56 protein-coding genes and 1 riboswitch (1 of these 57 running past the window's edge) are annotated in these 57,671 nt (G+C 32.8%); of the genes, 18 read left to right on the top strand and 38 right to left on the bottom strand.

The genetic code is table 11. The features are described 5' to 3' along the window. Nucleotides 1-1,711, bottom strand: partial view of a leucine--tRNA ligase gene (locus FUA26_RS08975; RefSeq protein WP_147134681.1) — the 5' portion only. It extends 1,385 nt beyond the left edge of the window; only the first 1,711 of its 3,096 coding nucleotides appear in the window; its start codon is at nt 1,709-1,711; its stop codon lies off the left edge, out of view. A 227-nt stretch (nt 1,712-1,938) separates the two neighbouring features. Here FUA26_RS08975 and FUA26_RS08970 point away from each other — a divergent pair, with 227 nt between their 5' ends. Next, complete coding sequence (locus FUA26_RS08970; protein ID WP_147134679.1) at nt 1,939-2,817, top strand: cell division protein FtsX; 879 nt, start codon at nt 1,939-1,941, stop codon at nt 2,815-2,817. Nucleotides 2,818-2,890: 73 nt separating this feature from the next. Then, entirely contained in the window at nt 2,891-3,145 is a 255-nt protein-coding gene (locus tag FUA26_RS08965; protein WP_147134676.1) for a DUF3098 domain-containing protein, read from the top strand. A 47-nt stretch (nt 3,146-3,192) separates the two neighbouring features. Here FUA26_RS08965 and FUA26_RS08960 read toward each other — a convergent pair whose 3' ends face one another. The 4 genes from FUA26_RS08960 to FUA26_RS08945 form a co-directional block, all read right to left on the bottom strand. Further along, complete coding sequence (locus FUA26_RS08960; protein WP_317131286.1) at nt 3,193-4,356, bottom strand: glycerate kinase; 1,164 nt, start codon at nt 4,354-4,356, stop codon at nt 3,193-3,195. Nucleotides 4,357-4,416: 60 nt separating this feature from the next. Next, nucleotides 4,417-6,024: a sodium:solute symporter gene (locus tag FUA26_RS08955; protein ID WP_147134673.1), complete on the bottom strand. Its 1,608-nt coding sequence runs from the start codon at nt 6,022-6,024 to the stop codon at nt 4,417-4,419. Between the two features lie 32 nt (nt 6,025-6,056). Then, nucleotides 6,057-7,364, bottom strand: coding sequence for an MGH1-like glycoside hydrolase domain-containing protein (locus FUA26_RS08950; protein WP_147134670.1), 1,308 nt, complete (start codon nt 7,362-7,364; stop codon nt 6,057-6,059). A 125-nt stretch (nt 7,365-7,489) separates the two neighbouring features. Next, nucleotides 7,490-10,165, bottom strand: coding sequence for a TonB-dependent receptor domain-containing protein (locus tag FUA26_RS08945; protein WP_147134667.1), 2,676 nt, complete (start codon nt 10,163-10,165; stop codon nt 7,490-7,492). A 123-nt stretch (nt 10,166-10,288) separates the two neighbouring features. Here FUA26_RS08945 and FUA26_RS08940 point away from each other — a divergent pair, with 123 nt between their 5' ends. Genes FUA26_RS08940 through FUA26_RS08925 form a run of 4 tightly spaced genes read left to right on the top strand, consistent with a single transcriptional unit; the run spans nt 10,289 to nt 13,649 of the window. Then, on the top strand, nt 10,289-11,311 hold the full coding sequence (locus FUA26_RS08940) for a LacI family DNA-binding transcriptional regulator (protein ID WP_147134664.1): 1,023 nt from the start codon (nt 10,289-10,291) through the stop codon (nt 11,309-11,311). A 57-nt stretch (nt 11,312-11,368) separates the two neighbouring features. Beyond that, on the top strand, nt 11,369-12,163 hold the full coding sequence (locus tag FUA26_RS08935) for an undecaprenyl-diphosphate phosphatase (RefSeq protein WP_147134661.1): 795 nt from the start codon (nt 11,369-11,371) through the stop codon (nt 12,161-12,163). A gap of 3 nt (nt 12,164-12,166) precedes the next feature. Beyond that, nucleotides 12,167-12,880 carry a tRNA pseudouridine(55) synthase TruB gene (gene truB, locus FUA26_RS08930; RefSeq protein ID WP_147134658.1) on the top strand — a complete coding sequence of 238 codons (714 nt, stop codon included), beginning with the start codon at nt 12,167-12,169 and terminating at the stop codon, nt 12,878-12,880. 43 nt (nt 12,881-12,923) lie between these two features. Beyond that, entirely contained in the window at nt 12,924-13,649 is a 726-nt protein-coding gene (locus tag FUA26_RS08925; protein ID WP_246109112.1) for a hypothetical protein, read from the top strand. On the opposite strand, the gene FUA26_RS08920 is transcribed toward FUA26_RS08925, so the two are convergent. Next, nucleotides 13,633-14,250 (bottom strand): thioredoxin family protein, encoded by a 618-nt coding sequence (locus tag FUA26_RS08920; RefSeq protein ID WP_147134655.1) that lies wholly within the window; start codon nt 14,248-14,250, stop codon nt 13,633-13,635. The two genes, FUA26_RS08925 and FUA26_RS08920, sit on opposite strands and share 17 nt — an antisense overlap. A 94-nt stretch (nt 14,251-14,344) precedes the next feature. Here FUA26_RS08920 and FUA26_RS08915 point away from each other — a divergent pair, with 94 nt between their 5' ends. From FUA26_RS08915 to FUA26_RS08905, 3 genes are read left to right on the top strand one after another with little or no spacing between them, the layout of a single operon-like run. Next, nucleotides 14,345-14,911 (top strand): DNA-3-methyladenine glycosylase I, encoded by a 567-nt coding sequence (locus FUA26_RS08915; RefSeq protein WP_147134652.1) that lies wholly within the window; start codon nt 14,345-14,347, stop codon nt 14,909-14,911. Continuing rightward, complete coding sequence (locus FUA26_RS08910; protein WP_147134649.1) at nt 14,901-15,482, top strand: hypothetical protein; 582 nt, start codon at nt 14,901-14,903, stop codon at nt 15,480-15,482. Before FUA26_RS08915 ends, FUA26_RS08910 begins: the two co-directional genes overlap by 11 nt. Continuing rightward, nucleotides 15,469-16,149: a DUF2490 domain-containing protein gene (locus FUA26_RS08905; protein ID WP_186826891.1), complete on the top strand. Its 681-nt coding sequence runs from the start codon at nt 15,469-15,471 to the stop codon at nt 16,147-16,149. The genes FUA26_RS08910 and FUA26_RS08905 overlap by 14 nt, the downstream gene beginning before the upstream one ends. On the opposite strand, the gene aat is transcribed toward FUA26_RS08905, so the two are convergent. The 3 genes from aat to FUA26_RS08890 form a co-directional block, all read right to left on the bottom strand. Further along, nucleotides 16,146-16,775 carry a leucyl/phenylalanyl-tRNA--protein transferase gene (gene aat, locus FUA26_RS08900; protein WP_147134644.1) on the bottom strand — a complete coding sequence of 210 codons (630 nt, stop codon included), beginning with the start codon at nt 16,773-16,775 and terminating at the stop codon, nt 16,146-16,148. The genes FUA26_RS08905 and aat overlap by 4 nt on opposite strands. Nucleotides 16,776-16,854: 79 nt before the next feature. Then, complete coding sequence (locus FUA26_RS08895) at nt 16,855-17,235, bottom strand: DUF3127 domain-containing protein (protein ID WP_147134641.1); 381 nt, start codon at nt 17,233-17,235, stop codon at nt 16,855-16,857. 19 nt (nt 17,236-17,254) lie between these two features. After that, nucleotides 17,255-18,133, bottom strand: coding sequence for a flavin reductase family protein (locus tag FUA26_RS08890; RefSeq protein WP_147134638.1), 879 nt, complete (start codon nt 18,131-18,133; stop codon nt 17,255-17,257). Nucleotides 18,134-18,253: 120 nt separating this feature from the next. Between FUA26_RS08890 and FUA26_RS08885 the strand changes: the two genes are divergently transcribed. Next, complete coding sequence (locus FUA26_RS08885; RefSeq protein ID WP_147134635.1) at nt 18,254-19,405, top strand: sensor histidine kinase; 1,152 nt, start codon at nt 18,254-18,256, stop codon at nt 19,403-19,405. A 3-nt stretch (nt 19,406-19,408) separates the two neighbouring features. Then, the gene (locus FUA26_RS08880; RefSeq protein WP_147134633.1) at nt 19,409-19,771 is read left to right on the top strand and encodes a hypothetical protein; all 363 of its coding nucleotides are present in this window, start codon (nt 19,409-19,411) and stop codon (nt 19,769-19,771) included. Here the strand turns inward: FUA26_RS08880 and FUA26_RS08875 are convergent. Both FUA26_RS08875 and greA read right to left on the bottom strand, forming a co-directional pair. After that, nucleotides 19,755-20,144: an HIT family protein gene (locus FUA26_RS08875; protein WP_147134630.1), complete on the bottom strand. Its 390-nt coding sequence runs from the start codon at nt 20,142-20,144 to the stop codon at nt 19,755-19,757. The two genes, FUA26_RS08880 and FUA26_RS08875, sit on opposite strands and share 17 nt — an antisense overlap. Before the next feature lie 47 nt (nt 20,145-20,191). Next, complete coding sequence (gene greA, locus FUA26_RS08870; protein ID WP_147134627.1) at nt 20,192-20,665, bottom strand: transcription elongation factor GreA; 474 nt, start codon at nt 20,663-20,665, stop codon at nt 20,192-20,194. Nucleotides 20,666-20,832: 167 nt separating this feature from the next. Here greA and FUA26_RS08865 point away from each other — a divergent pair, with 167 nt between their 5' ends. Beyond that, the gene (locus FUA26_RS08865) at nt 20,833-21,261 is read left to right on the top strand and encodes a hypothetical protein (RefSeq protein WP_147134625.1); all 429 of its coding nucleotides are present in this window, start codon (nt 20,833-20,835) and stop codon (nt 21,259-21,261) included. Here FUA26_RS08865 and FUA26_RS08860 read toward each other — a convergent pair. From FUA26_RS08860 to FUA26_RS08785, 16 genes are all read right to left on the bottom strand, one after another. Next, a complete protein-coding gene (locus FUA26_RS08860) occupies nt 21,258-22,310 on the bottom strand; it encodes a HesA/MoeB/ThiF family protein (RefSeq protein ID WP_147134622.1) in 1,053 nt (350 codons plus the stop codon). The two genes, FUA26_RS08865 and FUA26_RS08860, sit on opposite strands and share 4 nt — an antisense overlap. A 6-nt stretch (nt 22,311-22,316) precedes the next feature. Beyond that, nucleotides 22,317-23,426, bottom strand: a complete 1,110-nt coding sequence (gene thiH, locus FUA26_RS08855) for a 2-iminoacetate synthase ThiH (protein ID WP_147134619.1) — start codon at nt 23,424-23,426, stop codon at nt 22,317-22,319. 9 nt (nt 23,427-23,435) lie between these two features. Beyond that, the gene (locus tag FUA26_RS08850) at nt 23,436-24,206 is read right to left on the bottom strand and encodes a thiazole synthase (protein ID WP_147134617.1); all 771 of its coding nucleotides are present in this window, start codon (nt 24,204-24,206) and stop codon (nt 23,436-23,438) included. Between the two features lie 4 nt (nt 24,207-24,210). Further along, a complete protein-coding gene (gene thiE / locus FUA26_RS08845) occupies nt 24,211-24,855 on the bottom strand; it encodes a thiamine phosphate synthase (RefSeq protein ID WP_147134614.1) in 645 nt (214 codons plus the stop codon). Between the two features lie 22 nt (nt 24,856-24,877). Further along, nucleotides 24,878-25,633, bottom strand: coding sequence for a hydroxymethylpyrimidine/phosphomethylpyrimidine kinase (locus FUA26_RS08840; protein ID WP_147134611.1), 756 nt, complete (start codon nt 25,631-25,633; stop codon nt 24,878-24,880). Between the two features lie 15 nt (nt 25,634-25,648). Further along, nucleotides 25,649-26,281, bottom strand: a complete 633-nt coding sequence (locus FUA26_RS08835) for a beta/alpha barrel domain-containing protein (protein ID WP_147134608.1) — start codon at nt 26,279-26,281, stop codon at nt 25,649-25,651. 109 nt (nt 26,282-26,390) lie between these two features. Beyond that, on the bottom strand, nt 26,391-28,253 hold the full coding sequence (thiC, locus tag FUA26_RS08830) for a phosphomethylpyrimidine synthase ThiC (RefSeq protein ID WP_147134605.1): 1,863 nt from the start codon (nt 28,251-28,253) through the stop codon (nt 26,391-26,393). A gap of 101 nt (nt 28,254-28,354) precedes the next feature. Beyond that, nucleotides 28,355-28,558 carry a sulfur carrier protein ThiS gene (gene thiS, locus FUA26_RS08825; protein WP_147134602.1) on the bottom strand — a complete coding sequence of 68 codons (204 nt, stop codon included), beginning with the start codon at nt 28,556-28,558 and terminating at the stop codon, nt 28,355-28,357. 86 nt (nt 28,559-28,644) lie between these two features. Next, nucleotides 28,645-28,762, bottom strand: a riboswitch (TPP riboswitch). A 121-nt stretch (nt 28,763-28,883) separates the two neighbouring features. After that, nucleotides 28,884-31,127 carry a TonB-dependent receptor gene (locus FUA26_RS08820; RefSeq protein ID WP_147134599.1) on the bottom strand — a complete coding sequence of 748 codons (2,244 nt, stop codon included), beginning with the start codon at nt 31,125-31,127 and terminating at the stop codon, nt 28,884-28,886. 330 nt (nt 31,128-31,457) lie between these two features. After that, on the bottom strand, nt 31,458-31,865 hold the full coding sequence (gene arfB, locus FUA26_RS08815) for an alternative ribosome rescue aminoacyl-tRNA hydrolase ArfB (RefSeq protein WP_147134596.1): 408 nt from the start codon (nt 31,863-31,865) through the stop codon (nt 31,458-31,460). Further along, on the bottom strand, nt 31,865-33,415 hold the full coding sequence (locus FUA26_RS08810; RefSeq protein WP_147134593.1) for a DUF4301 family protein: 1,551 nt from the start codon (nt 33,413-33,415) through the stop codon (nt 31,865-31,867). The genes arfB and FUA26_RS08810 overlap by 1 nt, the downstream gene beginning before the upstream one ends. Further along, the gene (locus FUA26_RS08805; RefSeq protein ID WP_147134590.1) at nt 33,415-33,984 is read right to left on the bottom strand and encodes an AAA family ATPase; all 570 of its coding nucleotides are present in this window, start codon (nt 33,982-33,984) and stop codon (nt 33,415-33,417) included. Before FUA26_RS08805 ends, FUA26_RS08810 begins: the two co-directional genes overlap by 1 nt. Continuing rightward, complete coding sequence (pnuC, locus tag FUA26_RS08800) at nt 33,945-34,577, bottom strand: nicotinamide riboside transporter PnuC (protein WP_147134587.1); 633 nt, start codon at nt 34,575-34,577, stop codon at nt 33,945-33,947. The genes FUA26_RS08805 and pnuC overlap by 40 nt, the downstream gene beginning before the upstream one ends. After that, complete coding sequence (locus tag FUA26_RS08795) at nt 34,561-34,821, bottom strand: hypothetical protein (protein ID WP_147134584.1); 261 nt, start codon at nt 34,819-34,821, stop codon at nt 34,561-34,563. The genes pnuC and FUA26_RS08795 overlap by 17 nt, the downstream gene beginning before the upstream one ends. 104 nt (nt 34,822-34,925) lie before the next feature. After that, nucleotides 34,926-35,651, bottom strand: coding sequence for a geranylgeranylglyceryl/heptaprenylglyceryl phosphate synthase (locus FUA26_RS08790; protein WP_147134581.1), 726 nt, complete (start codon nt 35,649-35,651; stop codon nt 34,926-34,928). Nucleotide 35,652: 1 nt separating this feature from the next. After that, on the bottom strand, nt 35,653-36,279 hold the full coding sequence (locus FUA26_RS08785) for a 4'-phosphopantetheinyl transferase family protein (protein WP_147134578.1): 627 nt from the start codon (nt 36,277-36,279) through the stop codon (nt 35,653-35,655). Between the two features lie 64 nt (nt 36,280-36,343). Here FUA26_RS08785 and ahcY point away from each other — a divergent pair, with 64 nt between their 5' ends. Next, a complete protein-coding gene (gene ahcY / locus FUA26_RS08780) occupies nt 36,344-37,660 on the top strand; it encodes an adenosylhomocysteinase (protein ID WP_147134575.1) in 1,317 nt (438 codons plus the stop codon). 244 nt (nt 37,661-37,904) lie between these two features. Here ahcY and FUA26_RS08775 read toward each other — a convergent pair whose 3' ends face one another. From FUA26_RS08775 to FUA26_RS08765, 3 genes are all read right to left on the bottom strand, one after another. After that, nucleotides 37,905-38,183 carry a hypothetical protein gene (locus FUA26_RS08775; protein WP_147134572.1) on the bottom strand — a complete coding sequence of 93 codons (279 nt, stop codon included), beginning with the start codon at nt 38,181-38,183 and terminating at the stop codon, nt 37,905-37,907. Between the two features lie 113 nt (nt 38,184-38,296). Then, nucleotides 38,297-39,304, bottom strand: coding sequence for a phytase (locus FUA26_RS08770; protein ID WP_147134569.1), 1,008 nt, complete (start codon nt 39,302-39,304; stop codon nt 38,297-38,299). Nucleotides 39,305-39,313: 9 nt separating this feature from the next. Next, nucleotides 39,314-42,148, bottom strand: coding sequence for a TonB-dependent receptor (locus FUA26_RS08765; RefSeq protein WP_147134566.1), 2,835 nt, complete (start codon nt 42,146-42,148; stop codon nt 39,314-39,316). A gap of 286 nt (nt 42,149-42,434) precedes the next feature. Between FUA26_RS08765 and FUA26_RS08760 the strand changes: the two genes are divergently transcribed. Further along, entirely contained in the window at nt 42,435-43,187 is a 753-nt protein-coding gene (locus tag FUA26_RS08760) for a T9SS type A sorting domain-containing protein (protein WP_147134563.1), read from the top strand. 79 nt (nt 43,188-43,266) lie between these two features. Here the strand turns inward: FUA26_RS08760 and rpmA are convergent, their stop codons facing one another. The 4 genes from rpmA to FUA26_RS08740 form a co-directional block, all read right to left on the bottom strand. Continuing rightward, nucleotides 43,267-43,527, bottom strand: coding sequence for a 50S ribosomal protein L27 (gene rpmA / locus FUA26_RS08755; RefSeq protein WP_076698461.1), 261 nt, complete (start codon nt 43,525-43,527; stop codon nt 43,267-43,269). A 42-nt stretch (nt 43,528-43,569) separates the two neighbouring features. After that, nucleotides 43,570-44,205, bottom strand: a complete 636-nt coding sequence (gene rplU, locus FUA26_RS08750) for a 50S ribosomal protein L21 (RefSeq protein WP_147134560.1) — start codon at nt 44,203-44,205, stop codon at nt 43,570-43,572. Between the two features lie 98 nt (nt 44,206-44,303). After that, entirely contained in the window at nt 44,304-44,756 is a 453-nt protein-coding gene (locus FUA26_RS08745; RefSeq protein ID WP_147134557.1) for a DUF4199 domain-containing protein, read from the bottom strand. 73 nt (nt 44,757-44,829) lie between these two features. Further along, the gene (locus FUA26_RS08740) at nt 44,830-45,711 is read right to left on the bottom strand and encodes a DMT family transporter (protein WP_147134554.1); all 882 of its coding nucleotides are present in this window, start codon (nt 45,709-45,711) and stop codon (nt 44,830-44,832) included. Nucleotides 45,712-45,866: 155 nt separating this feature from the next. On the opposite strand from FUA26_RS08740, the gene FUA26_RS08735 reads away from it, so the two are divergent. After that, on the top strand, nt 45,867-46,253 hold the full coding sequence (locus tag FUA26_RS08735; RefSeq protein ID WP_147134551.1) for a heavy-metal-associated domain-containing protein: 387 nt from the start codon (nt 45,867-45,869) through the stop codon (nt 46,251-46,253). Nucleotides 46,254-46,300: 47 nt separating this feature from the next. Here the strand turns inward: FUA26_RS08735 and gldD are convergent, their stop codons facing one another. The 4 genes from gldD to mutY all read right to left on the bottom strand — a co-directional run bounded on the left by gldD (nt 46,301) and on the right by mutY (nt 49,810). Continuing rightward, nucleotides 46,301-46,879, bottom strand: a complete 579-nt coding sequence (gldD, locus tag FUA26_RS08730) for a gliding motility lipoprotein GldD (RefSeq protein ID WP_147134548.1) — start codon at nt 46,877-46,879, stop codon at nt 46,301-46,303. Then, nucleotides 46,879-48,183 (bottom strand): gliding motility-associated protein GldE, encoded by a 1,305-nt coding sequence (locus FUA26_RS08725; protein WP_147134545.1) that lies wholly within the window; start codon nt 48,181-48,183, stop codon nt 46,879-46,881. Before FUA26_RS08725 ends, gldD begins: the two co-directional genes overlap by 1 nt. 44 nt (nt 48,184-48,227) lie before the next feature. Then, nucleotides 48,228-48,686, bottom strand: a complete 459-nt coding sequence (locus tag FUA26_RS08720) for a single-stranded DNA-binding protein (protein ID WP_147134542.1) — start codon at nt 48,684-48,686, stop codon at nt 48,228-48,230. Between the two features lie 80 nt (nt 48,687-48,766). Beyond that, nucleotides 48,767-49,810, bottom strand: coding sequence for an A/G-specific adenine glycosylase (gene mutY / locus FUA26_RS08715; RefSeq protein WP_147134539.1), 1,044 nt, complete (start codon nt 49,808-49,810; stop codon nt 48,767-48,769). 141 nt (nt 49,811-49,951) lie between these two features. Between mutY and FUA26_RS08710 the strand changes: the two genes are divergently transcribed. The 3 genes from FUA26_RS08710 to FUA26_RS08700 all read left to right on the top strand — a co-directional run. Beyond that, a complete protein-coding gene (locus FUA26_RS08710; protein WP_076698473.1) occupies nt 49,952-50,242 on the top strand; it encodes an HU family DNA-binding protein in 291 nt (96 codons plus the stop codon). A gap of 425 nt (nt 50,243-50,667) precedes the next feature. Next, nucleotides 50,668-52,212 (top strand): Rne/Rng family ribonuclease, encoded by a 1,545-nt coding sequence (locus FUA26_RS08705; protein ID WP_147134536.1) that lies wholly within the window; start codon nt 50,668-50,670, stop codon nt 52,210-52,212. Nucleotides 52,213-52,424: 212 nt separating this feature from the next. Next, on the top strand, nt 52,425-57,671 hold a 5,247-nt coding region (locus FUA26_RS08700), incomplete at its 3' end, for a BspA family leucine-rich repeat surface protein (RefSeq protein ID WP_147134533.1).

The raw sequence follows: 57,671 nt of genomic DNA, 5'->3' as shown, positions 1-57,671 counted from the left end.
GGTTAAAATATTGCGAGCTTCCTGCCCACCCTGGCATGGTGTTTAATTCTAACGGAAATACGGTTTTGTTATCAATCTTTTCGTTTTCTACCACTTCGTTTTTCTCGGTATCCCAAGCCCATTTTGTGGCGTTTCCTAATGGTGGCTCGCCGGTTTCGGTTGGTAAATACTTTTCAACTTCGGGTAACTCAATAGGTAAATATTTGGCATCAATCATTTGTGGTAGCCCGTTTTCATCATAATAAACCGGGAATGGTTCACCCCAATAACGTTGGCGGCTAAATACGGCATCGCGCAAGCGGTAATTGGTTTTTCCTTCGCCTTGGCCAATTTGCTCTAATTCATAAATTACACGTTTGGTGGCCTTTTTATAATTCATACCATTAATAAAATCACTATTAGCAATAATGGTTTTGTCTTTATCGGCAAAGGCTTGTTCAGAAATATCAACACCTTCAAAAATATTTAGTATTTCTATTCCAAAATGTTTTGCAAAATCATAATCACGTTGGTCTCCACAAGGCACAGCCATAACAGCACCTGTACCGTAGCTAGCAAGTACGTAATCGCCAATCCAAATTGGAATTTGTTTTTTGGTAAACGGATGTTCGGCGTAAGCGCCAGTAAATACCCCTGAAATGGTTTTTACATCGGCCATTCTATCGCGTTCGCTACGTTTGGCTGTGGCTTCAACATAGGCGTCAACAGCAGCTTTTTGTTCGGGTGTTGTAATTTTAGACACCAATTCATGTTCTGGAGCTAAAGTCATGAAACTTACCCCAAAAATGGTATCAGGACGGGTTGTGAAAACCTCAATAGTCTCCTCATGATCATTCACATTGAAAGTTACCGAAGCACCAACCGATTTACCAATCCAGTTACGTTGGCTTTCCTTTAAAGAATCGGTCCAATCTACGGTATCTAAACCTTGAAGCAAACGTTCTGCGTAAGCAGAAATACGCATACTCCATTGTGTCATTTTCTTTCTAACTACAGGATGCCCACCACGTTCAGATACGCCGTTTACAATTTCATCATTTGCTAAAACGGTTCCTAAAGCCGGACACCAGTTTACTTCAGTTTCAGCTAAATATGTTAAACGGTATTGTAATAATATTTGTTGTTGTTTTGCTTTTGAAAAATTTTTCCAATTGTTAGCTGAAAATATTTCAACATCGTCATCACAAGCAGCGTTTACATTGGCATTTCCTTCGTTATTAAAAACATCTATTAATACTGAAATGTTTTCGGCTTTATTAGTATTGTAATTAAACCACGAGTTAAATAGTTGAATAAAAATCCACTGTGTCCATTTATAATATTTAGGGTCTGATGTTCTTACTTCACGAGACCAATCGAACGAAAAACCAATTTGATCTAGTTGGCGGCGGTATGTAGCAATGTTTTCTTTGGTTGTAATTGCAGGATGCTGCCCTGTTTGAATAGCATATTGTTCTGCCGGCAACCCAAAAGAATCATACCCTTGAGGGTGCAGCACATTAAACCCTTTATGGCGTTTGTAGCGTGCATAAATATCAGATGCAATATAGCCCAACGGATGCCCAACATGTAAACCAGCACCACTTGGGTACGGAAACATATCTAACACATAATATTTGGGTTTATCACTTTGGTTTTTGGCTTTAAAGGTTTTATTATCTGCCCAATATTTTTGCCACTTGGCTTCTATTTCGTTGAAATTGTAATTCATTATTTTATAAACACCTTTTGTCATTGCAATAGAGGCACAACTGTGGCAATCTTTTTAAATAACTTTTACGCTTATTAATTAAAAGATTCTCACGCTTCGCTTCAGTAATGACGAATTTTGAATGCGCAAATTTAAACTTATTATAACACTATTAAAAGTTAAACGTTGTATTAGTTAAGGAATACAGAATTCTTTTATATTTTTACTGCATTAATGAAATAGATTTTATGAGCTCATACTTTGAAAAACAACAAAAACGCCGGTTAATTTCTTCATACTTTTCAGTAGTTTTAAGTATTGCGTTGGTTTTGTTTTTACTTGGCTTATTAGGTATTGTACTTTTAAATGCCAAAAAAGTATCTGACCATTTTAAAGAACAAGTGGTTGTTACCATTTATTTAAAAGAAAATGCTAAAGACATTGAAGTTAAACAGCTTGAAAAAAGTTTGGCTATGAGTGATTACGTAAAATCTACAGAGTATGTTAGCAAAGAACAGGCTGCAGAATTTATGAAAGCTGAAACTGGCGAAGATTTTATGGACTTTGTTGGCTACAACCCCTTACAAAACTCTATTGATGTGCATTTAAAAGCAGATTATGTAACATCTGAACATTTAGAAACCGTTTCTGCCGAGGCTTTAAATAAAAAGTTTGTTGATGAAGTAAGTTATGACAACGATTTGGTTAACTTAATGAATGATAACGTTAAAAAAATTAGTTTTTGGGTGTTAATTATTAGCGCTCTTTTTACAGTAATTGCGGTGCTTTTAATAAATAGCTCATTACGTTTATCTGTATACTCAAAACGTTTTACTATTAAAACTATGCAAATGGTTGGGGCAACTAAGCATTTTATACGCAAACCTTTTATTTGGAAAAGTATACGCTTGGGTATTGTTGGGGCAACATTGGCTTTAATAGGTATGGCAGTTGTACTGTATTATTTAAACCAAACGTTTCCTGAATTGCAATTACTTGCCAAACCTATTTTAGTTATTTTACTTTTTGCTTTTATATTTGCTTTAGGCATTATTATTACCTGGATAAGCACACATTTTGCAACCCAACGTTTTTTAAATTTAAGAACCGATGAGTTGTATTATTAAGTATAAATTACAACTAGATTAACACTTTTGTACCAAATAAATGCTTTAATTTGCAATAATTGATTTAAAAACCATGGGAGAAAAAAAACGAAAGGAAGACACTAAGGCTATGTTTGTTTTTGGCAAAAAAAACTATAAATTTATGTTTATAGGTTTAGCAACTATAGCTATTGGTTTTATTTTAATGTCTGGTGGTGGTAGTGATGACCCTAATGTTTTTAATCCTGAAATTTTTTCTTGGAGACGTATACGTTTAGCACCGGCTTTGGTTTTAGCAGGCTTTGGCATTCAAATTTATGCTATTCTTTTAAACCCAAATAAAAAGTAATTTTAGCTACTCAAATAAAAACTTACTACACCTAAACAAGCCCATTTCTATTTTAACCTTGTTGTTTTACTACTAAATAGTGATAATGCAAAGGTTTCAGCAATTTCTCTTACATAATTATAACTGTTTTGCATAGCATCTTCAAGTGATTTTGCTTTTGCAATAACAGCATCTACGTAAGTAATTCCCATAGTATTTATATCGTTTTTTGATAAATCTACAGCACCACAAAAAGCAGCAACTTTTATATTTTTCGCTTTCGCGGAAGTTAACACGCCTTGAATGGTTTTACCAGACATTGTTTGCGTGTCTAATTTCCCTTCACCTGTAATAATCCAATCGGCTTTAGCTATTTTAGTATTAAAATCTGCTAAATTTTTAATAAGCTCAATACCCGGAATTAGTTCTCCTTTTAAAAACAATTTAGAGGCAATCCCCATACCGCCTGCGGCACCTGCACCTTCTATACTTTGCACATTAATTTTAAAAGTAGCCTCTAGGTGTTTTGCAAAATCTTGTAAGCCTTTATCTAACATTTTTATATCTTGCTTAGTGGCGCCTTTTTGAGCAGCATATACGTAAGCGGCTCCGTTTTTTCCGTATAACGGGTTTGTAACATCGCAAGCTACGCTAAACTTAACAGTTTGCAATCTAGGATGTGCTTTTAACACACATATTTTTTTAATTTCTGAAAGATTAGCACCAATAGGCTCAACCTCTTGGTTGTTATCATTAAAAAACCTATAGCCTAATGCCGTAGCCATACCCACTCCACAATCGTTAGTGGCGCTTCCGCCAATGCCTAAAATTATATGTTTAGCACCTTTATTTAAGGCATCTTCTATTAACTCGCCTGTACCAAAAGTAGACGCATTTTTACAATCAAACTGTTTTGGTTTTAGTAATTTAACCCCTGAAGCTTCAGCCATTTCAATAAAAGCTGTTTTGGTGTTTTCGGCATATAAATAAGAGGCTTCAACAGCTTCAAAAAACGGATTATTAACTACTAATTTTACTTTACTTCCTTTTAAATAATAGTTTACAACATCAATAGTACCATCTCCCCCATCGGCCAATGGTAACTTTAAAATTTCAACGCCAGAGTTTTTAGCTAAAAAACCTGCTTCAACGGCATTACAAAAATCTTCACCTGTTAGTGAATTTTTAAATTTATCGGGGGCAATTACTACTTTCATTAATGTATAATTCATTGTGAAAAAAGCTGCTTTTATTAAACAGCTTCATTCTGCCTATTAAACAACATAACTATTTTAACTTAATATTTTTGATAATGATATAGCCAACAACGCTATAACCACAAAATATGTTAGTAAAATAAATACTTCTTTCTTTCCTGCTTTATAAAACACAACCTCTAAGCCTTGCTTAGTTTCCTTCTTAATAATAAAACTGATAGTGTAAGCCACAATAATTGTAACTAAACACCCAATAGTATTCCACCAAAACCAAAATACTTGTGGCACATAAAGCCATAAATACATATTAAACAAAACACCCGCAATTATACCTATGTTTGCGCCTAATGCATGTGTTTTTTTGGTTAAAATTGCTAAAATAAATGCTGCTAAAATAGGCCCATAAAACACAGAACTTATTTTGTTTATAACTTCTATTACAGTACCTTCAATACTACCCGCAAAAAATGCAAAAAACAAACACACTAAACCCCAAAAAAGCGATAATAACCTAGAATTCATTACATATTGCTTATCAGTCATGTTTGGTTTGAAACGTTTAACAAAATCTTCTAAAGACACAGCAGATAGTGAGTTTACTGTAGAACTTAATGATGACATTGCTGCAGACATTATTGCTACTATTAAAATACCAATAATACCATTTGGTAAATATTTTATGATGAAAACAGGCACCATTAAATCGGCTTTTTTGCCTTCTAAACTTGTAATATTTGATTGATAGACGCTATCCATCATACTTTGAAAACTTGCATCTTGCAACAATAAGGTTCCTAAAACCAAGCCCATAATACAATAGGTTAGTGTTATAGGAAAACGAAATAGGCCATTTGCTAACAACAACTTTTTTATAGTTGGCATGCCTTTGGCAGACAATAACCGTTGTGATTGTGTTTGATCTGTTCCGTAGTAGGAAGCATACAAGAAAAAACCACCTATTACCATAGGCCAAAAGCCAAATTCGTCATTTTTATCGGCGTTGTTAAATCCCCATTTAGAAAAATCTACGGCCGTTAACCTGTCTTTATCAACGTGGGTTAAAAAGTTATCAAAACCACCCAATTCAATTAAACCATAAATTAAACAAATAATAATACCAAAAAACAGAATTAGCATTTGAATAACATCACCCCAAATAACAGCTTTCATACCGCCTTGAAATGAATATATCATGGTTATGGCACCTATAATTAATATAGAAATCCAGAACTCAATACCAATGGTAGCTTGTAAAATTAAAGCCATAGTGTACACCATAACACCTGTTGCTACTGAACGACTGATTTGAAATACAAAACTTATTAATAAACGTGATGAGGCATCAAAACGTTTTTCTAAATACTCATAAACACTTACTATACCCGATTTGTATAATGATGGAATAATAGCTATTAATAAAAATGCCATAGCTAGTGGCACGCCAAATTCATAAGTTAACCACTGCAAGCCGCCACCATTTTTTAAGCCAACAAATGCTGGTGCAGATATAAAACTTATGGCAGATAATTGGGTAGCCATAGTTGACAAACTTAATGGGAACCACCCCATTGATTGCCCTCCCAAAAAGTAATCTTTAGAATTATTATTTTCTTTAAAAAAATAGCCAATTCCTAAAAAACCTAGTAGATACACTACAATAATGATATAATCTATGTAATTCATAATGACTATTTTTTAAATGTTTATTTTACTTATTACTTATTTAATAAATCTATTAATAAAGCTGCACTCCATGAAAAATTGTTTCCGCCATAACCTGCGTTTACAGTACCATGTATATCTTTTCTAGAATCAAAATACTCATAAAATCCATTATGTTCAATAATACTTACTGTATCATTTTTAACACGTGTTGCAATGGTATTGTAACCATAGTTTATTAAACCATTAAACAGCATCCAGTTTAGGTTTACCCAAACCGGTCCGCGCCAGTATTTTTTAGGGTTAAAACGCTCGCTTGTAGGATCAAATGAGGCGCACAGATATTGGTTATTACCTCCAAACCTCTCCATCATTACATTTACCATTGTTTCAGCTCTTTCCTTGCTTGGTATATTTGCGAATAATGGTGCAAATGATGATGATGACAAAAAGTTTAATTGTTTTTCATTTCTTAAATCATAATGTACATAAGCACCTAAATTTTCATCAAATAATTTAGTATTGAATGTTTTAATTGCTTTTTCTTGCCATTGTTTTAATTGCTTAATTTTGGCATCATTATTACCTATAAGCTCATATAAGTTAATTAAACTTTGATTAGATTTTATTAACACAGCATTAAATAATGGATCTTGTACTAAAAATGGCGATAATTCAGCTATTTTTTCATCGCTATAATTATGTTCTTTAGCAATTTCTATGATATGCAAGTAGTGGTCATACTCACGTTTTGACGGTCTTTCAGAAGCATCAACATGTGTGGTATCTCTACGTTCAAAGGTGTATTCTGGCGGATTCATTGTTTTCCAAATATCATCCCAAATTGGTGAATTATCAGTACCAGATTCCCAGTTATGGTATATATACACCAAACCTTCGTTATTTACATCTCTGTTATTGTAAAAATATTCATGATTAAAGTACACTTTATCAATTTCTTCTTGAATAAACTTTAAAGTTGCCTGTTTATTTTTGCTTATTTTATAAATTTCTTCTAACACAAAACCAGTTACAGGTGGCTGTGTCATACCAGTAGATTTGTATTTTTTTGATGATAATGGGTGTAAATCTGATCTATGAAAATCTGGCCCCGGAAAATACGTATCACTTTCAGTATGAAATATTATGTGCGGTATAAAACCGTTTCCCCATTGGGCATCTAACAAAGTTTTTATTTCTTGTTCTGCTTTAGGCATATCAAAATGCGCAAAACCAATGGCAATTAAACCTGAATCCCAAAACCATTGGAACGGATATAACTTAGCACATGGCACACTAAAACCATTTTTCCAGTTATTGTTTAACACCTCTTGTGCTGTTTTGTATAAAGCGTTATTCATGTTATTTTTTATATTTAAATTAAAACAGTGCTTTGTGTTAGTTGGCAATAAAAAGCCCACCACCTACAACCTTAGCCTAAAGGTGGTGAGCACAAACTAAACAACTAATCTATATTGTGAATGAATTAAAAATTGAATGTAGCCGTTAAGAAAAAACGCCTTGGTAAAATTGGTCTTCCGAAGAAAAACTCTGCATCACCAGCTTGATTAATATTTCTTGGGTCTCCTTCAGTTACGCCTTCATCATCAAATAAATTGAATACTGAAAAACCAAGTCTTAAAGTATCGGTACTATCTTCACCTCCCATAGGAAATTCATAACCAGCACCAATACGTGCTATTGTTATGGCATCTAACTCAACGGTGTTAGTATCTGAAGTAAACTTGCTACCCGTGTGGTTTAATGAGAATAAAGCATCCCATCCATTATTATCATAGTACACACCTGCCGACCCCAAGAAATTTGGTTGTCTTGCTAATTCATTACCCTCATCGGCAGTAGTAGTTGTATTTGCTACTAAATCTGTTCTTTCGTTTTTACTTATTTCATGCGCTTGATAGGTTGCAGAACCTCTTAAGCTTAAGTTGTTTGCAAATGCCCAATCAAAAGTAGTTTCTAAACCAAAGGTTCTTGTGCTTTGTTCAGAGCGAAATAAATCTACTAAAGTACCACTACTAAAACCTTGATCTATTTTAATTCTATCACTTAAACCAACGTAATATCCAGCAAATGATCCTTTAAATTTTTGAGTACCTATTTTCGCACCAGCTTCAAACTGAATAATTTTTTCTGAGTCATACTTGCTACCAGTTACACCAGTTGCAATTGGAGCAAAGCCTCTAATTTGTGGAAAGAAAAACCCTTTTGAAAAGTTTGCATACAGGTTAACGGTTTCGTTTAATTTGTATAGAGCTGCTAAAGAAACTGCCCAATCAGTAGCATCAACCTCAGCTCTAATAAAGCTACCATCGGCGTAGTTTACGTTAGCTAATTCTGGAGTTAATTCAGGGTTATTGTATACTTGTGTTGATACTATGTTTCCGTCATTAAATATTCCTTTTGTGTTTTCAATTCTGAAACCAACATCAAAACGCCATTTATCAAACACCATTTCATCTGTAATATAAAAAGCTGTTTTATTTTGCGATAAAAACCTGTTTGATGTCATACCTATTCTGTTGTATAAACCACCTTCAGAAAATACCACGTTATTTCCACCAGCATCAGTATAGCTTAAGTTTACAAGTTTTGGGTTGTTATTAAACTCTGATAAAACTCTGTATTGGTAATTAACATCTTCAGCTTCAGTACGTGCTAAAAACACACCTGCTGTAATGTTATGTGTGCCGTTTTCAGCTTCTAAAGTTTTTGTTAATGATGCTTCGCCAGAGTAATCTGTCATTGGTCTTAATCTGTCAATATGTAAGTTATCAATAACTAAATCGTTACCATTAATACTTGCTGTTGTTCCTTGATATTGAGCAACGTAACCCAAATTACCTGGAGCTACATTGTTTACATAGTCATTTAACGTAATTGGGTTGTTATTTGCACCGTTACCACCAACATATAAAGCAAAATTATGCTTATAGTTTGCGTATCTTACTTTTGATTTAAATTTTAAATCATCAGCAAAACTATAGTTAAAATCTCCCATTAAATAACCACCTTGTGTATGAACACCATCTTCAATTGGGCTTTCATAAGCACCGCCTGCTGTTAAAAATGATGTATGTGCTAATTCGCCAGATAATAATTGTGAAACTTCTTCACCATCATTACCTGTTAATCGTGTTCTGCTGGCACCATCTAAAGGCAACGGCATAAAAAACTGTGCTTTATCATTTATAAACTGACCGTGAATTGTAAATGATCCGTTTTCAAATTTTTGTTTTATGTTAGCTCTAAACTGGACACCTTTTGTTGGTAAACCTGTTTCAATAGGCCCATCATCTTTTCTTACAAAACCGGTAAATGCATAGTATGTATTAGAGTCTTCGCCTCCTAATTTTCCGCCTGAATAAAAATCTGTTTTAATTCGACCTTTATCTGCCCACTCAACATTAATTATGTTTTCGTCATTAGAATCGCCCGTTTTACTTGTATAGTTAATAATACCAGCTACTGAACCGGCACCGTATAAAACTGCGGCACCACCACGTACAAATTCTACTCCTTTAAAGCCTATATCTGGTCTTGCATACACATCATGCGCCGATGAGTTTAAACCAAACGTACTCATAAGCGGCATACCATCATATTGTAACGGATTAAACACATATTGCCCGCCAGATGGCAACCCTCTAACAAATATATTTGAAGCTGTTTCACCACCGCCACCTTCGGCAGTAATACCTGGAATACTTCTTAAAACATCAGCTTGCGAGTTTACAGAAAGCTTGGTTATTTCTTTCTGTTTTAGTGAGCTTATAGACATTGGTGTATCTTTTTGTGATCTAAACGTTGCTGAGGCTGTTAGCACTACCTCGTCTAAACTATTACCGCCTTCTTGCAATACTATTTGTAATGAAACTGGGGTTCCGTTTAATGTGATGTTTTTTGTAAAGGTTTCATAACCTATAAATGATACTTGTATTTGTTGCAATCCGCTTAAACTTGTGTTAAAGCTAAACTTGCCATCAAAATCTGTAGTTGCACCAGTTGAACTGTTTAAAATAAGCACATTAGCACCAGTTACTGGTACTCCACTTTGGTCTTTTACAGTTCCTGAAATATCTGTTTGCGAAAACATTACAGAAACACTAAAGAAGCATAGTAAAGTTAAAATAGTATTTTTCATCTTATTTAGAATTAGTTAATTATACCTCAAATTTATAATCAATACAATAAAAAAAGTGCGAAAAAATTAGCATATTTGCACGCAAACGATACCGCAAACGTTTGCAATTTCAATTTTATTGTTATGAAGAAAGAAAACATATCATTAAAACAGCTTGCTAAAACTCTAAATTTATCTGTATCAACTGTTTCTAGAGCTTTAAATGATCATCCTGACATAAGCGAAGCTACAAAACAAAAAGTTAAAACCTTAGCTACAAAGTTAAATTACACACCCAACTTATTTGCAAAAGGTTTTAGGCAAAAAAAAACCAATATAATAGGTGTTGTTGTACCCAATATAACACACTATTTTACCAGTACAATTTTAAAAGGTATTTTAGAAGAGGCTACTTTAAAGGGTTACAAGGTTATTATATCAGAATCTAATAACGATGCTGAAAAGCAAATTGAAATGCTTAATACTATGCTACAATTTAATGTTGATGGCATTTTAATGTCAATATCAAAAGTTACAAGAAAGGTAGACCGCATTTTAAAAGTTATAGACAGAGTGCCAGTTATTTTATTTGATAAAGCTTCAAACAAAATACCATGCTCACAAGTAGTTATAAATGAAGAAGAAGCAGCCTATAATGCTATAGAACATTTAATTAACATAGGAAAAACCCGTATTGCTATTATTAAAGAAAATGAATACTCATACAACTCTGAACGCCGATTTTCTGGTTATTTAAGAGCCTTAAAAGAACACAACATTGAAGTAGACGAAAAAATTATTATTAGTGTTGATGATATTTCTTTACGCCAAGGAAAACGTATGGCAAACTTACTTTTAAGCTTAAAAACAAGACCTGATGCTATTTTTGCTATTACTGATAGTGCTGCAATTGGTGTTATTCAAACCTTAAAAAAATTCAACATAAAAATCCCTAAAGATATAGCTGTAATTGGTTTTAGTAATTCACTTAGTTCTACAATTATTGAGCCTATGTTAACTACTATTGATCAACCTGGAGAAAAAATAGGCGCTACTGCAGTTAAATATTTAATTGAAGATATTGAAAACCCCAATGAACTAACCAATAAAACTATAGAAATTAAAGGTAATTTAATTATTAGAGACTCTACTTTTAAAGCTTATTAAAAATAAATTCATACACTAAATAGCTGTAAAAAAGTCTATTTTAATACTTTTGCCCTCATGGATACAATAGATGCAATTATTTTAGGTATTATTCAAGGCCTTACAGAGTTTTTACCAGTATCTTCTAGCGGACATTTAGAGTTAGGAAAAGCCATTTTAGGTGCTAATTCTGTTCCTGAAGAAAGCTTACTTTTTACTGTAGTACTACACTTTGCTACTGCTTTAAGTACCTTGGTTATTTTTAGAAAAGATATTTTAGATATTATTAAAGGTATTTTAAAATTTCAATGGAATGAAGATATGCAGTTTTTAGCTAAAATTGTGGTATCTATGTTACCAGCCGTAATAGTTGGTTTGTTTTTTGAAGAACAACTTGAAGCACTTTTTAGCGGCAACATTATACTAGTTGGCGCTATGCTAATTGTAACGGCTGCACTATTGTTTTTAGCAGATAAAGCCAAAGACACCAACAAAAAAGTAAGTTTTAGTAATGCTTTTATAATTGGTGTTTCGCAAGCTATTGCTATGCTACCAGGTATTTCGCGTTCGGGCGCTACCATTTCAACTTCTGTTTTGTTAGGCAACGATAAAACTAAAGCCGCACGTTTTTCGTTTTTAATGGTTGTGCCTTTAATTTTTGGTAAAATTGCAAAAGATGTTTTAAGTGGCGATATTTCTATGGAAAGTCAAAATTTCACCGCACTTTCCATTGGCTTTGTGGCTGCATTTATTGCGGGTCTGTTTGCTTGTACTTGGATGATTACTTTAGTCAAAAAAAGTAAATTATCATACTTTGCTATTTATTGTGCCATTGTTGGTATTATAGCTATTGTTGTTTCATTTTCAAATTAATTTATGACTGCTGAAGATTATTTAAACGGACAGGTTTTACTTATTGATAAACCCTTGCAATGGACCTCCTTTCAGGCAGTAAATAAATTACGCTGGGAAATTAGGCGTGCTTTTAACATAAAAAAAATAAAAGTTGGGCATGCAGGCACCTTAGACCCTTTAGCAACGGGGCTTTTGGTTATTTGTACAGGAAAAAAAACTAAAGAAATTAACACATTTCAGGCACAAATTAAAGAGTACACTGGCACGTTTGTTATTGGCAGCACTACACCTTCTTTTGATTTAGAAACCGATATAAACGAAACGTTTTCAACCGAGCATATTTCCGAAGAATTAATACACCAAACCACTAAACACTTTATTGGTGATATTGAACAATATCCGCCTGTTTTTTCGGCTATAAAGAAAGACGGAAAACGCCTTTATGAATTTGCCAGAGAAGGAAAAGATGTTGAAATAAAACCAAGAACAGTATCTATTTCTACTTTTGAAATTACAAATATTACACACACAAACACACCAACAACCAACAGTATTCATGTTGAGTTTAAAGTAGTTTGCAGCAAGGGCACTTACATACGCTCTTTAGCCAACGATTTTGGAAAAGCCCTAAACAGTGGCGCACACCTTTCAGTTTTAAGACGCACAAAAATTGGTAATTTCAATGTTATAAATGCGGTATCAATTGAAGACTTCATAAATAACCTTAACAACTAATTATAGCTATTTTGCGTATATTGTAATACCTAAACCTTCAATATTGCACTTAACAGACAAACATAAAGCTCTATTATTAACGTTTTTTGTGGCAGCATCAGTTATTCTAACTGCTTTTAGCTTCAGCTTAAAAAAACAAAACGAGCATATGGCCGAAAGTTATTATGAATTAGAACCTGAAGACCCGCTTACCAAAGAAGAAACCAAAGTTTTAAAAGCTTTAGAAAAATTAAACAACACTAAAGCCGAAACTAACAGTGCTTTTAATGAAACGCAAAATGCTAACCGTTTTGCACAGGCATATAAAACAATTGCTCCACCCGAAGATTATGAGCCTCAAACTAGCAATTTAAATGGTACCGATAGTTATACGGGCGGCTACAAGGAAAAATATAAAAATAAACAAAGCCCTGAGTTAAATGAAGATTTGCTTTCAAAATTTAACAAAGCTAATGATGTATTAAAAAAGCAAACAGGCAAAACTAATAATGCTAATAGTACCATTGGTTTTTCATTAAAAGACAGAACCAAACAACACATACCTATACCTGTTTATCTTTGTGAAGAAAACGGCAAAATAGTAGTAACAATAACTGTAAATGCAGCTGGTAATGTTATTGATGCTTATGTAAACAACGCATCAACATCAAATAATGCCTGCTTAATTGAACATGCTTTAGATTACGCAAAACAATCTACCTTTAGTGCAGATGCTGCCAAACCATCACAAATTGGCACTATTACATTTAATTTTATTGGCAAAAACTAGGCTGAAATTTGCACAACAATTGGGTAATATCTTTTACAATTGTTTGGCCTTTATCACTGTTATACCAGTGTTGTAAATCTTCTTTAAATTCAGGCGTTAACGCGCCATTTTCAGCTTTAAATCTGTTTACAAAATTAGTAGCCTCACTTGGTCGTGGCCCATATGTTGCAAGCACTTCTTCGGTACTATTATCAATCATTATTAATTTTGGAATAGATTTACTTCCGTTAGTTAAAAACATATCCATTAAAGCTTCGTTTTCATCTCTTAAAACCACTTTTAACGTTATATTGGGGTTTGTTTCAGCAATTTTATTTAATGCAGGCATTACATGGGCTGCATCACCGCACCAACTTTCAGTTATTACTAACCACGTTACGGGTACTTCAAAATCTGCTAATAACGTTTTGTGTTTTTCGTCTATTTTCAACGTTTTATCCCAACGCTTCATTCGGCGTGCACTTAATTTAGTGTAGTTAACACGTGCTTCACTTTTATCTTCGCCAGTTGTATCGTTATTTGCTGCCAACGTATCAACCACATCACGGTAGGAGTTGTAACTAATACTTTTTTGTAAACCCGTTTTTAAAGTTGTATTCATGGTAATAATATTTTTGCAACGTTGTAAAATTAGTATCTTGCCATTGCTTATTGCATGATATTTGTCATAAACAAACTTTAAAACTTACAAAATTATGAATGCTAAAAATAGATGCGCTTGGTGTAAAGATGATGCGCTCTACCAAAAATACCATGATGAAGAATGGGGCGTTCCTGTTTATGATGATGACACATTATTTGAGTTTTTAATATTAGAAACATTTCAGGCTGGTTTAAGTTGGATAACCGTATTACGAAAACGTGAAAATTTTAGAAAAGCTTTTGATAATTTCAACTACAAAAAAATAGCCACTTACAACCAAGTTAAAATTGACAGTTTATTACAAAATGCTGGAATTATTAGAAATAAATTGAAGATAAAAGCCACTATTACCAATGCACAAGCTTTTATTAAAATTCAAGAAGAGTTTGGCAGTTTTAGTAGTTATATTTGGGGTTTTGTTAATGGTAAACCTATAAAAAATAATTTTAAAACACTAGCCGAAGTACCCGCAAATACACCTTTAAGCGATACTATTAGTAAAGATTTAAAAAAACGCGGATTCAAATTTGTAGGCACAACAGTTGTTTACGCCCACATGCAAGCAACGGGCATGGTTAATGACCACTTAACTAATTGTTTTAGGTATAATGAAGTTTAAAAACTACATTTTTTTATTACTGTTTTGTAATGCGCTCTGTTTTTCCCAAGTTAAAAATGAAAAAGAAGAACGTATAAAACAGGCTCATTTTCCTGAATTAGCAAGTTCCTATTTTAGCTTTATAGCAAATAATGCTAGCTACTTAAAATTTTATAAAGAAACCGATGGTGAAAAAGTTAGTTTTGAAGCTAAATTTAAACTAAATAAACTTCACTACAGTGTTGAATTTGATAGCATAGGCACTTTAGAAGATATTGAAATATTAATAAAACAAAAACACATACCAAAGGCATCATTACAAAAAATTAAACGCCATTTTTCTGATAAATTTGAAAAAATTAGATTCATTAAAATTCAAAAACAATTTATAAACAATAGCAGTAAAACAGATAAACAGTTTATTGAACATATTGTAAATAACCCCAACCAAAAGCCTACACACTTTGAAATTATTGCCGAAATTAAAACCAAAGAACGCCACGAATTAAGAGAACTTACTTTTAATGAAAATGGTACTTTTAAAAAATCTAGGAAAGTTACATCCGCTTCATACGAGCATGCATTATATTAAAAACACACTATACATATTACTTTTTTTAATAATTTACACAGCTGCTTCAGCACAAAACAACTTTAGTGGTTTAGGTGAAACCATGGCATCTGTAAACCATAACTTCAGTAAAGAATATAGTGCTAATTTTGCCGTTAGAAGTCGGTATTTTTTATACAAAAACAACCTTAACTACAAACAACAACAAGTAGATTTTTATCATTTTTCAACTTTTAAACTAAACTTTATTCATAAGTTAAGCTTAGGTATTTATTACCGCAACCGAGATTGGTTTAATACTGGCAGTGATGAGTGGCGTTTTACCCAACAATTTAATGTAACCAAACAAAAACTTGGTGTACGATACGGCCATAGAATACGGTTTGAACAACGCTTATTTAATACCTTTACTGCTTTTAGGCAACGCTATAGGTTTGCTGTTGATTTTCCGTTGAATGGAGAAAAATTAAATATTGGAGAAACGTATTTGGTAGCCAGTACCGAAGCTTTAGTAAGTTTGAGTGAAGCTCATGAACCCTTATTTGACCAAAGATTTACCTCATTAATAGGTTGGCAAATAGACCAGAATTTAAAACTACAAAGTGGCCTAGAGTTTAGGTGGGAAAGTTATAATGTAAAAGCAAAAAACAATCTTTATTTATTAACGGCTGCAATTCTTAAAATTTAAACATCTAAGTACTGCAAAAATAAGTCTCTAGCTATATCTTCGGCACCTAAACTTTGTAAATGATCTGTGTGCACTTGGCAATCTATAAGTTTATAATTACTATTTTGTATAAAGGTTATAAAACCCACTTTACTGGCATTGCTTACTTTAGCAAACATACTTTCACCACAAAACACGCCATTTTTTAAATCTACACCATACAAACCGCCAACAAGCTGTTTATTTTGCCACACTTCAACCGATATTGCCAAACCTACTTTATGTAAGTTTACGTAGGCGTCAATCATACTATTAGTTATCCAAGTACCTTGTTGCCCTATACGTTTAATTTTTGAGCATTCTTGTACAACCTGCTTAAATGCTGTATTGGTAGTTACTTTAAAGCGGTTACTGCGCAATACTTGTTTCATACTTTTTGATACCTTTAATTTATTGGGAAACAGCACAAACCTAGGGTCTGGACTCCACCAAAGTATGGGCTCTTCGGCATCAAACCAAGGAAATATACCTGATTTATAAGCAAGTACTAAACGGTTTACTGATAAATCTCCACCAACAGCCAATAAGCCTTCGGGGGTAGCTTCATTAACACTAGGAAACCATAAATTTTTACTTATATAATGCATATTGTAAAATTAAAAAACCTCAACATAAAATGCTGAGGTTTTTTTAATATTCCTGTGTAAACAGAATTATTTAATATCATTAAAACGGTAAATCATCATGATCTTCTTCGTTTAAATTTCCTGCTGGCTCAAACGCATCAGTTGGTGGTACGGGTGGTAAATTACTGTCGCCTGCTGCTTGTTGTTGCACTGCTTCAATTCTCCAACCTTGTATAGAGTTAAAGTATTTTGTTTCTCCTTGCGGATTTACCCATTCTCTACCTCTTAAATTAATATTTATTTTTACTTGCTGTCCTACTTGGTAGTTACTTAATAAGTCTGTTTTATCCTGCACAAACTCCACCATAATATGTTGCGGGTACTGCTCTTCTGTAGTAACAACAATTTCTCTTTTTCTAAAACCGTTAGCTCCAAAAGTTTGTGTTTCTCCAATTACTTTTATTCTTCCTTGAACTTCCATTACTTAAAATATGTATTTATTATTTACTCTTACTTAATAATATTTTCCAAGCACTTTGTACATCGCCATAACTTAAATAGTTACTGGCTAGCTTGTGCTTTTCTCTATGCGATGCTGTTTTTATATTTGGGTATCGGCTTGCTAACTTTTCAATAAACGCATTTACTTCATCATCATTTGGTAAAGCTTCAACGTTGCCTAACATACCTAAATCGTTTCCTGTTAAAATCATTGAGTTTTTTATATGCTCCGGAAAACTATCTACGCCAATACCTAAAGTTGACAGTGGTTTTGGTATTTCAAAAAAGCCTTTTTTGGCTCTACTGTAAAAACTGCCACCTGCTCTAGCTACTAAATCTAACCGTTTTTGGTTAATAGTATTATCTTCATTTAAAACATCATCATCAATATGAAGTTTTAAAACTTCACAAATAACCAAATTACCAGCACCACCTTCGGTTCCTAAAGCTATAACTTCATTTACTTTACACTCTAATTGTACAGGTGATTCTGCAACCCTAAACGGCTTAACCACATCAGATTTTACCATAGTTAAACCTGCTTTTTCAAATTCATTTACACCTTCAGGATACTCTGTACTTGCTAATGACATTTGTTGTACCAAATCATAATTAACCACATTAATTACCACTTCTTTTGTACTTTCAACATTGTGTAATGTGTGTTTTGTAGTGTTATCTCTAACTCTTCGCGCGGGCGAAAAAATTAATATAGGCGGATTTGCACTAAAAACATTAAAGAAACTAAATGGCGATAAATTGGCTTCTCCTTTATCATTCATTGTACTAGCAAAAGCTATAGGCCTTGGCGCAACAGCACTTAACAAATAACTATGTAATACACTGGTTGATAGGTTTTTTGGATTAAATGATGCCATTAACAAATTTTGTTTTAACAAAGGTAACTATTATGTGTTGTATGTAAAAACAGAATTACTAACAACTAGCACAATAATATTAACAGAATTGCATTATATTACAATGTAAATGTATAGTTAATGCTTTTTACTAAAAATCAAAACACATTTAGGTGGATAATTATTGCCACTTCTTTCATTATTGTTTCTGTTATTTTATGGAAAACTTATGAGTTTTTTCAGCATTTTAAACATGAAGAACGTGTTAAAATGGAAAATTGGTCGTTTGCGCAATCTGATTTAATTAAAACAGATAACCTAAACGAAAATATGGGCGATTTACCTTTGCAGGTAATTACCAGCAACAAAACCACACCAATGATTATGGTTAACAGAGATGGTAGTATAGATTTTAACAACATAGACCCTAAAAAAGCTAAAGACACGGCCTATATTAACAAACTTATTACAAAATTTGAACAAGAAAACACACCTATAAAAGTAAAGTTTGATGGCAAACTTTACAATACTATTTACTACGGCAACTCACCATTATTAAACAAATTAAAATACTACCCACTAGCTTTAATACTTATTGTAGTACTATTTGGCGCGGTTATTTTCTTTTTTTATAGCAGTAATAAAAATGCCACACAAAACAAACTGTGGTCTGGTATGGCCAAAGAAACTGCGCACCAAATTGGCACACCATTATCATCATTAATTGGTTGGACCGAAATTTTAAAAACCGAAAATGTTAATGCCGATTATATTATTGAAATTGAAAAAGATGTTGATAGATTAAAAATTATTGCCGAACGCTTTAGCAAAATAGGCTCTTTGCCAACGCTTGAAACCGCCAACATTGTTGCAGAAACTGTTAATGCTTACGATTATTTAAAAGCAAGATCATCAAACCTTATAAATTTTAATTTAATTACTACTACTAAAACAATACCTGTTAAACTTAACAAACAGCTTTATAGTTGGACTATTGAAAACTTGGTAAAAAATGCTATTGATGCCATGAAAGGTCGTGGCAGTTTAACTATTGAAATTTTACAGCTTGAAAACCTTGTTAAAATACAAGTAACCGATACCGGAAAAGGTATTGCTAAAAAAGACTTTAACAAAATTTTTGAGCCTGGTTTTACAACTAAAAAACGTGGTTGGGGCTTAGGTTTATCACTTACCAAACGTATTATTGAAGATTTTCATAATGGAAAGATAAAAGTACTTTCTTCAGAAAAAAACAAAGGTACAACAATACAAATTACCTTAAAATCTGCTTAAAACATGAAGGAATCATTTATTAATTTAAAAGAGGTTGCTTTAAAAAACAATTGCCCTGAGTGCTATAATAATGATGGTTTACGGTTAACCTTTACACAAAAGTTTGTAGAAACTAGATTTTATAAATCTATTACCAACCAAATTGATCATGTTTTAGAGTGCAAAGTTTGTAAAACAACTATTTATCCAGTACAATGGACTGATGATATTGATCGTGTTTTTGAATATCAGCAAAAAGCTATTAAACCTAAAAAAGCGTCCAAATATTTTAAAAAAACTTTTTGGGCTGTAATTTTATTATGTGTTTTGTTAATTGTAACAACACTAGTGCTACTTATAAAACCTAATATTATAAATGTTTTTTAATAGCAGCGGCTACACTTTCAAACGCTTCAGGCGTTAAGGTTTCTTTTTTTATAAAGCGTGCATCATCCATACTGTTCAAAGGTATTAAATGTACATGTGTATGCGGCACCTCTAAACCTATAACGGTTATACCTACGCGTTTACACGGTATAGCTTTTTCTATGGCTAAAGCAACTGTTCTTGAAAAGCGCATAAGCCCGCTGTAGGTGGCTTCATCTAAATCAAAAATTTTATCAACCTCTTTTTTAGGTATACATAGCGTATGCCCTTTACTGTTTGGATTAATATCTAAAAAGGCTAAAAAATCATCAGTTTCTGCTATTTTGTAGCAAGGTATTTCGCCATTAATTATTTTAGTAAAAATTGAAGCCATAGTTATATTTTAAACCTGTTAGTTAAAACTAACAGGTTTGTATGTTTTTATCTAGAAATTTCTACAATATCAAATTTCATTACACCACTTGGCACTTTAATTTCGGCTACATCACCAACAGATTTACCTAATAAACCTTTACCAATTGGCGAGTTCACTGAAATTTTACCAGTTTTTAAATCGGCTTCACTTTCAGCCACCAACGTATAAGTCATTTCCATACCATTGGTTTGGTTTTTTATTTTCACTTTTGAAAGCACTAAAACTTTTGATGTATCTAACTGAGATTCATCAATTAATCTTGCCGTAGAAAGTGTTTCTTCTAATTTAGAAATTTTCATTTCAAGCAAACCTTGTGCTTCTTTAGCCGCATCATACTCTGCATTCTCACTTAAATCACCTTTATCTCTTGCTTCTGCAATGGCTTGAGATGCCTTTGGGCGTTCAATATCTTTAAGCTGTTTTAGCTCATCTCTTAATTTTTTTAATCCTTCAGCTGTGTAATAAGATACTTTACTCATAACTTCATCGTTTATTTAATAACCTGAAATACTGAAATACAAAATAATTTTAACCTGTATGTTCAGCATAAAAAAAATCCCGTTCACACGAGATTGTATGCAAATATACAAAATATTTAAGTTGGTTTACTTTTTGTTGTAAATTGCAAACCATTTTTTTAGTGATTATGAAAATAGTTTATAGCGCCCTTATTTTACTGGTTTTTAGTGCCTGTAGCAGCAATTCTGCCACAGATGAAAACTGTAAATTTTTATTAGATATTAATGTTTATGAAACCGTAAACCTTAGTTTACCGCAATACAGCCAATTGCCCTTTGCTGGCAATCCTGTTTACTTACCTAATGCAGGAAATGCGGGTATTATTGTTGTTAGCACCGGTGCCGATTATTTTGCTTGGGATGCCGCAGACCCTAATGTTATACCCAGTGAATGCTCTGTACTTACACCTTCTGGTTTAAATGCTACCTCAAACTGCGCTACTAAAAATAAATACAGCCTTGTTACTGGTGAACCTCTAGAAAATCCAGAGTTACGTTGCTCATTAAAATTTTATAGAGTGGAACAAAACGGTAATATACTAACCATTTTTAATTAGCCAATACCGTTTTTTAAATTTATTAATGTTGTATTAGGTAAATACGCTTGCAAAAAAGTAATAGCTTTTTGACTTCTAATACCAGATTTACAATATACAACTAAAGGTTTTTCAGTTGGTATATTTTCATATTTGTTAGCCAATTCACCTAAAGGGATATGTTGCCCGCCAATACTATGTTGTGCGCGTTCCCAAGACTCTCTTACATCTAATAAATTATAGGCTGTTTTGTTAGCGTTTAAAATTTCTATTGAAATACTTTCTGAAGGGTTTTCAACACCACAAAACACATTATAATCAGTTTCTAAAGCTGAAATTTTTAATGCCTCATTTTTACTGAAGCTAAACATCATTTGTTCCATATTCAGCACATTAAACGTTAATAGCTTACCCGACAAAACAGCACCTTTTTCCAGTATAATTTTTAAAACTTCATTAGCCTGATAACACCCAACAATACCTGGTAAAACACCTAAAACACCAACATCTGAACATGATGGTACTGAACCCGCAGTTGGTGGTGTTGGATATAAGCACCTGTATGTTGGCCCGTTTTTATAATTAAACACAGATAATTGTGCTTCAAACTTAAAAATAGAACCGAAAACTAGAGGTTTGTTGGTAATTACAGCAGCATCATTACATAAATACCGTGTTTGAAAATTATCAGAACCATCAACTATAATATCATATTCTGAAAATATATTTATAGCATTTTTTGTTGATAAAAACGTTTGAAAAACCTCAAAATTAACATGCGGATTGAGCTGTTTTAACCGTTTTGAAGCTGTTAATGCTTTGGGTTTACCAACATCATCAATAGTATATAAAATTTGACGGTGTAAATTACTAACATCAACCACATCTGCATCAACAATACCAATAGTGCCAACACCAGCAGCGGTTAAGTATTGTAAAATAGGACACCCTAATCCGCCAGCGCCAACAACTAACACTTTTGCTTGTTTTAGTTTTTCTTGTCCTTTAAGGCCTATTTCATCAAGAATAATATGTCTGCTGTAAATTTTTTTTTCGTTATCCGTTAGCATTTTTTACTATTTAAAATGTTGCCAATCTTTCCAAACGGGCTCTAAACCTTGCTTTTTAAGCATTTGTGCAATGGTTTCGGTGGGGCGCTCATCAGATATTTCAAACTGTTCTAAAGTTTGAGGATCTACGGTGTAACCACCAGGGTTTGTTTTACTTTCTGCACTTACCGATGTAATACCCAAATGCACTATATGGTTTCTAAATGTTTCACTTTCTCTGGTAGACAAAGATAATTCAACATCTTCATCTAACAACCTAAAAGCACAAATGGTTTGCACCAAATCTTTATCGGTCATTTCAACTTTAGGTTCTAAACCACCACTATGTGGGCGCAAACGCGGAAACGAAATAGAGTACTTTGTTTTCCAATAGGTTTTTTGCAAATATTTTAGGTGTAGCGCCGTAAAGAAACTATCGGCACGCCAATCTTCTAAACCAAATAAAGCCCCTAAACCAATTTTGTGAACACCTGCACGCCCCAATCTATCGGGTGTTTCTAAACGGTAATTAAAGTTAGATTTTTTCCCTTTGGGATGATGTTTTTTATATTCGGCTTCATGATACGTTTCTTGATATACCAAAACAGCGTATAAACCAGCCTCAATTAAAGTTTCGTATTCATTTTGGTTTAGTGGTTGTACTTCAATTGTAATGTTTGAAAATTTATCTTTTATAAGCTCAATAGCATGTTTAATGTAAGGCACACCCACGGTTTTATTAGCTTCGCCGGTAACCAGTAAAATATGGTCATATCCTTTACTTTTTATAAAGGCAACTTCTTTTAAAATTTCGGCATCAGTTAACGTTCTTCGCGGAATTTTATTAGTCATACTAAAACCACAATAGGTACATATATTTTGACATTCATTAGACAAGTACATAGGAATATACATTTGAATAGTGTTGCCAAAACGCTTTTTAGTAATAGCCTTACTTTGCACTGCCATTTGCTCTAAATACGGTGCTGCAGCAGGCGATAAAAGGGCTTTAAAATCTTCTAAATTGCGTTTTTGTTTGGTTAAAGCAATTTCTACTTCGGTTGCTGTTTTGTTATGAATATTCGCCAACACATCATTCCAAGCATATGAATTAAATACATTTTTAAAAGATTGCATAACTACTATTTAGTTTAAAAATGAGGTTAATGGGCTACTAGCTTCGGCATGTTGTTTAACACTGGCTAATTTTGCATTGTAAGCCATTCGGCCAGCTTCAACAGCCATTTTAAAAGCAACAGCCATTTCAACGGGGTTTTGTGATACGGCTATAGCTGTATTTACCAAAACAGCATCGGCACCCAGTTCCATAGCATATGCCGCATGCGATGGCGCGCCAATACCAGCATCAACAACTACAGGTACATTACTTTGCTCTATAATAATTTCTAAAAACTCTGTAGTTTTTAAACCTTTATTTGTGCCAATAGGCGCTCCTAAAGGCATAACGCATTGCGTGCCAACTTCTTCTAACCGTTTACACAATACCGGATCTGCATGAATATATGGCATAACCACAAAGCCCTGTTTTACAAGTGTTTCAGCTGCTTTTAAAGTTTCAATAGGATCGGGCAATAAATATTTAGGATCTGGATGAATTTCTAACTTAATCCAATTTGTTTCTAAGGCTTCACGTGCTAATTGCGCTGCAAAAACAGCTTCTTTAGCATCTCTTACACCCGATGTATTTGGAAGTAAACTAACATGTGGCTGCTGTATGCTTTGTAACATTTCATCATTTTGGTTATGAGCTTCCACACGTTTTAATGCCACTGTTACTAACTCACTTTTTGAAGCCAAAATAGCTTCTGCCATTACGTTATTTGCACTAAATTTACCGGTGCCTGTAAAGAGTCTTGATGTAAATTCTTTATCGGCTATTTTTAATGTATCGTTCATTGCTTTAATTTTTAAAGCTGTAGCGCTGCTCTTGTGCACTACCAGCGTTTAACAGCGTGTGAAACGCTTTTATTTTATTAAAATCGCGTGTTATTTCTCCTGAAACTGCAATACCATAAATGCCTGTTTTTAACAATTCAGGCACATCATTTATAGTTATACCTCCAATAGCTATAATAGGCATATTAACATTTAGAGCATCTATAATTGATAAATAACCGTTTGTGCCCAAAATAGGACTTAACTGTTTTTTTGTGGTAGTAAACCTAAACGGCCCTAAGCCTATATAATCTACTTTTTCGTTAATACGTTGTTGACAATCATTAAGCGTGTTAGCAGTACCACCAATAATTTGCCAACTTTTTAAAGCTTTTCTGGCTATGTTAGGGTTGGTATCTGTTTTTCCTAAGTGCACACCATCGGCATTTACAGCTTCAGCTATTTTATAATGGTCATTAATTATTAATCGTGTTTGATAATGACTGGTAATATCTCTAGCTTCTTCGGCTGTTTTTAAAATCTTTTTTTCAGAGACATCCTTTAAACGCAATTGCACCAATTCTGCACCGTATTGGCAAGCTTTCTGTATGTTTTCTAAATGCGCTTTTGGGGTGTTTCCTTGTGAAATATAATGGAGTTTGTTTATCATTCTTGCTTGCTAATTATTCTTATTAAATTTTATTGTGAACACCTAAAAGTGATTGGCTGGAATTTAAAAACCGCTCAATGTATATTTTTGATGCAACAGCTGCTTCATCTAATGGCAAACCCAAACAAATTTGAGAAGCTAAGGCTGATGATAGCACACAACCACTACCATGTTTATTGTAAACAGTTTTTACATGTGGTACTATATTTACCATAACAATACCACTATGGTACAACTCGTCAGTTCCTTTTTTATCGGTTCGGTGGCCGCCTTTTAAGTAAACATTGGTTTTACTTGCTATATGCGCTATGGTATCTTCAATATTTTTATCTGGATACAGCATTTGTATTTCATCATAATTAGGTGTAATTAAGTAGCATTTTTGCCAAATGGTATTTAAAATATCTTGATTTTCGGTAGTATGAAAATCGAAACCCGCGGTTGCTTTTATTACAGGGTCTAAAATTATTTTAACGTTGGCATTTAAGGCATGCAACACATCAATTAAAACAGCTAGTGTTTTCCAGTTTTTAACAATGCCTATTTTAACTACATTAATTGTAAACCTATCAAACAAGGTTTTTATTTGAGCAATAATTAAATCTTTTTCAACCCAAATACATTCTTTAAAATTGGTATCATTTTGAATTGTAATAGCTGTACATACTGATAAACCGTATAACCCATGCGCCTCAAAGGTTTTAACATCTGAAGTTAAACCTGCACCACCTGACGGATCATGACCTGCAATGGTTAATATGTATGTATGTGATTTCATTTTATTGTATTTAAATTAGCTAAAATGGCGTTTCATGATTTTAAACACCTCAACCGGCGCATTACTTTGCCAAACACCACCCAAAACGCCCACACCTTTAAAACCAAGCTTATCAAATGCTGTTAAGTTATTAGCTGTAACACCACCCATGCCTATTATTTTTTTATTTATGTGATTAACGTTGAAACCACGACCACTATAGCCTTTTTTTGAAATAGATGAAAACACTGGGCTTAGCAAATGGTAATTAAAAATAACTGAACAATTTTCTAGTTCTTCAGGTTCATGAAACGAAGAACTAATGGTTTTTGTTTCTAACAAATTAGATGTTACGTTTAATAATTTAGCGTACTGCGTAATAAATTGTTTTCTATTTATTGAAGATGGCATTGTGCTTAAAACCTGATGCCTTTTGGCTTCTTGAAAATGAATACCCTTTAAATTAAATTGTTTTAATAGCTTATGAAAACGATGCGTTACTATACAATTGTGATATTTTGAATCTATTTGATTTAAGTAATTACAATGTTGCTCATAATTCATATGAGGTTTTCTAAGGTGAAAATACTGCAGCCCGTTTTGAAACAATTGTTGAAGTATATCAATTTCGTTTGTAACGTTATGTTCTGGCGCTATTAAAACTATCATTTTTTATTGAGTTAGGGATTGTAGTGGAAATCCTTTTGCTTTTTCTGCAAAAGATTGCAACGGAAAGCCCGCCCACGCTTTTTCAGCGTGGGAACTCCCTTATTATTATTTACAAATAAATTTCAGATCCTTTTTCTTTAAATTCTTCTGATTTTTCATTCATGCCTTTTTGAAAAATTTCATTGTTTTCATCAATATCATTTTCGGCAGCAAAATCTCTTACTTCTTGTGATATTTTCATTGAGCAGAATTTTGGTCCGCACATTGAACAGAAGTGAGCAATTTTAGCCCCTTCGGCAGGCAAGGTTTCATCATGGAATTCGCGTGCTTTTTCGGGGTCTAAACCTAAGTTAAATTGGTCTTCCCAACGGAACTCAAAACGTGCTTTACTTAAGGCATTATCACGGTGTTGTGCTCCTGGGTGCCCTTTGGCTAAATCTGCCGCATGGGCTGCTAGTTTGTAAGTAACTACGCCCTCACGCACATCGTCTCTGTTTGGTAAGCCTAAATGTTCTTTTGGTGTTACGTAGCATAAAACAGCGCAACCGTACCATGCTATCATTGCAGCACCAATACCCGACGTAATGTGGTCATAACCCGGAGCAATATCTGTGGTTAATGGGCCTAAGGTGTAAAATGGTGCCTCATCGCAAGCCGCTAATTGCTTATCCATGTTTTCTTTTATCATGTGCATTGGTACATGACCTGGGCCTTCAATAAAGCATTGTACTTCATGTTTACGCGCTAATTTTGTTAGCTCGCCTAAGGTTTCTAATTCGGCAAATTGCGCTTGGTCATTGGCATCGGCAATAGAGCCTGGGCGTAAACCATCGCCTAAAGAAAAGGCAACGTCGTATTGTTTTAAAATTTCGCAAATGTCTTCAAAATGGGTGTACAAAAAGTTTTCTTTGTGATGTGCCAAACACCATTTTGCCATAATGGAACCACCACGAGATACTATACCTGTAACGCGTTTAGCCGTCATGGGTACGTAACGCAATAAAACGCCTGCGTGAATGGTAAAGTAATCTACACCTTGCTCTGCTTGTTCAATTAGGGTGTCTTTAAAAATTTCCCAAGTTAAATCTTCTGCAACGCCATTTACTTTTTCTAATGCTTGGTAAATTGGCACTGTACCTACTGGCACTGGTGAGTTACGAATAATCCATTCGCGCGTTTCGTGAATATTTTTTCCGGTAGATAAATCCATAATAGTATCTGCACCCCAACGGCATGCCCAAACTGCCTTTTCAACTTCTTCTTCAATTGATGATGTTGTGGCTGAATTACCAATATTAGCGTTTACTTTAACCAAGAAGTTTCTGCCTAAAATCATAGGTTCACTTTCTGGATGGTTTATGTTATTTGGAATAACTGCACGACCACGAGCTACCTCTGAACGCACAAACTCTGGTGTGATTTTTTTAGGAATTGAAGCTCCAAAATCTTGCCCTGGATGTTGTTTAGCTAATTCGGTCATTTCATCAATTTTTTGATTTTCGCGAATAGCAATGTATTCCATTTCTGGTGTTATAATGCCTTTTTTAGCATAATGTAATTGTGTTACGTTTTGCCCTTTTTTAGCTTTTAATGGTTTTTTTAAGTGCGAAAAACGCATATGATCTAAACTAGTATCGTTTAAGCGTTCATTACAATATTTTGATGAAAACTGGTTTAATTGTTCAACATCATTTCTATTCAAAATCCATGGCTCACGTATTCTTTCAATACCGTTGTGTACGTTAATTTCTTTTTCAGGATCTGTGTACGGGCCCGATGTGTCATATACCGTAACAGGCTCGTTAGGTGTTACTTTACCCGTCATTGAATCTTTAGTATCACTTAGCGTTATTTGGCGCATAGCTACTTTAATTTCGGGGTGCATTTGCCCTTTAACGTAAATTTTTTTTGAATTTGGAAATGGGTTTCTTGTAATTAATTGCGCTGTTGGTGCAGTGTCCTTTTTTTTCATTCCTTATTGCTTTTAGCCGTTGGCAATTAGCCTTTGGTGTTTAAATTATTTAAATTAATATTGAAGCTAATGGCTACATAAAACCTAATAGCTTTTAGTTTTTATCCGCCTTGAGTTGCTTGAATAATTAAAATAGTATCGCCGTTAAAAAGCACTTTGTTTTCCCAATTGGCTTTTGCAATTATTTCTTGGTTAATAGCTACAGCAATGCCTTGGGTTGATGATACCGTGTTTGTTAAAAACTGTTGTAATGAAATGTTTTTAGGTGCGCTTTGGGGTTTGTTGTTTACTGTTATTGTTATCATTTACACATGCTTTAAAATGACAACTTTAGGTAGAACGCCCCGTTTTTACGAAGTGCAGGTTTTAAAAAAACCCATGTATTATTTACAATAAAACATTCACTTTTCCCTACGTAAGTACTAACTTCATCAGGTTCAAAGGGTAAATCTCAGTTTCAGGAAAAAATTGACATTATCAATTTTAAAGAAACACCCCTAAAGTTTATCATTAACAAAGATACTACTAATTTTATTTAAAATGAAAAAAGCACCTCTGTAATGAGATGCTCTTCTTTATTTAACACTTATATTGTAATTATTGCTTTAGCGCAAATAATTTAAACCTATTTTAAAACTTTAAAGTTACACCCAATAAAAAGTTAGTGGTTGCTTGTGGGTAGTAACCAGCTCCTTCTATTGTAGAAACTTCACCAGGTACAGACCAATCATCATCAAATGTGAAGAAAAACCCATTTGAAATATATTTTTCACCAAAAATATTATTTACCAACCCTGTTAGGATAATAGATTTAAAAATAGATTTTGTTTCAATTTCGTAAACAACATTTAAATCGTTTACAAAATAACTATCTAGCTTAGAAAATTCAGAATCTATATTACCCATATATTGCTCACCCACAAATTTACTTAACAATGTAGCTTGAAAATTAGGCATAAAACTATACGTTAAAGCATTACCAACTACAACATCTGGCGAAAAGGCAATATTAGTTTCACCTAGGTTTTGTAAAACACCATCGCGTTTAAAAAATGTTTCTTGGTTTTTATTTGAGCTTATTGTAAAGTTGGGCTGTAATGTTAAATTATTTAATACTATTTTGGCTTCAACCTCTAAACCAACCCTATAACTTTTACCTGTGTTTGCTCTTATTTGAGCTCCAGAATTATCTAACGCACCTGTTGCCACCAACTGTTCATTATATGCCATATAGTAAGCGTTTGCATTAAATGCTATATTTTTATTTTTATAACGCCAACCTAATTCAAAATCATTTAACTCTTCAGGTTTAACTTCTGGGTTGTTTTCAAAATCACTTCTACTTGGTTCTCTATTTGCTCTTGCATAAGAAAAATATAAATCACTTTTTGTATTTAAACTATAATTGAAACCTAATTTAGGATTAAAAAAGTTAAAAGTTTCATCTATTTTAAACACCTCTAAATCTGAATTAACACCACTGGTATCGTAGTTAACGCTTCTGTACTGAACATCGGCATAAAGACTTAAATTATCATTAAACCTGTAGGTTAATTTTGAGAATGCGTTGAAATCATATTTATCACCATCACCTTCATAATACCGATCTCCAAAATTATTAGTATTTGCATATTGTTCCCAAATTAACTCTCCAAAATGATCGCCATGATACGTACTATAAGACAAGCCTGTAATAATGTTTACCTTTTCATTTTTATAATTTACGCTGGTATTTAGCACATAAAAATTGTTATCTAACCATCTTCTACGCACATAATCTTGAGAGTTTACTTCATTTCCGTTTACCGTTATAGGATCTTTTCCTAAAAAACTGAAACTAGCATCGTTTGCAAAAAACACATTTGAGTAGTAGTAATCATCAACAAATTCTTCAAAAAACCCTCGGCCGTCTGTATAATTCAAACCTAAGTTTGTAGACCAATTGTTATTCCAACGTTGATTCCAATGTAATTGGTAATGATCTTGTTTGTAATCATCTACTTGATTATCATAAAACCCTTCAAAAACGCCATTTTCATCTAACTGAATACCACTAATATTATAGCGCCTGTTATTATTAATATCTGGATTTGCACCTACAGCAGCCACATCAACTGGATTAAAACCGTACCAAGATTGATACGTAATTTCATGACCACCAAATACTACCGCCTTAAGTAACGTTCCGTTATTTACATAACTACCTTGCACAAAATAACTTTTTAGGTTTGATGCAGCTCTATCAATATAACCATCTGATTTTATTTGAGATAATCTACCTGCTAATTCAAAATGGTTGTTTAGCAACCCTGTACTAAATTTAACATTATGGCGTCTTGTGTTGTAACTACCAAAACTATGCGATGTTTCGCCTTGAGTTTCATTGGAAACGGCATCGGTTAATATATTTACGCTAGCCCCAAAAGCACCAGCTCCATTTGTTGAAGTACCTACACCACGTTGTACTTGTAAACTTTCTACAGATGATGAAAAGTCTTGCAAATTTACCCAAAAAGTTCCTAAACTTTCAGCATCATTATACGGAATACCATTAATGGTTACATTGGTAGAACTACCGCTTACACCACGCACCCTAATACCCGTATAACCAATACCTGCACCAGCATCACTGGTTGTAACTACTGATGGTAAATAGTTTAGTAAAACTGGTATGTCTTGCCCTAAATTACGCTTTGCAATTTCTTCTTTACTTACATTTGAATGTGTAATTGGCGAATCGGCATCAACACGTACTGCTTTTACTAAAACCTCGTCTAGTTTTTGGGTTGAAGTTGAATCTGTTATTTTGTTGTTTTGTTGCGCATTAACTGTTGTAAAGCATATTAATGCTAATAAAAGAAATAAGTTTTTCATATCGATTACATAAAACGTTATAATCGAATAAAAAGAGGTAATTATTCTTCAGTTTGTATTAAATTATTATGTTATGTGATACGTTTTTTACAAAGTAATCATATTCTAAAATTACCTGTTGTGCTAACGCAATTCACAATAACATGAAATCCCTAAACAGCATTACCTGTTCTAGGTTCATTGGGTATGATCTCAGCCTGTTTCCTGTTGCAATTAATAGTTTTTCTTTGTACTTAAAACTATAACTAAACTGGATATAGCACCCCTTTTTGAGAACGCTGCAAATGTACTAACCAAATACTAATTATTGGCTATTTTGATAATAGTTTTTTAATCTAAATTAGGTTTTTGCCTATTGGCTTTTTTAAAAGCGTGTTTCTTTTTATTATCTAACCGTTTTTTTACAACAGCTTTGGGTACTTTGGTTGCAATACGTTTTTTTGGTTTAGCAAGTGCAGTTTTTATTAACTGTAAAAACCTACGAATTGCCAATTCTTTATTTTTAAATTGGCTTCGGGTATCAGCGCATTGTAATATTAAAACTCCATTATTTGTTAGTTTGTGTTTTAATTTTAAATATATGCGTTGCTTTTGCTCTTGGGTTAATACGTTTGATTCAGATACATTAAAACTAAGCTCAATTTTTGTAGCTACTTTATTTACATGTTGCCCACCACTACCTGAGCTTCTAACGGCTTTAAAATTAAGTTCGTTTATTAAATTAGTTTGGTTAAACATTAATTAGTTTGGTGTGCTGGTTTTAGTAAATCGTTTACTGTTTTTACAGGGTTAAAGGTATCTAAAGGCACTTCAACAAAAACGGTAATCCAGTCTGCCATACTACCATTCCATAATCCTGGTAATTCTAGCGCTTTAATATCTGTACCATTTTGTGTTTTCATTGTAATGAAAGCTGCATTGTAATCTACAAAATCTTTTAAATTAAATTTTTCACCTTTATAATTTTTAACAGCACACACTAAATCTGTTGGATTAAAATGTGTTGCTTTATAAACAATACTTTGTTGCTCTTTACTACTAAAATTTATTTGAGCAAACTCTACTATTTGTAATGACACATTGCTATTAGAATCTTTAACCCAAAAGGGGCCGCCACCAGGTTGCCCTTCGTTTTTAACCATACCACAAACACGCATTGGTCTGTTTAATTTTTCCTTTAAATAGGCTTTTTTCTCTTGTAATGAAAGTGCATCAAACTGTTTAGTTACCACAACGTTTAACCTATGAATTAAAAAAAGCGCCATTATTTTAAGGTCTTCTTCATTACAAGTATCAGTGTCTAATTTATTTAAAAACTCAAACACTTTTTCTTGTATGCTAAGCAAAACTCCAGCTAAAAGTTTTTTGTATTCTGAAATGGCAATATTTTTACTAGCAACTGTTATGTTATCTATATTTTTAATAAAAATGAAATCGTAATTCAAAGCATCTAAATTCTCTAAAAGTGCACCATGGCCTGCTGGCCTAAATAGAATTGACTCATCTTCGTTTCTATAAACTTTGTTGTTTGATTTTAAAGCTACTGTTTCGGTTTCTTGTTTTTGGTACGAATAACTTACATGAAAATCAACACCTGTTTTATTGGTTAATTGTTTGTTTACCTTATCAAATTCGGTTTCAAAAAAATTATGATGTTTTTCTGAAACTGTAAAATGAAGGTGTGCTTTTTTATTTGATGATGCGTATATTGTTGATTCCAATAAATGTTCAGTAAATGCCGAAACATATTCGTTTTCGTATTTATGAAATGGTAACAATCCTTTTGGGTAAAAACTGTAGTTTAAAGCATCTTCATCTAACATGGTTTTTACAAAAACAACACGCTGTTCATCTTCGGGTAGTTCATTATAATTTAAGGTTGTTTTTTCTATTTTTTTTATAACATCATTATAAAACGGAAACGCCTGTAAATTTGAAAAAAATGTGCTTACTAAACTGTTATTTTGTGATTGAATATATGCTTTTAACGTTTCCTTTTTGGGGTTGAAACTTTTTAAAAACTGAAACAAAAATTTAAACATTCTTGTTGCCGCTCCTGAGGCAGGTACAAACTTAACAATAGATAAGTTATCTTTTTGTTTTTCGTATAGCTTAATATATTCTGTAGCTTCAGCATCAGTAAAACTTTCTATGCCTTTATTTATTGTAGCTGCAGCCAACAATTTAGAATAAGACATACCGTTTTTTAAACGCTCTATTTGATTATTAACTTGGTCTATAGTTATGCCTTTGCTGTGTATTTGCTTAATATCTTTTTCAGTAAACATTATATGTTATTTTTTAATAGCTTATCAATGTGTTTTACAGCTTCGTTTAAGCGCTCTGTTTTATTACCTTTTAATAATACAAATGGCCTATTTTGTTTTACTAATTCGTTTTTAAACGCTTCAAACATTTGCTTTCTTTCGTTGGGTTTATCGCGTAAATCATCGGCTTCCCAAGGGACATCAATATAAGTTAAAAAATATAAATGGTAAGTGTTTTCAATGGCAAATTTATGTAAAGTTTCATTGCAAATACCTCCATAATAGACTTCGGAATACACTTTGGTTTCTAACAAATCTGTATCACAAATTAAAACGGTATCTGTTTTTTTTGCTAATGCATTTTCTAAACGCATTTGGCCTATGGCTATGGGTAACAAATCTTGTGGTTCGCAAGTTTTTCGTTCGTTATTCCATTTATCTTGTAAATATTCGCGGGCATATTCTGGTACCCAAACCGAATTGTAATAGCGTGCTAATTGCCTAGACAAGGTGGTTTTTCCGGTAGATTCTGGCCCAAATAAAACTACTTTTACACAGTTTGCGGGTTGTTGTTTAAGCTGTTTTTCCATGCTTTATAACCGTAAATTGCAATAACGGTAAATATTAAATATTGAAGTGATGTAAACACTAAGCCTTTATACAAATACAGGGGCACAGAAATAACATCGCCAATTATCCAGTACACCCAATTTTCTAATTTCTTTTTAGCCATAAGCCACATACCAACAAAAAATATAGCTGTTGTAACAGTATCTACATAAGCCGTCCAGCTATTAAATTTATTATTTGCTAGGTAAATAATAGCCACAAAAATTAGTGTTAACATAAAAATAATAACTGTATATTTTTGCTCTTTTTTAGTTGTTTTGGTAACGTGCACCTCATTGTTATTAGCGTCTTTTTGGGTCCAGTAATACCATCCATATATACTCATTGTGAAATAATATGCGTTTATTAGCATATCTCCTAAAAGCCCATAAACCAATAATATATATACAAAAATAGCAGTGCTTATTATACCTGTTGGATACACTAAAATGTTTTCTTTTTTAGAATACCAAACTGATAAAAAGCCAAAAAAAACACCAATAAATTCCAATACAATTAAATGCGTTGGTATGCCTTGATATTGTGCAAACAACCAATTAAAAATGTGGCTCATAATCGTGTCTGTCTGATTTTACAATTTTCATATAAAGTAAGCCTTTATCTATAAGTTCAAAAGCTTCTTTTATTTCGGTTGTTAATACTTCCATTACCTCATTATAATCTCCAAAAACTTGGGTACTTAATGGGTTTTCTAATACTTTTAAATTTGAAACTCTCATTTTTTTTATAAAATGAATTATAGCTGGTTCAAAATTATCTTGTAATGGTGTTAATGTTAATTCTACTGATATTTTCATTTAATATTTCTTTTTTTCATTTCCACGAAGGTGGAAATCTTAGTGTTTTTAATTTTATTGAAATACTAAAGCAAGCCCAATACATACAAGTATGGTAAAACAATTTATTTCCTTAAATCATCAAAAAAAGATGCATCTTTTTCAAAAGCAGTTCCAATAACCACTAGGTCTGCTCCACTTTCAAATACATTTTCTAACTGTAACTTCGTTTTAATACCTCCACCAACAATTAAAGGCACTTTAAGTTCTTTTTTCACTTTGTTAATCACCTTTAAATCAACATGTTTTTTAGCACCGCTTCCGGCCTCTAAATATATTAATTGTTTACCCAACAATTCTCCTGCTTTTGCTGTATCAATTATATATTGAACGTTATTTTGATCTAGTGGCTTTGTTTCAGTTACGCGCTCAACTGCAGTTTTATTACCGCCGTTAATTAACAAATAGCCTGTTGGTATTACTTCTAAATTTGTTTTTTTTAATTTAGAAACTGCTCTAACATGCTTACTAATAAGATATTCTGGATTTCTACCAGAAATAAGAGATAAAAACAAAATACCATCTGCTTTATTAGTTATTTGGTTGGTATCTCCTGGAAATAAAATAATTGGTAATTTAGTATGTTTTTTTATTTCATTTACCAAAACATCTGTTACATTTTCATGCACTACACTACCGCCAACAAAAATATGAGTAGCTATTGATGCATTTAATTTTAGCATAAAACTAGCTACTTGTGGCACTTCCATTTTATCCGGATCAATTAAAACAGCTAGTAGTTTATTACCGTTTAAAGCCGCTGCTTGTATGTTTTTATAAATAGTGTTCATACTAAGCAATGGCAAATGCGCAGGTAAAACCTTCAAACTCTAAAAAAGCTATGTTATATCGGCATTTTTTATTTTTATAATCTATCCAAGCCAAGGTTTGCTCGTCTTCAATATTAAAAGGAATTGCTAAACAATGATTTTTAAAACTAAGCCCCGGTGTTGCATACAATTTGTATAAAGATTCTTTTATACACCAAATTACAGTAAGTTTTTTTATATAATCTTTAGCATGAGTGTTTAGGTACAAATTTTCATAATCAATAAACTTATGTGCAATTAAGGTTATTTTATCGCGTTGTTTTTCAACATCAATACCAACTTTGCAATTACTTACAATCATTGCAGAAAAATTAAACGAGTGTGTTATTGAAATTTGTTTACCATCTTTTAAATAAGGTTTACCAAAATCGTCATAAAATAAATCGGCATCCGTATATCCAAACTCCTTAAGTAAATGGCGCACACTTAAAAACCCACGTTGGTGTAACTCACTTTTCATACCATTTACCCTATTAAAACTATTTTCAGTTAGTTGTAATGGTGCCATTAAAGCGTTAAAAGATTCTGTAATCTTCCAAATTTTAACACAAGTTTGTAAATTAGGCGTAAGGGTTTTGTAAAGAGGCATTTAGTTTTATGAAAGTTATTGGTTATCTTTGCACTTTAATTAAAAGACCCACAAATATAACAATATGAGTACAAAAACAGTTGCTTACGTTCCTAATAAGGTTAAAGATATTTCATTAGCCGCTTGGGGAAGAAAAGAAATTGAATTAGCCGAAGCTGAAATGCCAGGTTTAATGAGCTTACGCGAAGAGTACAAAGATACTCAACCGCTTAAAGGCGCACGTATAGCCGGGTGTTTACACATGACTATACAAACAGCCGTTTTAATTGAAACATTACAAGCTTTAGGTGCCGAAGTAACTTGGAGTTCTTGTAACATTTTCTCTACACAAGACCACGCTGCTGCTGCAATTGCTGATGCTGGAACTGCTGTTTACGCTTGGAAAAACATGAACGAAGAAGAATTTGATTGGTGTATAGAACAAACGCTTTTCTTTGGTGAAGACAGAAAACCTTTAAACATGATTCTTGATGATGGTGGCGATTTAACAAACATGGTTTTAGATAAATATCCAGAGTTAGTATCTGGTATTAAAGGCTTAAGTGAAGAAACCACAACAGGCGTACACCGTTTATACGAGCGCGTTAAAAACGGTACATTACCAATGCCAGCAATTAACGTAAATGATTCTGTTACAAAAAGTAAATTTGACAACAAATACGGCTGTAAAGAAAGTGCTGTTGATGCCATACGTCGTGCAACCGATGTTATGCTAGCTGGTAAAAGAGTTGTAGTTTGTGGTTATGGTGATGTTGGTAAAGGTACTGCTGCGTCATTCCGTGGTGCTGGTTCTATTGTTACTGTAACAGAAATAGACCCCATTTGTGCATTACAAGCCGCAATGGACGGTTTTGAAGTTAAAAAACTAGAAACTGTTGTTGGTAATGCCGATGTTGTAATTACAACTACCGGTAACAAAGATATTGTTAGAAGTGAGCATTTTGAAGCTATGAAAGACAAAACTATTGTTTGCAACATTGGGCATTTTGATAACGAAATAGACATGGCTTGGTTAAACACAAACCACGGAAACACTAAAGTTGAAATTAAGCCACAAGTTGACAAATACACCATTAATGGTAAAGATATTATTGTTTTAGCCGAAGGCCGTTTAGTAAACTTAGGCTGTGCAACAGGCCACCCTAGTTTTGTTATGAGTAACTCATTTACTAACCAAACATTGGCTCAAATTGAACTTTGGAACAACGCTGATGCTTACAATAATGATGTTTACATGCTACCAAAACATTTAGATGAAAAAGTAGCAAAACTACACTTAGCTAAAATTGGTGTTGAATTAACTGAACTGCGTGAAGACCAAGCTACATATATAGGTGTAACCGTTGAAGGACCATACAAACCTGAACATTACAGATATTAATAATAATTCTCAAAAAAAGCGAGAATTTCATAATATAAAAAAATCCCAAGCAATAATGTTTGGGATTTTTTATTTTCCTTTTATTTTTTCTGGCAATTGCTAAAGCACCACGCTTTCCGCTGTATCTTTTTTGTAATAATATGCCATAAGTATTTTGGTATTTAAAGTCTTAAATGATACTTTATTTAAAAATTAAAACTCATTTAGGGCTTAACAAAAAAGGATGCCGCATCAATCGTTATTGCTACACGTCTTTTGGTTCATATTCCCGTTCAAAATACCACCATAAACTAGAGTCTATTGAAGATTTCATTCTGTTTATATCTACATTATCTTTTAAAAAAACGGTTAAATTTTCATCAACCCGATTACGCTCTACACTATTTCTAATTTCAATAGCGTCAATTTCATTAAAATGTTCAAGGTGTTTTTTTATTCTACTATCAAGTGATACATCACCTAAAAAAATTTTAATGGTAGGTTGCATTGGGGAATTCCTAATTTCAGATCTAAATGGAAGCATACCTATATTTTTTAAAGTGTATTACATAAATTTAGTAATTTTTTTTAAAAAAATCAATAAAAAAAGCCCTTCACCTGAAAAGGAAAAGGACTTTTCTATAAAACAAATAATAATTACTCCTCTAATTTAAGCTTTTTTAAGTCATGAAAAAAGAACGTTTTGTCATTATTCATACTAACAAATAATCCGTTTGGAAATGCACTCCCTAAAGCTGTTGTTGTAACATCACAACCATCAGTTTCAGTGGTGCCTAAATTCACTTCTTTTATAAAAGCGTTCGTTTTAACATCAAAAACATTAAATGTACCTGCTTGTTGGTTTGATACTATTAAAAATGATTTATTAGGGTAATGCGCAATAGCAATGCCTTCAATATCTTCTTTAAAATACTCACCGCCAAAACAGAAAATTTCTTTATCGCCTTTACTAGGTTCGGCATGGTATTTTCTAATACAATGCCCTTCATCAGAATAATAAACAATACCTTCTTTATTGTTTACAGCAATGGCTTCAATTTCTTTTTTACCACTAAACTCACCAAACTTTCTAACCAAATTTGCGTGCACACCTACACTATCAGTAGTTAATTCATACTGATACAAATATGCTTTTTTAGGACCTGTTTTTCTACCTACAATGGCATATAACTTGTTAGTTTTTTCAGATTTATATAGTGCTATACCCATTGGTAAATTAGTTTCGGGTAGTGTAGCATCTGTAAAAACTTTAAAACCACCTTTATCTAAAGGTTTCATATCTGGAACTGAAAATAAACGTATTTGTTTACGCTCTCTTTCGGTAAATGCTATAACATCTACTTGAGTGGAATCGTTTATTTGAAAGCCGTAAGCAACATCAACGTTATTTGGTCGTTTTAAACCCCTAATAGTTTTATTTTCAACTACTTTACCATTCAGGTTAAAAGCGTAAATAGCGCCTTCAGTGTTTTTATCGGTGCCAAAAACAATACTTTTAGATGTATCGTTTTTGTTTATCCAAATTGCGGGGTCATCAGTATCATGCAATGTCTTTTCCGTAATAACATTAGGCGCTATTACAGGCAACTTTTTCCCGCATGATACAATTAGTAACCCTACAATTAATATTATAAACTTATGCATTTAAAAGAGCTAGTTTTTTGGTTTAAAAATATCATATTTTAAACCAAACGTAAGGCGTCTTCCGTAATACTCTGCTTGCATAGTTCTATTTTTCACACCTTGAAAATAACGTAATGGTTGATCTGTAATGTTATTAACATCAACATATAAACGTAAGTTGTCATTAAATGCATATGAAGCATTAAAATCTAACAAGAATTGCTCATCATAATGCCTATCTTCAAAAGCACTACCACCAATTTCATCAATATAAGCATCAGAATAATTAGCTGATAAACGGATGTTTAATTTTTTACTGTTGTAAGCCAAAGAGCCGTTAAACATATTTGGTGCTGTACCTGGCAAATCTAAATCGGTTCTTTCATCGCCATCTTCATTTCTAACACCATCTGCACTAGAGGTTAAATATGTATAGTTAGCCATTAGGCTTAAGTTTTTAAGAAAGCCTGGTAAGAAATCTAACTGACGTTGAAAAGATACCTCTGCACCTAGTATACTTGCATCATCACCATTTTGTGGCTGAAAAGCATCATAGCCTGTAGCGGCATCTTCAAATTGGTACACATAAATAAAATCACTAATGTCTTTGTAAAACGCACCTCCTGAAAGAATACCAACGCCTTTAAAGTAATGTTCTGCCATTACATCAAAATTCATAGATTCTGTAGCGCTTAATTCTGGGTTACCTAAAAATATTTCTTCGTCGTCGTTTACAACATCAACAGTAGGAACAACATCGGCATAATTTGGTCTAGCCAATGTATTTGTCCATGCAAAACGTAAAATAGTATTATCACTTACGTTATATTTAAAATGTACACCAGGTAAAATATGTACGTAATCTTTTTCATCAGTAATAGTTCCTACTAAATCTTCTTCATCTTCAATTTGGTTACCAGTAGCTTCAGTTTTTGTACTTTCAACACGTACACCAACCATTACATTTAATTTATCAGATAGTTTTTGCTCTGTCATGGCATAAGCAGCATACACTTTTTCTTCAACATTGTAGTTAGCTCTAAGGTATTCATCTGGCACATCAGATTTTTCAAAAGCATCTTCATTATTTAAATTTAATTGACCTAAATATTCAGGATCTGCAAAAAAACCTGCAGCGTATTGGCTACCTGCCAAATAATCTTTATCTGTTTGATCTACTAATGGTAAACCGGTTAAGGTATCAAAAAACGGCGATAATGGTTCAAACTCAAAAAAGTTATTGTCTCTTTGTTTTTCTTTTAATTTAATTCTACCACCAAATTTTAAAAACCCATTAGCGCTATTAAAAATATTTAAAGGTAATTTGAAGTTTGCAAACACATTAAAATCTTTTTCATCGGTATATTGATTTTCTTCGGTAATTTCACCAAACTCAAAATTACTTGGTACATTATCACCGCTGTTTGCAGGAGTGAATAAAGGAAATTCAGAATCTGCTACATGGTTATTTATTATGTATTTAGATTCGTATTCCATATAACGTTCGTTTAAACGTTCTTCAGAAGCTTTAGCGTATGAAGCCATCCAATCAAACTCTAATTTTCCAAATAAATGCTCGCCACCTAAGCTGTAGTTTTGCATGCGCTGATCTTCTAATCGGGCATTTTTATTTCTATCATTATCAATACCACCTTTAGTTTGTCTTTTTACTTCAACAGGAAACATGGTTGGTACATTATTGGTAATTGTAAAATCGCCTATTTCAATATCTTCAGCATCTAAAATTTCATGTTCTAATCTGTAACGGTTTTCTCTATCGTCTCTCCAGTTATACATAGACTTTAAATACACTTTGTTATTGGCATTGAAAGCATAATCTAAATTTACCGAAAAACTTCTGCGAATACGTTGTACTATATATGTTCTTTGCTCAAACACATTAGCGTATGGGTTTACTTCCATTTCAACCTCTTCATCAGTGTTAGCATCATAATATGCAAACTCATCAGTCCATTCAGCTTCAATATTATCTGATCCGAAATCCGAATCGTTCATAGATGCTGAAGCCATCCAACCAAACTTTCCGTTTTTAGATTTATCGCCAATTAAAAATGAAGCGTTAACAATACGTTTATCTGTTATAAAATTAATACCCGAGCCAAGAGTTGCAGCAGCTCTAAAACCGTTTGGTGATGTTCTTGTAACTAAATTTACAGAGCCTCCAAGTGCATCGGCATCCATATCTGGAGTTACAGCTTTATTAACTTCAATAAGTTGAATCATATCTGAAGGAATAAGATCCATTTGAATGTTTCTGTTATCGCCTTCAGCCGACGGTATTCTACTACCATTTAAAGTAACAGAATTTAATTGAGGCGCTAAACCACGTACAATAACGTTACGTGCTTCACCTTGATCAACCTGCATAGTTATACCTGGTATACGCTTAACGGCATCGCCAATATTAGCATCTGGGAATTTCCCTATTTGATCTGTAGACACAACATTTGTTATGTTTTGTTTATTTTTTTGTGCATTTAAAGCTTTTGCTTGCCCATTGTTATAACTATTAATAACAACGTTTTCAAGCTCTAAAGCTTTGGTTCTAATAAAAATAGTAACACTTACAGTTTTTCCTGCTTGTACTTCAACTTGAGTTTCTGTATCAGCATAACCTAAATACATTACTTTAATGGTTTTGTTTCCTTCAGAAACATTTACGAAAAGAAATTTACCATCGGCATCAGAAATTACACCTTTATTATCAGCTTCAATTAAAATATTTGCAAAAGGTACTGGTAAGCCTTTTTCATCAATAATTGCACCTTGAATATTTCCATTTTGAGAGAACCCTAAAAACGAAAACAACAAAGCGAAAAGTAAAATTACATGTTGTTTTTTCATTATGTGTTTATTGTTAGTTATAATGTGCGAAATAACAAAACACATAAACCAAGCTTATTAAATAAGATTTAAGTTAAGGTTATAAACACATAAGAAAACACTTACTTTTTAAACTAATTTAACATTATGAAAAACTTTAGTAAACATATGTATTACTACAACAACGAATTGTTGAAATCATAACGAAAATTTTAATAAACCCATTTGTAATAAAACCAAACTCATATATAAAGCTACACCTATTAATGGTTAAATACTTTTACATAACTAACATTAAAACAATTTTATGATGAAAAAATTACTTAAACAATTAACTTTTACAACAGGTGTAATGATAGCTTCAACTATGTTTGCACAAAACCCAACAGTTACTTTTGATAATGTACCTGCCGAAATTGAAGCTACAACATATAATTTATCTGCTAGTGATCAATTAGTATTTACTATAGACAATATACCTGATAACAATACAACAATAACTGCAAACCTTAGGGTGTATGTTGCTGGTAGTACCGCAAACGGCAGTAAAAAAATGCAGAGAACATTTAATATTGATGCTACAAGTAATGCATCTGATAGTTTTTATTCATTTGTAGAGTCAGCGGGTACAAACGCAAATACAATAAAACGCGTTTACACCTACACACAATTAATCCCCAATACAAGCGGCAGCGGTGTTGGTGGAGATTATATTATAAATGAAACTTATGATATTTTAGTTAGATTGGTTGGAGGAGCCCCATCTCCTGATGATACTAACAGCAACTCTGTAATGCCTGCTACTACTATGAAAGCAGTTGCAGATAATACTTTAAGTATTAATAAAATGAATATTATTGGTAGTGTTTATCCAAATCCCGTAAGTACTAAATTGTTTATTAGTAATACTGTAAAAACTAACACATACAAAATAACTAACTTACTAGGCAACACCGTAAAAGAGGTTAAAGCTAACGGAAGTATTGATGTTTCAGATTTATCTGCAGGCATTTATGTTTTAGTTACCGATGCTGGTATTGCTAAATTTGTGAAGAAATAATTAAAACACACTCTTACAGAAAACATAAAGCCCTTTCTAAAAATAGAAAGGGCTTTTATATTTTAACAAATACACTTAATTAAGCTTCAAAAGGCTCAATAGAAACATATGATTTGTTATCTTTTTTCTTAGTAAATTTTACAATACCATCTACTTTGGCATGTAATGTATGATCTTTTGAAGAGTATACATTCTCACCTGGGTGATGTGTGTTACCTCTTTGTCTTACGATAATGTTACCAGCAATTGCTGCTTGACCACCAAAAATTTTAACACCTAAGCGTTTCGATTCTGATTCTCTACCGTTTTTCGAACTTCCGACTCCTTTTTTATGTGCCATTTTATTTCGATTTTAAGTTTTTATGAATATAAGAACTAAAGCTTAAGCCTTACCTCCGTCTAATTCGTCTTGCCATTTTTTAAGTTCATCCCACTTACCTTCAGCAGCTAATTTAGCTTGCGCTGGCCAAGTGTCTGTAACATGGTTACCTCTTACATCAGCAATTATTTCAGAAATTTTTTCTGGAGTAGAAGCTGCTAAATCTGCAAATGTTGCAATACCAGCCTCAACCAATGTTGATGCAATTTTAGGACCTATACCTTCAACCTTCTTTAAATCATCAGCTTTTCCTGTTGCTTTTTTAGCTGCAGGTTTTGCCGCTGCCTTTGGAGCTTCTTTTTTTGCTGGAGCAGCTTTTTTAGCTCCTGAAGCCGCAATACTTTCAATTACTATTTCAGTTAAAGCTTGACGATGACCATTTTTTACACGGTAACCTTTACGTCTTTTCTTTTTGAAAACAATAACTTTATCACCTTTAAGGTGCTTAACAACTTTTGCTCCTACTTGAGCTCCGTTTATAGCCGGGGCGCCTACAGTTACATTGTCTCCATCTGCAATTAAAAGAACATTATCAAAAGCAACGCTGCTTCCTTCTTCTCCTTGTAAACGGTTAACAAAAACTTTTTGGTCTTTTTCAACTTTAAATTGATGCCCTGCTATCTCTACAATTGCGTACATAGCGTAACGTTTTTATTAATTAATTTTATATAAATAACACTTTTGAATCTTCAAAAGCGGATGCAAATATACTGCTAATTAATTAATCTACAAACGTTTTATTGATTTTGAAGAATATTTCTGCTACTTTTAAAAAGTTGCATAACAGATAACGTTGCAACTACGGTTGTTGCAAACCCCATTACAGCAACTATAAATGTTATCATACCTATATCTACACTAAAACTACCGCTTAAATTTTGTAATAATGACGACAAGAAACCTGGACTTATTTCTGTTGAATAAAACAAAAAGAAAATTGTAAAAAATAATGTAGCTACAAAACCTGTTGTTAAACCCGTTTCAAAACCTTCTCTATATGAAAAGCTGTTTGATAAATATATTTTTCTGTACCTTACTGCTTCATACACTCCAAACCCTGTTATAACAGCATTAAAAAAACTAAATGCAGGATTTATGTGTTTATTAAATAATGATAGTATTAAAAAATAAGCTATTAAAACGGCACTTGTAACAAGGCCAAACCTAATGGATAGTGATAATTTCTTCATGGTGAATTTAGTTTAGTGCTCATTAATTTACTAAAAATTTAGCACTTTTAATAATTAACACACCTTAAACTAACTATTTGGGTCCTTTTCGCTTGTGCGACAGATACACCCCAATTAAAATTATAACGGTTGCAACACCCTGCATAAAACCAAACTGTTCGCCGTCAATTAAACCCCAAAAAACCGCTATTATTGGCATAACATACGTAACAGACGATGCAAATACTGGCGATGATATTTGCACAAGCTTATTAAACATTACTTTAGCTAATGCTGTGCCAAACAAAGCTAACACCAACATATATAAAAGTGCCGGTTTTATTTCTGGGTTTGAAAGTGTTTCTTCTTTAAAAAAACCAGTAGACACCAATACTACAATAGCTGGTATAACAATGGCAACAAAATTACCAACTGTTATTGTTAAAGCATTCATTGTTTGCAAATAACGCTTTATTATGTTAACATTTGCAGCATACATTACTGTGGCTATTATTACTAATGATGCGTATAAGTAGTTTTGATTAGGGTTTAAAGCTGCCCCATTAAATATTAACATTACTGTACCAACTAAACCAACCAAAACACCAATTACCTGCCTATTTGTTGACGCTACTTTAAAAATTAAAGCGCCTAATATAATAGTATTTAGCGGCACCAAAGAATTTAAAATAGATGCTACAGAACTATCAATTTCAGTTTCAGCAAAAGCAAAGAGAAATGACGGAAAAAAAGTACCAAAAAAGCCGGCTAGCGCTACCCATTTCCATTCTGAACGCTTTATGGCTTTTACTCTTTTAAATCCTATAATTAATAAAATTATAGTTGTAAATATTGTTCTTACTGCACCAAGTTGTAAAGGCGTTAAACCTACTAATGCCTTTTTAATTAGAATAAAAGAACTACCCCAAATTAATGAAAGAACAATTAAATAAAACCATTTAATATTTTTACCCATAGCTTATTTTGAATTACAAAATTGCAACTTTTAACACAATTAAACGTTATTTATTTAGTAATTTTGCCTTAAAAGAAATGCTAATTTATAAGTGCTTAATTAGCATAAATATTAATTTGTAATTAAAAAAGGTTAATCTTTATAATCCCGTACCAATGAACACTTTAAAAACATTCGCAATTTTAATTGTTATGGTTATTACTTTAGCTAGTTGTAAAAACGAAACAAAAGCCGAGGTTAAAACAATTGAAGTTGCCACAGAAACAACCAAAGAAATTGACCCAAATGCTACGTATGCAAAAGCAGAATTTACTATTGATGGTATGACATGCGAAATTGGTTGCGCTAAAACCATTGAGAAGAAATTAGGTAAAATGGATGGCGTAAAATCGGCTAAAGTTGATTTTGAAAACAAATTAGCTATGGTAGAATTTAACGAAGCTAAAGTTACTACAACATCGTTGGAAGAAACAGTAACAAAGGTTGCTGATATTTATAAAGTTAGCAACATGAAAACAGTTGATGCTTTTTCAGCTAATTAATAAATTGAATATAATATAAAAAAAGCTTCTTTACAAAGAAGCTTTTTTTATTTCCACTTAATACTTTCCATTAAGCGCATAATATCTTTTTGCAGGTAATTGGCTGCAGGTAAAATAGAGTCATAATTTGGCTTTGCATAAAAATACAATGAGCCTGTTAAAAAGTGGTTTACACTATCTGTAACGTAAAACTGTGCTGGCGATGCTACATTACCTTTAACCTCTGACAGCAAACCATATACGTTTTGTACTTTATTTTCATAAGGCGTTACAGGTATTTCATCTGCCTTTTTTGTATGCTCTAGGGTGAATTTTTGTGCATCTTTTAAAAAATCATTTAAATAATTTTTATTGCCTTCAACCGCTTTATAGGTTAAAAAAATTGTGCCTTTCAATTTTGGGTATTCTATATTTATGGCATAACTTTTTGTAGGCGCAGGCATTACTTTAGCTTCAGCTTTGGTTGCCATTATATTTTTTTCAAATGAAAAAGGTAAATTTAAATTAGCTTTTATGTATTTAGCCTCAGGATAATCTAAGCGTAAAAAAGCTTTTGGCTTTGGCTTGTAATCATCAGCACAACTTGTTAGTACTATAATTAAAAACAGACTTACTATTAACCTCATTAAAGTATGGTAAATTTTACTAGTTTTATTCTTTTTTTATCTAAAGCTTCAATAGTAAAAACGTAGTTTTCAAAATTTATTTTACTGTTTAGCTTTGGAAAACTACCTGAAATTTCTAAAACAAAACCTGCAATGGTTTCAGCTTCGCCTTTATTAGTTTCAAAAATAGTTTCGTTTTCAATTTTTGCAATTTTATAAATGTCTTTCAACGTTGTTTTCCCTTCAAAAACATAATTATTATCGTCTAATTTAGAGTATTGCAAATCTTCATCATCGAACTCATCGCTTATATCTCCAACAATTTCTTCTATGATATCTTCTAAAGAAATTAGGCCCGAAGTGCCTCCGTACTCATCAACCACAACAGCCAAATGCACTTTTTTCTCTTGGAATTCAGACATTAAATCGTCTAATTTTTTGTTTTCGGGCACAAAAAATGGCTCTCTGAGTAGGTTTACCCAGTTAAACTGTTTTTTATTTATGTGTGGTAGTAAATCTTTAACGTAAAGTATTCCTTTTATTTGATCTATGTTATCTTCATAAACCGGAATTCTAGAATAACCATTGGCTATTATTTCTGGCATTATTTCGGTATACTTTTGTTCTATATTTAGTGCAAAAATATCCATACGCGGACGCATAACCTGTTTAGTATCTGTGTTACCAAAAGATACAATGCCCTGTAATATTTTGTGTTCTTCGGTTGTGGTATCTTCTTCACTTGTTAACTCTAAGGCTTGTGATAATTGATCTACACTTAAATTAGATTTTTGTTTACCTAATTTATTATGAATGGCCAAAGTTACACTTTGCATTGGCGAACTTAACGGTGAAAACAACACATTTAAAACCTTAAGTGGTATTGCCATAAACATTGCAAATTTTACATTGTTTCTGCTGGCATAAATTTTAGGAAGTATTTCACCAAAAAGCAATATTAAAAAGGTAATTACTATAACTTCTAATACAAATTTTATGGTGGGATCTGTTACGTTTTTAAACATAAAATCTCCTAAAAAAGCAAACAAAATAACCGTAGCTATATTTATAAAATTATTGGCTACAAGTATGGTTGCTAATAATTTTTTGGGCTGCTCTAACAATGCAGACACAATTTGCATATGTTTTGCATTGGTTTCTAAACCGCTTTCAATATCGTTTTTTGAAAGCGAAAACATAGCCACTTCTGCGCCAGATATAAGCGCAGAACATGCTAAAAGTACAAATAGCAATATAAAACTTGAAACTAATGAAACGTTTATTGCAATTATTAAACTTAAAAAACTGGTGGGATCAGGATCCAAATGTTTGGGTTTTAGTTAAACAAAAGTTATAAACTGTTGCGTTTTTAGAATGGAAGATCGTCATCATCATTTTGAACAGGTGCTCCACTAACCGTGTTTTGAGCTTGGTTTGATGGTTTTGGTTGAGATTGCGCTGCATTATTTGCTGCATTGTTTTCACTTTCTTGTTTAGTAGTTAAAAACGTAAAATCTGTGCACTGTATTTCTGTACTGTAACGCTCTAAACCTTTATCATCTTGCCATTTACGGGTTTTTAAACGCCCTTCAATATAAACTTTATCGCCTTTACTTAGGTATTTTTCACAAATTTCGGCACCTTTATTTCTAACAACAATGTTATGCCACTCTGTATTAGTAACACGCTCATTTGTTTGTTTGTTTGTATAGGTTTCATTGGTTGCTAACGGGAATCTGCCTACGCATCCGCCTCCTTCAAAATAATGCATTTTCACTTCATCACCCAAATGCCCAATTAGCATTACCTTATTTAATGTTCCTGACATAGCTTTGTTTATTTTAATGCAAAATTACTTAATTGTAAGTCCATTTTTTAAAATTAATAAAAAAATATGATTTTCTAATTTTATTTAAACTGAAAAGCCTCAATAAAATTACCAATTAAAACAGGTACAGCATAAGCTTTTACATCTTTAAAAACAACACCTTTAACGGGCAATTTATTTACATTAACAATCCAGAATTTAGTGTATAAATGTTGGTGTGATAATTTATGTACTATACTATCTTTATTATACAGAGACAATTGAAATGATTGTTTTTTTAAAAGTGTTTCAGTTTTTAATTGTTCACTAAAAACATCAAAATCTGCATCTTGTTTTGTTTCAACTAAAGGAAATTGATATAGGTTTTGCCAAATACCTTTACCTGTTCGTTTTTCTAAAATAGTTTTGCCGTCTTCAGAAATAAAAACTAAAAAATTAAAGTATCGTTTTTTTACTTTATTAGCTTTTAACTTTACTGGTAATGTTTTTACCATATTTTTTGCCAAGGCTTCGCATGAAGTATTCAATGGACATATGTTACAATTAGGACTCTGCGGTTTACACTGTATAGCACCAAACTCCATAATGGCTTGGTTATAATCTGCCGGATTTTTAGCATCAATTAAAGTTTGCGCTAATGTTTTAAAGTATTTTACACCTTTTGTTGTATTAATAGGTATGTTTACCCCAAAATATCGTGCTAAAACTCTGTAAACATTACCATCAACTACCGCTGTGTTTTCATTAAAGCATATTGACGCAATGGCACTAGCCGTATAATCGCCCACACCTTTTAACTTTAACAAGTCTTTGTAATTACTAGGAAACGTACCGTTTAAATCATTTACAACATATTTTGCCGCTGCATGTAAATTTCTAGCTCTAGAATAATACCCTAATCCTTGCCATAATTTTAACACATCGCTTTCTTGGGCTTCGGCCAAATGAAAAACCGATGGAAAAGCCTTTAAAAAAGCATAATAATAAGGTAACCCTTGTTTAACTTGTGTTTGTTGTAAGATAATTTCTGACAACCAAATGTTATACGGATTTTTAGTGTCTCGCCAAGGAAGACTTCTTTTATTAACTGAATACCAGCTAGTTATTGTTTTTGTAAATTGCATTTAAAAAAATTACACAAAGCGCTAAAATAATAGTTTATAATATTAAATTTTAATGAATTAGGTTTGAAATATTGAATATTAAATTCCTATATTTGCAACCCTTAAAAAAATTATATAGTAATCTAAAATAAATTAATTAAAATGACGAAGGCTGATTTAGTAGCAAAAATCTCTGAGAAATTAGGTATTGAAAAAGGAGATGTACAAGCAACGGTGGAATCTTTCATGGAAGAGGTAAAAACTTCTTTAGAAAGTGGTGATAATGTATACTTAAGAGGTTTTGGTAGCTTTATTATAAAAACAAGAGCAGAAAAAACTGGTAGAAATATTTCAAAAAATACAACTATTAAAATTCCTGCACACAATATTCCAGCTTTTAAGCCGGCAAAAGTTTTTGTTGAAGGCGTTAAAACTAACGTAGACGTAAAATAATACATGTGCTGAATTTGTTTTCAGCATTTAAAATAAATCATTAATTTAAACACTCTATTTATGCCAAGTGGTAAAAAACGTAAAAGACATAAGGTAGCTACGCATAAACGTAAAAAGCGTAGACGCGCAAACCGTCACAAAAAGAAAAAATAAATCAAAAAAGTAGTTAGGTTAACTACTTTTTTGGTTATTAAAACAAAACGTTCTTTGAAATGAGTTCTTTTTAATAAGAGCTCCACGGTAACCCCGATTACACTATCGGGACCTGTGAAATTATACACCGCAAACAAGCGTTGTATAATTAAAAATATTGTTTAATCCATCTGTACAATTCAGTAAACAGTGTTCAGTTTTAGTAAACAGTAAAACACTGTGAACTGTAAACTGCTACTGCATACTAAAAGGTATGGATAAAAATTAACTACATGGATAAAGAATTGATTATTCGTTCTAGTTCAGAAACCGTTGATTTTGCCTTATTAAAAGATGGAAAACTAATTGAATTACAAAAAGATGAAGATGACAACAATTTTTCTGTTGGTGATGTGTTTATAGCCAAAATAAGAAAAACTGTACCAGGTTTAAATGCTGCATTTGTTAATGTAGGTTATGAAAAAGATGCGTTTTTGCATTATCATGATTTAGGCCCAAAACTACCTTCGCTTTTAAAATTCATTAAACGTGTAAGCACAGGTAAACTAAAAGATTACTCTTTAAAAAATTTCCCATTTGAAAAAGATATTGATAAAGACGGCAAAATTACCGACGCTCTGAAATCAAATCAATCGCTATTAGTACAAATAGTAAAAGAACCTATATCTACAAAAGGCCCAAGAATAAGCTCTGAGCTTTCTATTGCCGGCAGATATATAGTTTTAGTACCATTTTCTAGCAGAATTTCTATATCACAAAAAATAGAAGATCGAGAAGAAAAAGACCGCCTAAAACGTTTGGTTAAAAGTATTACACCACAAGGATTTGGCGTAATAGTACGTACGGTAGCACAAGGCAAAAAAGTAGCCGAACTAGATAAAGATTTACAACATTTGCTTAGTCGATGGACTAACATGTGTAAAAAGCTACATAAAGCCCATTTTCCCAGTAAAGTGTTAGGTGAAATGAACAAAGCCTCGTCTATATTACGAGACATTTTTAATGACACCTTTACTGCTATTCATGTTGATGATGAAGAGCTTTATTATCAAGTAAAAGATTATTTGCAAGAAATTGCACCAAAGAAAGAATCAATAGTTAAATTGTATCAGTCAAAAATTCCAATTTTTGAAAAATTTGGAATTGAAAGACAAATTAAAACCTCATTTGGCAGAACCGTATCTATGGCAAAAGGCGCCTATTTGGTGGTAGAACACACCGAAGCCCTCCATGTTATTGATGTTAATAGCGGTAACAGATCAAACAAATCAAACAACCAAGAAGACACCGCTTTAGAAGTTAACTTAATTGCAGCTACAGAAATTGCGCGTCAATTACGCCTACGCGATATGGGCGGAATTATAGTTGTAGATTTTATTGATATGACTAATGCTGAAAACAGGCAAAAGCTCTTTAATCATTTAAGAGATGAAATGAAAGATGACAGAGCTAAACATAAAATTTTGCCGCCAAGTAAATTTGGATTGATACAAATAACAAGGCAACGTGTACGCCCAGAATTAGATATTAAAACCCGTGAAGAAAATCCTAACGGTGTTAATGGTGCTGAAATTGAAGCACCCATTGGGCTAGTACAAAAAATTACGCATGACCTTGAACAACTATACAGAAAAGACTATAAAAAGTTGACTTTAAACACACATCCTTTTATAGCAGCCTTTTTAACAAAAGGTTTTCCATCTATTCGTTCAAAATGGTTTTTTGAACACAAAAAATGGGTTAAAATTTTACCAAGAGATGCTTACACATACCTAGAATATCACTTTTTTGATAAAAAAGGTAATCAGTTAAAATAAAATTAAACCCGCTACTTTATGCAAGTTAGCGGGTTTTTTTGTTTTTTATCGGTGTTTTTAAATTATTTATTTACATTTGTTAACACCAAAACATTAATTATGAATACAATATACCTACTTACTTATTTTAAATTGAGCCATAACTCTACAAGTTCATTTTAAAATTTAAAGCTATAATTCATTTTTCACTTCGCAAACAAAAACACCAAAGCATGCAAAAAAAATACCTTGTTTATTTTGCTTTATTTATTAGTGTGAATCTATTTTCACAAAATTTCAGATCAATCTGGAATACTAATAACATAGAATCTGGTTCTTCTGCAAATAACCAAATAACGGTTCCTACAAACCCAGCCTATACATATAACTACACCGTAAATTGGGGTGATGGCAACACTGATGTTGGTGTTACAGGAAACATAACTCACAATTACGCAACAGCCGGTACTTATACCGTAGAAATTAGTGGTACTTTTCCATCTATTTATTTTAATGACGATAATGCTAACGACAAATTGAAAATTATCGAAATATTAGAGTGGGGTTCTTCCATACAATGGCAAACCATGGAAAATGCGTTTTTTGGTTGTGAAAACCTCAATTTTGATTTAATTGATGCCCCCAATCTTTCACAAACAAGCTCTTTAGAAAACATGTTTCGCAACTGTAGAGCTTTCAATGGAATAGTTAACAATTGGGATATCAGTACAATTCAAAACTTAAATAGCACTTTTGATGGTTGTAATATTTTTAACAGGCCATTAGACAGTTGGAATACAAGTGCTGTTACCACCATGGCTAGAACTTTTAAAAACTGTTATGCATTTAACGAACCTTTAGACAATTGGAACACTGCCCTAGTAACAGATATGAGTGAACTGTTTAATGGTGCAACACAATTTAATCAAAACATTAATAATTGGAATGTAAGTAGAGTAACTAATATGTCTGCCACGTTTCAAACTGCTTTATCATATACACACCCTTTAAATAACTGGGTAGTAGATAATGTTACAAATATGGCTTACATGTTTTATAGGTGCAGAGAGTTCAATCAACCTTTAAACAATTGGAATGTAAGTAACGTAACCGATATGTCTTATATGTTTTATGGGTTTTTAGATATGCCTTTTAACCAAGATATAAGTAACTGGAATGTTAGTAATGTTACAAACATGGCTTATATGTTTAGAAGATGTGCTGATTTTAATCAACCACTAAATGGGTGGAATGTAAGTAACGTTACTGATATGAATCACATGTTTGAAGGTGCTGAAAATTTCAACCAACCACTAAACAACTGGAATGTAAGTAATGTAACAAACATGGAAGGAATGTTTAGTGGGGATAACCAAAGTATGGCGTTTAACCAACCATTAAATAATTGGGTTGTTAGCAATGTTACCAATATGAGCGAAATGTTTAGCAGCTCAAGTTCATTTGCCCAACCTTTAAACAATTGGGATGTTAGCAATGTAACAGATATGTCTGATATGTTTAGAAATGCCGATAGTTTTAATCAGCCTTTAAATAGTTGGGTTACCACTAACCTTATCAATATTCAAGGTATGTTTCAACAAAACGACATATTTAACCAACCTTTAGATAATTGGAATATTAATAATGTTAGAAATTTAGCTTCAGTTTTTTCAAGAGCAACAAATTTTAACCAACCTTTAAATACTTGGAATGTTAGTAATGTTACCAACATGGGCAGCGCATTTAATGGAGCTTCATCTTTCAATCAAGACTTAGGAAGCTGGAACATGTCATCTGCCTCCAACATAAATAACATGTTATCCAATAGTGGTATTTCTCAAGAAAACTACGATAATATTTTAATAGCCTGGTCTGCTCAAACTTTAAATTCTGGTTTAACATTAGGCGCTACAAATTTACAATATTGTGATGCTTTAAACCAAAGACAAAGTTTAATAGATGACGATGGTTGGACGATTACAGGAGATGCCGTTAACTGCTCTTATGTACTTTGTACCGAAATAACAATGCCAGCTGCAGGAGACACCATGACACCTGCAAATAGTGATATTAGATGGAATGCAGCACCAAATGCTGATGGGTATAGAGTTACTTTAGAAATTGAACGTGGCGGCTCTAGAAATTACGCAACCATTGGTGGTAATACTGCTAATAATTATGATGTAGGCAATGTTGTTGGTTTAAGCTTTACCAATGAGTTTTTACCTGGCGATACTGTTTATGTTACTGTTGTTCCTTACAACACTGAAGGACCTGCAACGGGCTGCCAAGAACTATCATTTACAGTGGTTGAAAGTTGGGTTAATAGTCCTGATGCTTTTAAAATTACAATTGATACTAGAAATTTAAACACCAATTCTACTGCAGCAAACCAATATAGAATAGAATTAAATGACGGATATCCTGATTATTTAACCTACAATTTTAATATTGATTGGGGCGATGGACAATACAGTAATAATGTTACTAATGATATTACACACACATACTTAAACCCCGGTATTTATACCATTGCTATAATAGGAGATTTCCCATCATATCGTCAATCTTCAAGTAATAGAGATAATTTAAAACTTATATCTATGGACCAATGGGGCACGCAAATTTGGGGAAGTATGAATCAAGCTTTTTATTTCTGTGAAAACATGGAGTATAACGCTACAGACATTCCTAATCTTACGCAGGTTACCAACATGTCTAGAATGTTTAGAAGAGCTTACTTGTTTAACACAAATATTAATAACTGGAATGTTAGCAATGTTACAAACATGGATAATATGTTCTATCAAGCAAGAATATATAATCAACCCATGGATAATTGGGATGTTAGTAACGTTACTTCAATGAATAACATGTTTAATGCAGCTGAGGCCTTTAACCAAAATATAGACACTTGGAATGTAAGTAATGTAACATCTATAGAATATATGTTTGCAAATACTGATAATTTTAATCAACCTCTAAATTCTTGGAATGTAAGCAATGTAACCTCAATGAAATCAGTATTTCAAAGAGCTCAAGCTTTTAACCAACCACTAAACAATTGGGTTGTAGATAATGTTACTTCTATGGAAGAAATGTTTAATTATTCCGAAGTTTTTAATCAAAATATAGACAACTGGAATGTTTCTAATGTTACAACCATGAGAGGCATGTTCAATGGTGCTAGAAGTTTTAATCTACCTTTAAACTCTTGGAATGTAAGCAATGTTACAACCATGGATTCTATGTTTAGCACAACACCTGTTTTTAACCAACCGCTAAATAATTGGAATGTTGCATCGGTTACTAATATGAGGTCTATGTTCAGTGGTTCTACATTATTCAATCAAAATATAAACTCTTGGAACGTTACTAATGTTATTAACATGAGTTACATGTTTAGTTATGCGAGAAGTTTTAATGAACCCTTAAATAACTGGGATGTGAATTCTGTAGTAAACATGTCAGCAATGTTTCGAGGAACAACCGTTTTTAATCAACCACTAAACAACTGGGAAGTAAGTGCAGTAGCCAATATGAGCAATATGTTTGAAGATGCCGAAGCTTTCAATCAACCACTTAACAGCTGGGATGTAAGCTCTGTAACTTTAATGCCTTCAATGTTTGAAGGTGCTTCTGCCTTTAATCAAAATATCAATTCTTGGAATGTAGCCGTTGTAACCAATTTCGAAGCCATGTTTAAAGAAGCAACTTCATTTAATCAACCTTTAGACAATTGGAATACAGGAGAAGCACAAAATATGGCCTCAATGTTTTATGACGCAACAGTATTTAATCAAAACATTGATAATTGGAATACTACCTTCGTAACCACAATGGAAGACATGTTTAGAGAAGCGCGTGCATTTAATCAATCCTTAAACTCTTGGAATGTAGCTTCGGTAACCACTATGAAAGGCATGTTTCAAAATGCCATAACCTTTAATGGCGATATAGATAGTTGGAATGTAAGAGCTGTAACCACTATGGCCGATATGTTTAATGGTGCATCAGCCTTTAACAAACCTTTAAATAATTGGCGTACTACTAACGTAACAACTATGTATAGAATGTTTCAAGATGCCATTGCTTTTAATCAACCGTTAAATCAATGGTTATTTGGTAATGTTACAATGCGGGCTATGTTTAATGATGCAACGGCATTTAATCAATATTTAGGCGATTGGGATATTAGTGGCGTTACCGATATGAGAAACATGCTAGACGACACCGCCTTAACACGTGAAAATTACGACAATACACTAATAGCATGGTCTGAACAAACCTTAACTTCAGGAATTACTTTAGGCGCTGCATCGCTTTTATATTGTGATGCTCAAGACGAGCGTCAATCTATAATAGATAATTTTGGCTGGACAATAAATTCAGATATTCTCGATTGCCCTATACCAGAATGCACACAATTAACCTCGCCTTTAAACGGAAGTACCAATGTACCCGTTAACACCAATATTACTTGGGAACACGCACTTTATGCCGAAGGTTATTATGTAACAGTTGGTACAACTCCTGGTGGCAATGATATATTAGATAATGAAAATGTAATTAATGATACGTCATACGAGTTTACAACAAACTTCAATAACGGAGACATCATTTATGTTACTATTGTTCCTTATAATTATGTTGGAAATGCCGTAGGACCATGTACTGAAGAAAGTTTTACAATCTCAAACAATCCAGCAACGGTACCAGATTGTACAACCTTAATTGACCCTCTAAATGGAGCAACAGGTGTAACAGTATCAACCAATTTAATTTGGAATGCTATCTCAAACGCCGATGGCTATAAACTATCTGTTGGCACTACTACAGGCGGAACAGATGTAGTAAATAATGAAGATGTAGGTAATGTAACCGAGTATGATTTTACTACCAATTTACCAGAAGACACCAATATTTTTGTAACCATTATACCTTATAATGAAGAAGGTGATGCTACAAGTTGTTCCGAAGAATCATTCAGAACAGAGTTTATTCCTGTACCGCCAGCATGTACAACGTTAACAAATCCTGTTGATAGCGCCACTAATGTTCCTGTTTCCACTAGCTTAACATGGAATGCAATTAGCGATGCTACAGGCTATTTACTTAGTGTTGGTACAACATCTGGAGGCGTAGAAATTGTAAACAGTATTGATGTTGGTAATGTAACAACCTATAATTTTTCAAGTAATTTACAAGACAACAGAGTTTATTTTGTGAGAATAACGCCGTATAATGCTGTAGGAGATGCTAGTGGTTGTTCCGAGGAGTCTTTTACAACTGCTGCAGCACCAACAGCACCAACTTGTACAAACTTAACGAGTCCGCTTAACGGCGCTACCAATGTTTCAATTGCTACAGATTTAACGTGGAATGCCATTACTGATGCCACAGGCTACAGACTAACAGTAGGCACAACTTCTGGAGGAACTGATATTTTAAACAACCAAGATGTTGGTAATGTAACTACG

Source organism: Seonamhaeicola algicola (genome assembly GCF_007997385.1).
In the GTDB taxonomy this organism is placed as follows: Bacteria; Bacteroidota; Bacteroidia; order Flavobacteriales; family Flavobacteriaceae; genus Seonamhaeicola; species Seonamhaeicola algicola.
The sequence above is the reverse complement of the archived record's forward strand: the minus strand, read 5'-3'. Positions and strand labels throughout refer to the sequence as shown.

What these genes read in the sequence shown, in the direction of transcription:
- FUA26_RS08970 (WP_147134679.1), top strand. Translation starts at nt 1,939, where the DNA reads ATGAGCTCATACTTTGAAAAACAACAAAAACGCCGGTTAATTTCTTCA.
- FUA26_RS08965 (WP_147134676.1), top strand. Translation starts at nt 2,891, where the DNA reads ATGGGAGAAAAAAAACGAAAGGAAGACACTAAGGCTATGTTTGTTTTT.
- FUA26_RS08960 (WP_317131286.1), bottom strand. Translation starts at nt 4,356, where the DNA reads ATGAATTATACATTAATGAAAGTAGTAATTGCCCCCGATAAATTTAAA.
- FUA26_RS08955 (WP_147134673.1), bottom strand. Translation starts at nt 6,024, where the DNA reads ATGAATTACATAGATTATATCATTATTGTAGTGTATCTACTAGGTTTT.
- FUA26_RS08950 (WP_147134670.1), bottom strand. Translation starts at nt 7,364, where the DNA reads ATGAATAACGCTTTATACAAAACAGCACAAGAGGTGTTAAACAATAAC.
- FUA26_RS08945 (WP_147134667.1), bottom strand. Translation starts at nt 10,165, where the DNA reads ATGAAAAATACTATTTTAACTTTACTATGCTTCTTTAGTGTTTCTGTA.
- FUA26_RS08940 (WP_147134664.1), top strand. Translation starts at nt 10,289, where the DNA reads ATGAAGAAAGAAAACATATCATTAAAACAGCTTGCTAAAACTCTAAAT.
- FUA26_RS08935 (WP_147134661.1), top strand. Translation starts at nt 11,369, where the DNA reads ATGGATACAATAGATGCAATTATTTTAGGTATTATTCAAGGCCTTACA.
- truB (WP_147134658.1), top strand. Translation starts at nt 12,167, where the DNA reads ATGACTGCTGAAGATTATTTAAACGGACAGGTTTTACTTATTGATAAA.
- FUA26_RS08920 (WP_147134655.1), bottom strand. Translation starts at nt 14,250, where the DNA reads ATGAATACAACTTTAAAAACGGGTTTACAAAAAAGTATTAGTTACAAC.
- FUA26_RS08915 (WP_147134652.1), top strand. Translation starts at nt 14,345, where the DNA reads ATGAATGCTAAAAATAGATGCGCTTGGTGTAAAGATGATGCGCTCTAC.
- FUA26_RS08910 (WP_147134649.1), top strand. Translation starts at nt 14,901, where the DNA reads ATGAAGTTTAAAAACTACATTTTTTTATTACTGTTTTGTAATGCGCTC.
- FUA26_RS08905 (WP_186826891.1), top strand. Translation starts at nt 15,469, where the DNA reads ATGCATTATATTAAAAACACACTATACATATTACTTTTTTTAATAATT.
- aat (WP_147134644.1), bottom strand. Translation starts at nt 16,775, where the DNA reads ATGCATTATATAAGTAAAAATTTATGGTTTCCTAGTGTTAATGAAGCT.
- FUA26_RS08895 (WP_147134641.1), bottom strand. Translation starts at nt 17,235, where the DNA reads ATGGAAGTTCAAGGAAGAATAAAAGTAATTGGAGAAACACAAACTTTT.
- FUA26_RS08890 (WP_147134638.1), bottom strand. Translation starts at nt 18,133, where the DNA reads ATGGCATCATTTAATCCAAAAAACCTATCAACCAGTGTATTACATAGT.
- FUA26_RS08885 (WP_147134635.1), top strand. Translation starts at nt 18,254, where the DNA reads ATGCTTTTTACTAAAAATCAAAACACATTTAGGTGGATAATTATTGCC.
- FUA26_RS08880 (WP_147134633.1), top strand. Translation starts at nt 19,409, where the DNA reads ATGAAGGAATCATTTATTAATTTAAAAGAGGTTGCTTTAAAAAACAAT.
- FUA26_RS08875 (WP_147134630.1), bottom strand. Translation starts at nt 20,144, where the DNA reads ATGGCTTCAATTTTTACTAAAATAATTAATGGCGAAATACCTTGCTAC.
- greA (WP_147134627.1), bottom strand. Translation starts at nt 20,665, where the DNA reads ATGAGTAAAGTATCTTATTACACAGCTGAAGGATTAAAAAAATTAAGA.
- FUA26_RS08865 (WP_147134625.1), top strand. Translation starts at nt 20,833, where the DNA reads ATGAAAATAGTTTATAGCGCCCTTATTTTACTGGTTTTTAGTGCCTGT.
- FUA26_RS08860 (WP_147134622.1), bottom strand. Translation starts at nt 22,310, where the DNA reads ATGCTAACGGATAACGAAAAAAAAATTTACAGCAGACATATTATTCTT.
- thiH (WP_147134619.1), bottom strand. Translation starts at nt 23,426, where the DNA reads ATGCAATCTTTTAAAAATGTATTTAATTCATATGCTTGGAATGATGTG.
- FUA26_RS08850 (WP_147134617.1), bottom strand. Translation starts at nt 24,206, where the DNA reads ATGAACGATACATTAAAAATAGCCGATAAAGAATTTACATCAAGACTC.
- thiE (WP_147134614.1), bottom strand. Translation starts at nt 24,855, where the DNA reads ATGATAAACAAACTCCATTATATTTCACAAGGAAACACCCCAAAAGCG.
- FUA26_RS08840 (WP_147134611.1), bottom strand. Translation starts at nt 25,633, where the DNA reads ATGAAATCACATACATACATATTAACCATTGCAGGTCATGATCCGTCA.
- FUA26_RS08835 (WP_147134608.1), bottom strand. Translation starts at nt 26,281, where the DNA reads ATGATAGTTTTAATAGCGCCAGAACATAACGTTACAAACGAAATTGAT.
- thiC (WP_147134605.1), bottom strand. Translation starts at nt 28,253, where the DNA reads ATGAAAAAAAAGGACACTGCACCAACAGCGCAATTAATTACAAGAAAC.
- thiS (WP_147134602.1), bottom strand. Translation starts at nt 28,558, where the DNA reads ATGATAACAATAACAGTAAACAACAAACCCCAAAGCGCACCTAAAAAC.
- FUA26_RS08820 (WP_147134599.1), bottom strand. Translation starts at nt 31,127, where the DNA reads ATGAAAAACTTATTTCTTTTATTAGCATTAATATGCTTTACAACAGTT.
- arfB (WP_147134596.1), bottom strand. Translation starts at nt 31,865, where the DNA reads ATGTTTAACCAAACTAATTTAATAAACGAACTTAATTTTAAAGCCGTT.
- FUA26_RS08810 (WP_147134593.1), bottom strand. Translation starts at nt 33,415, where the DNA reads ATGTTTACTGAAAAAGATATTAAGCAAATACACAGCAAAGGCATAACT.
- FUA26_RS08805 (WP_147134590.1), bottom strand. Translation starts at nt 33,984, where the DNA reads ATGGAAAAACAGCTTAAACAACAACCCGCAAACTGTGTAAAAGTAGTT.
- pnuC (WP_147134587.1), bottom strand. Translation starts at nt 34,577, where the DNA reads ATGAGCCACATTTTTAATTGGTTGTTTGCACAATATCAAGGCATACCA.
- FUA26_RS08795 (WP_147134584.1), bottom strand. Translation starts at nt 34,821, where the DNA reads ATGAAAATATCAGTAGAATTAACATTAACACCATTACAAGATAATTTT.
- FUA26_RS08790 (WP_147134581.1), bottom strand. Translation starts at nt 35,651, where the DNA reads ATGAACACTATTTATAAAAACATACAAGCAGCGGCTTTAAACGGTAAT.
- FUA26_RS08785 (WP_147134578.1), bottom strand. Translation starts at nt 36,279, where the DNA reads ATGCCTCTTTACAAAACCCTTACGCCTAATTTACAAACTTGTGTTAAA.
- ahcY (WP_147134575.1), top strand. Translation starts at nt 36,344, where the DNA reads ATGAGTACAAAAACAGTTGCTTACGTTCCTAATAAGGTTAAAGATATT.
- FUA26_RS08775 (WP_147134572.1), bottom strand. Translation starts at nt 38,183, where the DNA reads ATGCTTCCATTTAGATCTGAAATTAGGAATTCCCCAATGCAACCTACC.
- FUA26_RS08770 (WP_147134569.1), bottom strand. Translation starts at nt 39,304, where the DNA reads ATGCATAAGTTTATAATATTAATTGTAGGGTTACTAATTGTATCATGC.
- FUA26_RS08765 (WP_147134566.1), bottom strand. Translation starts at nt 42,148, where the DNA reads ATGAAAAAACAACATGTAATTTTACTTTTCGCTTTGTTGTTTTCGTTT.
- FUA26_RS08760 (WP_147134563.1), top strand. Translation starts at nt 42,435, where the DNA reads ATGATGAAAAAATTACTTAAACAATTAACTTTTACAACAGGTGTAATG.
- rpmA (WP_076698461.1), bottom strand. Translation starts at nt 43,527, where the DNA reads ATGGCACATAAAAAAGGAGTCGGAAGTTCGAAAAACGGTAGAGAATCA.
- rplU (WP_147134560.1), bottom strand. Translation starts at nt 44,205, where the DNA reads ATGTACGCAATTGTAGAGATAGCAGGGCATCAATTTAAAGTTGAAAAA.
- FUA26_RS08745 (WP_147134557.1), bottom strand. Translation starts at nt 44,756, where the DNA reads ATGAAGAAATTATCACTATCCATTAGGTTTGGCCTTGTTACAAGTGCC.
- FUA26_RS08740 (WP_147134554.1), bottom strand. Translation starts at nt 45,711, where the DNA reads ATGGGTAAAAATATTAAATGGTTTTATTTAATTGTTCTTTCATTAATT.
- FUA26_RS08735 (WP_147134551.1), top strand. Translation starts at nt 45,867, where the DNA reads ATGAACACTTTAAAAACATTCGCAATTTTAATTGTTATGGTTATTACT.
- gldD (WP_147134548.1), bottom strand. Translation starts at nt 46,879, where the DNA reads ATGAGGTTAATAGTAAGTCTGTTTTTAATTATAGTACTAACAAGTTGT.
- FUA26_RS08720 (WP_147134542.1), bottom strand. Translation starts at nt 48,686, where the DNA reads ATGTCAGGAACATTAAATAAGGTAATGCTAATTGGGCATTTGGGTGAT.
- mutY (WP_147134539.1), bottom strand. Translation starts at nt 49,810, where the DNA reads ATGCAATTTACAAAAACAATAACTAGCTGGTATTCAGTTAATAAAAGA.
- FUA26_RS08710 (WP_076698473.1), top strand. Translation starts at nt 49,952, where the DNA reads ATGACGAAGGCTGATTTAGTAGCAAAAATCTCTGAGAAATTAGGTATT.
- FUA26_RS08705 (WP_147134536.1), top strand. Translation starts at nt 50,668, where the DNA reads ATGGATAAAGAATTGATTATTCGTTCTAGTTCAGAAACCGTTGATTTT.